This is a genomic window from Ruminococcus sp. AF31-8BH (assembly GCF_003460605.1).
Lineage (GTDB): Bacteria > Bacillota > Clostridia > Lachnospirales > Lachnospiraceae > Blautia_A > Blautia_A acetigignens.
In genome coordinates this window covers 1-57,671 of sequence record NZ_QTVN01000007.1, presented here as the reverse complement: position 1 = coordinate 57,671, position 57,671 = coordinate 1, and the positions used below count along the sequence as shown (strand labels likewise).

Here is a 57,671-nt window from a genome sequence, read left to right as displayed (position 1 = left end):
TGCACCATAGTGTTATCGGCTTGTCTGAGCCAGATATCAGGTAATGGCATTCCGTTAAAGGTATTGTTCTTGCAGGTGGTATAAATGGCCATATCTCCCAACATAAGAAGATCTCCATATTTAGGAAGCTGACCAAATTTATAGTCTCCGATCACATCTCCTGACAGACAGGTGGGACCTCCCAGCCGGACGGTAATTCCCTCTTCCCTCTCATCAGCTCCAAGAAGCGGCGGACGATAGGGCATTTCCAGTACATCCGGCATGTGACAGGCTGCGCTGGCATCTACAATCGCAAGCTGTGTCTTTCCGTTTTTCAAGACATCCAGCACACTGGTCAGAAGAAATCCGGCATTTAATGCCCACGCTTCCCCCGGTTCCAGATAAACCTCTACATTCCATTCCTCTTTTGCCATCTGAATACATCGCTTAAGTCGTTCAATGTCATATCCCGGTCTTGTAATATGATGGCCGCCGCCAAAATTGATCCACTTCATCCGGGATACCAGATCGCCAAACTTCTTCTTTACAGAAGCAAGGGTTTTCTCCAGATCATCCGAGTCCTGTTCGCAGAGAGTGTGAAAATGAATGCCATCCAGTAAATCCAAAAGCTCCGGATTCTTTAAAATTGCTTCGTCCCACTGAGCTCTTGTGGTGCCCATGCGGCTTCCCGGTGCACAGGGATCATAAATCGCGTGTCCTTCCTGGGTAGAGCATTCCGGATTGATCCGAAGCCCCACGCTTTTCCCTGCTTTTTTCGCCATCAAGCCAAAACGAAGAAGCTGAGAGGGAGAATTAAACACAATATGATCTGCATAATGAAGCAGCTCCTCAAATTCATCAGCCCGATAGCCGGCACAAAATACATGTACCTCTTTTCCGGGCATTTCCTCTGCACCAAGCCTTGCCTCAAACAGTCCGCTGGCCTCTGTGCCTGCAAGATACGGCTCAAAAAAGCGGTAACAGTCATAATTGCTGAAGGCCTTCTGTGCCAGAAGCATCTTACAGCCTGTCTCCTTCGCCACTTTACCAAGAAGCTTTGCGTTTTTTATAAGTGCTTTTTCATCCAGGATATAGCAGGGTGTTTTTATGTTTCGGAATTCCGGCGGAATGCTTCCGCCGGCTGCTGTAAATGGTGCTCTTTTATCCAATCCTTCCATCAGTCTACCAGCTTCGGATTATGGCTTTCGCTGCGTGGCAGACCATACTGATCAAGAGCCTCCAGGAACGGATCCGGATCAAATTCTTCTACTGTATATACACCTGGTTTGATCCATTTCCCGGTCAGCATCATAAGTGCGCCGCACATTGCCGGAACACCTGTTGTATAGCTGATTGCCTGACTTCCAACCTCATGATAGCATTCCTGATGATCGCATACATTATAAATATAATAGGTTTTTTCTTTTCCATCCTTTACGCCGGTAAAGATACAGCCAATGTTTGTTTTACCCTTTGTACGTGGTCCAAGGCTTGCAGGATCCGGAAGCAGTGCCTTCAAAAACTGAATGGGGACAATTTCCTGTCCATTGTACTGGATCGGGGTTGTGGAAAGCATGCCCACATCCTCAAGACAGCGCATGTGATCCAGATAGCTCTGTCCAAAGGTCATAAAGAAACGAATCCGTTTTACACCTGGAATTGTTTTTGCAAGAGACTCAATTTCCTCATGATGGAGCAGGTACATGTCCTTGTCTCCTACCTGGTCAAAGTTATATTCTCTCTTAATTGCCATCGGCGGGATTTCCACCCAGTGTCCGTCTTCCCAGTAGCTTCCCGGTGCACTTACTTCACGAAGATTGATTTCCGGGTTAAAGTTTGTGGCAAATGCATATCCATGGTCTCCGCCGTTGCAGTCCAGAATGTCAATCGTATCAATCTGGTCAAATTCATGCTTTAATGCATGAGCGCAGTATGCCTGTGTAACGCCTGGATCAAATCCGCAGCCAAGCAGTGCGGTAAGCCCTGCATCTTCGAATTTTTTACGATATGCCCACTGCCAGGAATAGTCAAAGTAAGCGGAAAATCCCTCTTCTTTACAGCGTTTTTCATAAATGGCACGCCACTTTGGATCATCGGTATCCTCCGGCTCATAATTCGCTGTGTCCATATAATTTACGCCACAGGCCAGACATGCATCCATGATGGTCAGATCCTGATAAGGAAGTGCAATGTTCATAACCAGATCCGGTTTATAACCATTGATCAGTTGGATCAGCTGCTCCACATCATCTGCATCAACCTTGGCTGTAGTAAGAACAGTCTTTGTCTTTCCCTTTAATTTTTCTGCAAGTGCATCACATTTTTCCTTTGTACGGCTTGCAATACACAGCTCCGTAAATACCTCATCTGCCTGACAACATTTCTGAATTGCTACACTGGCTACTCCTCCGCAGCCGATTACAAGTACTCTGCTCATAATCATTCTCCTTTTCATATTGATATATAACTGTTTTTCAACAGCTTTTGTTTACATATTATTGATTTATTCTGTAATTGCCAGAAGCAGCTCTCTAAGAACCTTACATGCTGTTGCAGTGGAAACACCACTTACATCCAGCATAGGTGCCAGTTCATTAACGTCTGCCCCCACTATATTTGTCTGGGAAACCGTACGGATGGCAGCAAGAAGCTCAAGGAAGCTTACCCCTCCTGCCTCCGGTGTTCCTGTGCCCGGAAATGCTGATGGATCCAGACAGTCCAGATCAATTGTAAAATATACCGGAGCCTTTATCTCCGTCAGCTCCCTCACGGTCTCCTTCAAACCATCAAAGGTAAATGGATGAAAATCCGTATGGGATCTGGCAAACTGAAATTCTTCTCTCTCACCGCTTCTGATGCAGAACTGATGAATGCGGTTGTCTCCCAAAAGGTCGTGGCATCTTCGCAGCACGCAGGCATGGCTTAGCCTTGCTCCCAGATAATCATCTCTTAGATCTGCATGTGCGTCAAAATGAATCATATGAAGATCCGGATATTTCTCAAAGACAGCCCGTACCGCCCCTAAGGTCACCAGATGCTCCCCTCCCAGCAGCAGCGGGAGCTTATCTGCCTTTAATATTTCCTTTGCTCTCTTTTCTATATCCAAAAGAGCCATTTCACTGCTTCCAAAGCAAAGCTCCAGATCTCCGCTGTCAAATACCCGGATATCCATAAGGTCTCTGTCCTGATAGGGACTGTAGGTCTCAAGGCCAAAGCTTTCATGGCGCATGGCTGACGGACCAAATCTGGCACCCGGGCGAAAGCTTGTTGTGGAATCAAACGGTGCCCCGTAAAGAACTACAGATGCTTCCTCAAAGCTGCTTTCACAGCCGATAAAGGTTTCTACGTTAGGTCGGATCATATGTTATTCCTCCACTTCTTTTAGCATCTCCTCCAGAAATGCAGGAAGATAAAATGCTCCTTTATGAAGTCTTGTTGTATAGTAACGTGTGCGAAGATTTAATGCATTCCATGCCTCAGGATCCAGGTCATCTACCGGATGATATTTTTTGCTTGCAAATCCAAACAACCAGTAGCCTGCAGCAAATGTGGGGATATGTGCCTGATAAACACGGCTGATCTGGAAGGTACTGGCAATTTTCTTGTGGCTGCGCTGCATGGCATGTGCATCCTCGGTATAGAAGGGACTTCCCTGCTGATTTACCATAATTCCGTCGTCCTTTAGTGCATTGTAACAGTTCCCATAAAATTCACGGGTAAAAAGTCCTTCAGAGGGTCCAAAGGGATCGGAGGAATCTACAATAATAAGGTCGTATTTTCCCTCACACCTTCTGATAAATTTCAGTGCATTTTCGTAATGAAGATGTACTCTTCTGTCATCCAGTCTGCATGCATTTCCGGGAAGATATGCGCGGCAGGCTTCCACAACCATAGGGTCCATTTCTACCAGGTCAATGCGTCTGACTCTGTCATATCTGGTCAGTTCACGGACAACACCGCCGTCTCCGGCACCAATTACAAGGATATCCTTTGCCTCCTTATGGATTGCCATGGGCACATGGGTGATCATCTCATCATAAATAAATTCGTCTCTCTCCGTGAGCATTACATTTCCATCCAAAGTCAGCACACGGCCAAATTCCGGTGTCTCAAAAATATCAATTCTCTGATAATCACTCTGTTTCGAATAAAGCTGACGGTTTACCCGAATGCTATGCTTCACATCCGGTGTATGAAATTCTGAAAACCACATTTCCATTGCCTTTACCTCCCTTTCAGAACATTCAGTCTCAAAATATCCGGGTCCTCCGGTCCTGTCATATTGCAGCCCTTTGCTTTTGCATATTCAATATAATCCAGGATCTCTGCTGTAATCCGCTCTCCAGGTGCAAGAATGGGAATTCCAGGCGGATAGCACATGACAAATTCACTGCAGACCTTCCCTTCTGTTTCCCGAAGAGGCAGGCTGCATTTATCCGCATAAAAAGCCTCCTGGGGGCTGGTTATTACCTGTGGGTCAATATACTCCTGGCTTAAAAGTCCAGAGCCGTCTGTCTGAAAACGTCTGCGGATTTCAGCAAGTGCACTTACAAGCCGTTCCACCTCCTGGGCTCGGTCACCAATGGAAAGATAGGCAAGAATGTTTCCGATATCACCGAATTCTATCTGGATATCGTATTCATCCCGCAAAATATCATAAACCTCAATTCCGGCAAGTCCGATGTCCAGTGTATGTACACTTAATTTGGTAATGTCAAAATCAAAAACTGAATTTCCGTTTACCAGTTCTTTTCCAAATGCATAATAGCCACCGATTGCATTAATTTCCTCTCTGGCATATTCTGCCATATCGGCTACCTGATGAAAGATCTGACGGCCGCGCTGGGCAAGGTTTCTTCTTGAAATATCAAGACTTGACATCAGAAGATAGCTTCCTGAGGTGGTCTGAGTCAGGTTAATGATCTGGCGCACATAGCCTGCGTGTACCCCCGGGCCTGTAAGGAGAAGACTTGACTGTGTAAGACTTCCTCCGCTCTTATGCATGGATACAGATGCCATGTCTGCACCTGCTGCCATGGCAGAAACCGGAAGCCCGCCGCCAAAATAAAAATGGGTTCCATGTGCTTCATCTGCCAGACACAGCATTCCTGCGTCATGGGCCATCTTCACAATGGCACGAAGATCGCTGCAGATTCCATAATAGGTCGGGTTATTTACCAGCACTGCAACTGCCTTGGGATGCTCTTTTATGGCCTTCTCAACCTGTTCCCTGCGCATTCCCAGGGATATTCCAAGTCTTTGATCCACTTCCGGATTTACATAAACAGGGATTGCGCCGCACAGAACAAGGGCATTTAAAACGCTTCTGTGAACATTACGCGGCAGTATGATTTCATCTCCACGCTTACAGGCAGTCAATACCATTGTCTGAACAGAGCTTGTTGTACCCCCTACCATCAGAAATGCATGTGCTGCGCCAAAAGCATCTGCTGCCAGCTCTTCTGCTTCCCGTATTACGGAGACCGGATGACAAAGGTTGTCCAGAGGCTTCATACTGTTAACATCCACCCCTACACATTTTTGTCCAAGAAACTCTGTCAGCTCCGGATTACCTCTTCCACGCTTATGTCCTGGAACATCAAATGGCACAACTCTCATTCGTCTAAAGGTCTCCAGAGCTTCATGTATAGGTGCATGATTCTGGTTCAGTTTAAAACGACTTCCTATCATCATTCCTCCATTTCCGGTTTCCTTTGCTTAAGCCCTCAATCAGCAATCCTGCAGTCTATTCCATAAAACAATTCTCATTACATAAAAAAAGCGCGGGCAAGGGCACTAAACCACAAACCTGCGTTTTGATCGGTATTTATCTGCTTTATTTACAACATAAAAAGAAAAGGATGTACTTTTCGTTTTCATAAATAATGCTTCTGGATCATGGGTGTCAGAGTCTATATAGCAATTATACTTTTACTACTCTTATTGACCGTTTCACAAGTCTGCGCTTCTGGCGCATCGCGGTTATCAAAGGAACCTACTTATAAAATTTGAGCTTTTAACTCAATCAATAAGGTAACCAAAGTTACCATAATCGGCAGTGGACCCGGCTGTCCGTATGGCCTTAACCCTGATCGGGTGGTCCAAAACAATTGCTTTGAAAAGACTCTGTCTGTTACTCTGTATCTTCGTCTTCCAAAATCTAATTTATCATATCATGCAGAAAATAAACTGTCAATAACAAATATTTATTGATGAATACAACAATGGAGCGTGTTTAAAAACCATTCCCGCAAAGTGTGACGCACATCTTGCAGAAAATCTTTTTCAAACACGCTCCAGAGCTTGCTTTATTTATAAAGTACAAATGCCTCATAAGGCTTCAGCACAATTTTTCCCTCAAAGCTCTTTCTTTCAAGATTTGAGATCAGGCATCTGGCATTGGTAAATTCCTCCGGAATTTCCATTTCTGCCGGATGCTCACTGAAATTGCAGACAGTAAGAAGTCTTTCCTCCCCAAGCCTTCTTATATATGCAAAAATCTGGTCGTCCTCACGGTACAGCGGCTCAAACTCGCCATATACCACAATATCCTTTTCCTTACGAATGCGGATCAGCTTCTGATAATAGTGGAAAATGGAATCCGGATCTGCCAGCTGGCTTTTTGCATTGATCTCTTTATAATTAGGATTTACCTTGATCCAGGGCTGACCCTTGGTAAATCCGGCCTGCTCAGAATCATTCCACTGCATAGGAGTTCTGGCATTGTCACGGCTTCTGAGCATGAGACATTTCATCATGTAATCCGGATTCATAAGTCCGGAATCTGTCAGCTCTGTGTAATACTGAATGCTCTCTATGTCGCGGTAATCTTCAAGCTTATCGAAATAGACATTGGTCATTCCAAGCTCTTCCCCCTGATATACATAAGGGGTACCCTGCATCATATGCAGACAGGTTGCCAGCATTTTCGCAGAGATTTCTCTATAGGCAGGATTGTCATTTCCGAATCTGGATACGCTTCGGGGCTGGTCATGGTTTCCAAGAAACAGACTGTTCCATGCTTTTCCCTGAAGCTGCTCCTGCCACTTGATCATGGTCTTTTTAAATGCCTTAAAATCATATCTGGCTGTAGTCCATTTGCCAAACTCCGCATGCTGGGAAGCGTCCTCCACATGCTCGAACTGGAAAACCATGTTCAGCTCACCGCTGTTTTCTCCTGCATATTTCTGTGCCTCTTCTATGGTGACACCGGATGTTTCCCCAACTGTCATGATATCATATTTAGAAAGAACTTCACGGTTCATTTCCTTAAGGAATTCGTGAACCTTTGGTCCATGAACACAGTACGGGCCGAAATCTCCATAAAGACCGCTGCCAACCTTTCCATCCGGGAAGGACTGGTCCTTGGAAATCATGCTGATCACGTCCATGCGGAAGCCGTCGATTCCCTTGTCGCACCAGAATTTCATCATGTCATAAACTTCCTGACGGACCTTTTCGTTTTCCCAGTTCAGGTCAGGCTGTTTTTTGGAAAAAAGGTGAAGATAATACATCTGTGTCTCATCATCATATTCCCATGCAGAACCTCCAAAACAACCGCCCCAGTTGTTAGGCTCTTTTCCGTTTACCGGATTTTTCCAGATGTAGTAGTCCCGGTATGGATTGTCTTTGGACTTTTTGCTTTCCAGGAACCACTGGTGCTCATCAGAGGTATGGTTTACCACCAGATCCATCAGCACCTTGATCTCACGCCTGTGCGCTTCCTCAAGAAGCTTTTCATAGTCTTCCATAGTTCCGTAGTCCTTGTAAATCCTGCGGTAATCGGAAATGTCGTATCCATTGTCATCCTGAGGAGACTCCAGCATAGGGGAAATCCACAAAACATTAACGCCAAGCTCTTTCAAGTAATCCAGTTTTTCTATAATTCCGTTGATATCTCCGATTCCGTCCCCGTTGCTGTCGTTAAAGCTTTTGGGATAAATCTGATATACAACGCTTTCTTTCCACCAGTTTTTTTTCATACAAAGCAATTCCTTTCTGTCTTATTTTTCAGCATTCACATACGATGATTATTTCACTGCTCCGGCAACAACGCCATTCATGATCCATTTCTGGCAGAAGATGTACACGATCAGTACAGGAAGCAGTACAAGCAGATAGGAGGCAAATGCCAGATTGTAATCTACGGAAAACTGTTTCTTGAACACATACTGTGCAAGCTGCAGGGTCTGCTGGCTCTCATCACTTAAAAGCACCAGCGGCATAGTGAAGTCGTTCCAGGTCCACATAAAGGAAAGAATCGCTACCGTTGCAGTGGTTGGTTTTAATACCGGAAAAATAATTCTGCTGAAAATCTGGATGGGGTTTGCGCCATCAATCATTGCAGCTTCGTCCAGTGCCTCCGGAATGGCTTTTACAGCACCTGTATACAGGAAGGTATTCATAGGAAGACCAAAAATAATATACAGGAAAGTGATTCCGAAAATATTATCCAGGTGGAAGGTATTTGCCTGTACAACCAATGGCAGCATAATTACCTGGAAGGGAATAAACATGGCACTGATAAAGTAGTAATACATAAGGGAGAAGAATTTGCTCTTCTTACGGTTTCTTGTAATTGCATAAGCTGCAAAGGAGTTTGTGATCAGGGTGAAAATCAGGTTGATCACAGTGATAAATGCAGTGTTAAAAAACTTTCTGGGGAAATCTGTCATTACCCATGCATCCACAAAGTTCTGAAGACGGATTTTCTTCGGAAGTGCCAGAATATTATTCATATCAGATGGGTCTTTGATGGCAATCATAAGTGCCATATAAAGAGGCAGGAGAATGACGACTACGATTCCAATGATCAGAAGAATCGTAACAGGCCAGTTATAATGCTCTTTTACTTTTACTGTATTGTGTTTCATCCTAATTTTTCCTCCCTCTTCTCAAGTACACGCAGCTGGAATACAGAAATCAGCACAACTACTATAAAAAGCATAACAGCATTGGCAGACTGGTAAGCAAACTGTCCGCCGCCAAAGCCTTTCTTATAAATTAACACGGCAATAGAGGTAGTGCTGGTTCCAGGACCTCCTTCTGTCATGGCCATGATCTGGTCATAAACCATCAGATAGCCTTTTGCAGAAAGAACCATGTTGATAGTAAAGGACGGAGCCAGAAGGGGGAAGGTAATCTTGCTGAATCGACGGAACCCGGTTGCACCATCCAGGTCAGCTGCTTCATACACATCTGTATCAATAGACTGAAGTCCTGCAATATAAATCAATGTATTAAATGCACATCCGATCCAGAGGGATACGGCAATGATGCCCCAGATGGCATTGTTGGTTCCAAGAATATTTACGCTTAAGGCCTTGATGCCAAGTCCTTTTCCCAGCTGAGGAATGAGATTTGCGAAAATATAGTTAAAAATAAATCCAACAATCAGACTTCCAAGCATGTATGGAAGGAAGTAGAATGCTTTGATGGTATTTTTAAATTTGATTTTTGCATTTAAGGCACAGGCAAGAATCAGGCTGATTACGTTGACCAGGATAGTCGTGATCACTGCAAACTTAAATGTAAATAAATATGCATTTCCGGTATCTGCATCGGAAAACATGTGGATATAATTCCGAAGTCCTACAAAGTTCCAGTCTCCGTAGCCTCTCCAGTCTGTAAAGCTGTACATAACACCCTTCAGAAATGGTATTGTATGGAATGTAAAAAACAGAACTGCAAGGATTCCTACGTAGATGTAGTAGATCCGGTTTACCGCCGGTCTTTTCCGTGATGTTTTTTTCTTCATGAGATCCTCTCCTCATCTATATCAGATTTCTTCAGCCTCTGCCAGATTTATATATTTATCCGGCAGAGGCTAAAGAGGGCTTCTCTTGCTTTAATCAGCAGATTAATCTACATTTGCAATATCATATTTCTCGTCGCACTGTGCAAGGAACTGGTTCATATTTTCCTCATTGTCCATTCCGTTTGTGTAGTTCAAGCACATTTCGGAAATCAGAGCGGAAAGATCAAAGCCTGATGGATAGTAGTGATCCGGGAAGTTGGCAACCTTGCCGTTTGCAATGTCTTCTTTTACACCTGCAACGGTTTCATTTTCCTGCTCCACGCCTTTTACAGCGGAGAAAGCAAACTGATCTTCAATATACATTTTTGCATTTTCCGGTTCCAGCATAAAGGATACAAATTCCTTTGCCATCTCTTCGTTTGCACTGTCCTTGCATACGCCCAGGAGTACATCAACACCGGAGGTCACATAATTCTGTGCTTCGTCATTAGATGCCGGGAATGCAAACATATTAACCTTCAGGTCTGAATTGGAATTCAGATACTGGTTGATTGCCCAGTTACCGTTGACGATCATAGCTGCTTCGCCGTTTGCAAATGCTTTATTTCCATCGTCATAGGTAAGTCCCATGAAGTCGTCCTGTGCATAGTCAAGAAGCTTCAGGTATTTCTCTACGATTTCTTCGTGAGTTCCCACAAATGTAGTCTTGCCTGCTTTACGGTCATCATTAAATGTAGTCGGTGCAAGGTCCGGTGCCATACTGTTCCATGGGCACAGGCTGGTCCATGCATCCTTGTAGGTCATAAGAAGCGGCTGCTCTCCTGCATCCTGAAGCTTCTCGATCACAGCGATGAATTCGTCCCAGGTTTTTGGAATTTCAATACCGTATTCTTCAAACTTGTCTACATTGTAAATGACACCGGAAGCATTTGTTGCATATGGAACGCCGTATGCTTTTTCTTCTTTGTCCTTGTTTACATCATAAACCATCTGCAGGTAGGATTCCTGAACTGTGGAAATGTAATCCTCACCACTTAAGTCTACCAGCATTCCTGCGCTTTCCACTTCTGTGTAGTTATTATCACCGCCCATTGCAACAATGTCCGGCATATCGTTCTTCGCCATTCTGGTTTTCAATACAGTTCCTGCATCTGCCGGAGCTGTGATCTTGATTGTCACGTCCTCATGTGTCTCGTTAAATTTGTCCACCAGCTTCTGAAGAATGTCTTTGTTTTCTGCCTTGGTAGAGAAAAGCTCCAGCTCTGTTCCTTTGGAGCCTTTTGCTGAAGAGCCGCCTTCAGAGGAGCCTCCACAGCCTGTAAGCATACCTGCCAGTAAGGTACCAACCATCAATGTGCAAACGATTTTCTTATTCATTTTTTATTCCTCCATTTTTCCTTTATGAAGGCTGCGCAGCATTTGTTTTTGTGAAAGCATTTCCTGAACACGTCTGTCCTGCTTCCCTTTTGGTGGCTCTATCATATCGCGTGATTGCAGTAAAATCAACAGGTTTCTCGAGAAACTTAAATAACTGACAAAGTTCCTTTATTGTTTTTGTGCATATATGACAAAACCAGGAATGGCGGCAGACGAAGCATTGCAGCTTACTGTCAGATTTTTCCCCGTTAAAGGAAATTTCATGCAGAAAAACAAAGTACGAACTGCTCATAACGCAATAACAGCCCAGATCTGCACATAGAGCAGCTGGGCTGTTATTCAAATAAGAGGTCTATTTTTTTCTTTTACAGATTCTCTTCTCACAAGATGCACCGGGCTTTTCACATTCATTTCCTTTAGCTGTTCGCCTGCTGCCATCCGAAGCAGACGGCTTAAGGCCAGATGTGCTTTCTGGCTGACGTCCTGATGAACCGTGGTCAGCTTGGGGCGCACCATTTGCGCGTAAATGCTGTCATCATAGCCTGTAATGGAAATTTGATCCGGAATTTTAATTCCCTGATCCAAAAAGAAGTTCATTGCCTCAATGGCATCATAATCTGAAGAAAAAGCCAGTGCTTTTACTTCAAGAAAGCGGGGCAGAAGCTCACTGTATTTTTGAAGCCGCTTTTTTTTCTCATAGGATACTATCACAAGACGTGTACGGCTGCAGAACTTCCCATCCTGTTCCATGGCCTGTTTGAAGCCCATCCAACGGCTGTAATCACTGTCAATATCCGTTTCTGCTATAAAAATTGCCTTGTCGTAGCCACAGGAATACAGATAATTTCCAATCTGATAGCCGCCGGAATAATCATCTACACCTACATTCTGGAAAAAATATTCACCGGCAGGATAGGTATCGATGAGAACCATTTTCTTGTTCAGCTTCCGGGACAGCTGCCTGTATTTCTCGTCATTGTAACCCAGGATAATCAGGCCTTCCACATTCCATCTGGAAGCAATGTCTACCACATGCTGAATATTTTCCCCGCCGATGAGCATGATATAGTAGCCCTTCGCTTCCGCTTCGTTCTGGATGGTTCCCACCAGCTCCCCTACAAAGGAATCCTGCAAGGGCTGCATTCCGTGTGCCTGGTTAAAGCCAACCACAACCCCGATGATCCTGGAACCATGACCGGACAGCATCACAGAGCCCATATGTGGAACGTAATTCTGCTCTTTAAGGATTGCCGTTATTTTATCAATGGTTTCCTGAGAAACCCGTTTCGTATTTCCATTAATTACATTCGATACTGTGGTTCTGCTGACCCCAGCCATATCTGCAATATCCTGAAGACGAATCATAGGTGTGCCGCTCCTTTCCCTGGAAAATGGAATCTTCCCAAATTAAAGCTTACGGCTCATATCGTGCCACTCTTCGCCTCCCCAGACGGAACCGGAGATGCCATCGTCGGTGTAGCCCATTTTTTTGTACATTTCCACCTTCTGGTCCAGGCAGGTGAGGTACAGGCATTTGCGGCCTTTGGCCTGCTCACGGGCTGCGTAGTGGGTCATGATCTCACGGGCAAGACCCTGGTGACGGTACTCCGGGAGCACATCAAGGCCAAGGAGCATAATGTTTTTTCCTTTTGGATCATGAAGGGTGATGTCCGTAAAAAATTCATCGCGGAACACTTCTTCATCTGTTGCGACGCCGTTTAAAAATCCCGCAATTTTACCAGTTGCCTTATCTACTGCCACCAGGAATGTCTCAGATGCATGCTCGGTACGCTCTCTCATGCTTTTGGGAGAGCAGGCTTCGTTGGGAGGAAAACAGATCTGCTCGATTTCCACTGCCTGTTCTGCCTCATCTGGACGAATATTTCTAAATTCAAATTTCTCTGTCATTTTCTTTATACCCCTCTTTCTATTTTATCCCAGAATTTTTCCCAGCATATTCAGAAGCTTTGGAATCTCCACAGCCGATGCACCGTCAGACACAGCGTCCACGGCAAAACATATGTTTCTGGGTGCGCTCCTGCACACTGCCTTCTCCCACAGAAGCCAAAATTCCAACACCAAGATAAAAGGCCATGAAAAGATATGCGGAAGCATGAACCAGCCACCGCTTATTTTTCACCACTGTATTGCCCACAGCAAGAATTCCGAATATAAAAATTGCTGCAATAAATACAATTTTGTTGGTATATGGCACCTCCGAATAGCTAAGGCACAGGCGTGCCGCAAAACTTTTGTTCTTTTCATTATAAGGCATCCCACTGTCCTGTGTCAATTTCCAACAGTGCAGACCAAAGAAAGGCGCCCGCATAAGCGAACGCCTTTTCCATTTTCCATATTTTTACGCATCAAGACCTGCGTGATATCCCATGTAAATTGCGTTTGTGATGTTGCTTGGGCGGACACAGTCTCCAATCTCGCGTACCACAGGTGCACAATTTCGAAGTGTATTTACTGCATCACGGTTGGCTCTCTGGCCAACTGCGCAGATTACGGATTTTCCAGGTATCAAAACCTCATTTCCATCTGCGTCCTTGCAAAGTACGCCGTCCGGTGTCACTTCCATTCCCTGGTAACAGGTATGTGCTTCCACATACTTGTCGATCATCTGCATCAGGATCGGACGGTGGCGGATGTTTGCGTCCGGTGCAAGCTCAGGTCTCATCTCTACCAGATGCACCTTTTTGCCCTCCTGTGCAAGGTGGATGGCAGCTTCACAGCCTGCCAGACCGCCGCCAAGAACTACAACGGAATCGCCTACCTTTTCTTTTTCCAGGTAATAGTTGTTAACGACAACCACGTTGTCTTGGTCCATACCTTTGAGCGGGGGAACAATCGGATTGGAGCCAACTGCCAGGATCATCACATCTGCATTCTGTGCCTCTGCATATTCCGGAGTCACCTCTGTGTTGCAGCGGATCTCAACGCCAGCTTCTTTTGCCTGTGCTTCCAGGGAAAGACCAAGCTGGTACATTTCCTGCTTGAAATCAATCGCCTGCTCGCACTTTAAAATTCCACCCACCTTGTCGCTCTTCTCGCAAAGCACAACCCTGTGACCGCGAAGGGCTGCTGTCACAGCTGCCTTCAGTCCGGCTACGCCGCCGCCAACTACAAGCACTTTCTTCTTCACAGCTGCAGGAAGTACCTCTGTACCTTCAATCTCACGTCCGATCAGCGGGTTGACGGTACATCTTCTGGTCTGTGTGGTAGGTCTTTCTGCCATACATGCAAAGCAGCGCAGACATTTCACGATCTTGTCATCATTTCCGGACACAACCTTCTGGGGCAGGTATGGATCTGCCAGAAGGGCACGTCCCATGTAAACCACATCAGCTTTTCCGGACGCAATGATCTCTTCCATCTGTGCCGGATCATTTAAGGCACCGATGGTGGCAACCGGTTTGCTTACGTGCTTTTTGATTTCTTCTGCAAGGTACACATTCACGCCATGCTCTGCAAACATAGACGGATGAGTTCTGAAAAATCCGAACTGGTAGGATCCTGCGGATACATGGATTAGGTCTACATAAGGCTCCACTGCCTGTGCGATCCGAACACCCTCGTCCAGGTCATAACCGCCCTCGAACAGTTCAGAACCGCTCATACGAAACTCGATCGGGAACATAGGGCCAACTGCATTTCGCACTTCCTTCAGCACTTCGATGGTGAAGCGCATTCTGTTCTCGAAGCTTCCGCCGTACTCATCCGTTCTGTGGTTGAAATAAGGGGAAATAAACTGGTTCAGAAGCCAGGTGTGTCCGCCGTGGATCATGATCATCTCAAAGCCTGCACGTTTTGCAAGAATGGCGGTCTCGCCGTAGCGCTTCACAATGTCTGCAATCTGCTCTTTGGTAAGGGCAGTTACCTTCATTCCGTCCGGACGGACGCCATCGCTTGGTCCGTACTGGGTCAGGCCCTGCTTTTTGTTCTTATCTGCCATGTAAGTACCTGCATACTGGCCGGAATGGGAAAATTCCACGCTTGGCACTGCACCGTGTCTCTTGATTGCATCTGCTGTGAAGGTGAAAGCAGCCAGGGAGCCAACTGTGGCAAGGTCAAGATGAAGCATGTGGGAACCGTCTGTCTCCGGGTGAACTACAAGCTCACTCATGGTTACAGCTGCGGCTCCGCCTTTGGCACGAAGCTCGTAGAAGGCACGGGTTCTCTCGCCTGGTACGCAGTCCTTGTCAATATCGGTTGCTCCGATCGGGGATGCAAACATGCGGTTGCGGAAGGTTACGTTTCCTAAAGTGATAGGCTGACATAAATGCGGGTATTTTCTTTCCATTGTGAAGTTCCTTTCTATGTGTTTTTATAACAATTTTTATATAATCAATATGTTTCTTTATTTATAATGCAATTATTTAAACAATATTTTCATTTCGTGTTTTTCACGCCTTTTTCTTTGCGAAAAAGCGGTACACAAATGTAAGCGCCAGTCCGGCTGCTGCAAATGCACAGGCAACCAGAAATGCGCCATGGTAGGTTTCCTCTGCCATGTAGATTTTTCTCATTGCAGAAGGTCCGAAGTATCCGGCACCTGCAAGGCCGATAAACATGATTCCATAGTTTACACTGTTATTCTTTGCTCCAAACTGGTCTGCTGTAAAGCCAGGATATACACCCATGAAAGAACCGAAGCTTAAGCCGATTCCTGCAATTCCAATGTAGAATGTAGCGTATCCCCCCTGACCAGTCATATATAAAAGTAAAAGACCGATGATTCCAAGCACGCTTGCCACAGACAGGGTGTTAATCCTTCCGATCCTGTCAGACAAAAGTCCTGCCAGAATACGTCCTGCAGCATTGAAAACAGCCAGAACGGAAACGGCTGTACTTGCCATAATAGCGGTCATTCCCACCATATTGGCAGCAACTGCAGATGCCTGTGAAATTACCATCATTCCACTGAATGCACCGCAGGTAAACAGAAGAAGCATAACGTAGAATACCGGAGTTTTCAGCATTTCTTTCCAGTTTTTGTTCTCTGCTTTATTTCCTGCTGCCACTGCCGGCGGTGTCCATCCATCTGGCACAAAATCTGCCGGACACTGCTCCATAAAGAAGGAACATCCGCAAATGATGATCAGGAATGCGACGCCTACGATTTTAAAAGCTGCGGCCGCATCTGTCACTGCTACTATCTCTGTTACGATTGGCGGCAGGATAACGGATCCAAGTCCGTAAATTGCGGTGGTGATTCCGCCGATCAGGCCTCTTTTATCCGGGAAAAATTTCATACATGTGCTGACCGCTGTACCGTAGGTCATTCCAAGTCCAAGTCCGAAGATCAGTCCGTATGTCACGATCAGGGCTCCTACGCTTGTGGCAAACCCGGAAGCGATCATTCCGATTCCAACCATAAGTCCGCCTGTAAGAATCACCTTCTTCGGGCCAAACTTATCGTTAAAGCTTCCTCCTGTGATCATGGTAATCGGTCCTACGGAATTGGCAATGGTATACACAATTGCAAGATCCGCTGTGGTTAAGGCAACACCATTTCTGGTGCTTAAGAACTCAGCCATGGAAGCTGCGAATACACTCCATACATAAATGGACCCAAGGCATAAATTGATGAAACAGCATGCGATTAAGGTTCTCCACCGTTTTCTGGTTAAGTTCATCTTGTCTCTCCTTTTCTCTGTTTGTTATTTTTCTATCAAAGCCAGTTTATCTTAGCACATTTTGTTTTATATGTAAATATAGACATATAAATTATTACATGTAATTATTAACAATATTTCCATGGATTTTTTGTAGAATATTGAGAAATTGAGGAAAAAGAGTTGGAAAATTCTGCTGGTGTGCTATGATATGGAATATGCCGCATTGAAAACTAAAGCATGTTTGAATCCCTAAATACGAAAGAGAAATCATATGAGAACATTAAAATACGCCATTCTTGGCCTTTTAAATCAAAAAAAAATGACCGGATACGATCTGATGAAGCAGTTTGAATCCGCATTGTGCGAGTTCTGGTCTGCCAAGCACAGCCAGATCTATCCGGAACTGAAGAAGCTTACAGAGGAAGGCTGCGTTGCCTACAGGCAGGAAGCCTCCGACAATGGCCTGGAGAAAAAGCTGTACCATATTACCGAAAAGGGACGGACAGATTTCATGTCCTGGCTCTCCTCAGAAACGCCGGCCCAGCCCACCCCTAAGGACATCTCCCGGCTGAAGATTTTTTTCTGCAGCTGCCTGCCCAAAGAAGAACGGAAATTTATGCTGGAAGAACAGGTCTACAGGCACACCGCCCGCCTGAAGCACCTTCAGAACAACCAGCAGAAATTCTCCCAGGTTCCAGACAGTGATTCCAATGAATTCGGCGACTATCTGGTACTCATGGGCGCTATTATGCGGGAAGAAATGATGATTGAGTGGCTGAAGAAATCCATTAGTCTGTTAAACTAAGCAACTCGATGTTCACTCCCTGCTTCGTTCCGCCCGGTACTGGGACGGAGTTTTTCCCACGTATTTCTTAAAGATCCGGTTAAAATAACTTACGTTGTCATATCCTGCACATCTGGCAATGTAAGTTATTTTCTCAGAGGTTTCCCGAAGCATTTTGCAGGCATTATTCAGACGATACTGCATCAGGTATTCCACTGGAGAAATTCCTATATTTTCCTGAAAATAACGCAAAGCAGTATTTTTGCTGATATTAGCTGCCCCTGCAATATCGGCAAGGGTAATTGGCCTTTCAAAATGCATCTGGATGTACTGAATCATAGCCTGCAGCATTTTCCTGGAATGGGCGGAACCATTGACCATTTTCGGGGCAAGCTGTTCGCTGTTCAACTGTAAAAACATAAGAAGCCATATTTCGCTTAGCTGATTTCGAATAGATAATTCATTCCATTCAGCAGTTTTCAGGTTAGAAAACAGTTCCTGTAAAAGAGACAACATCTGCTTTTTCCATACTTCTTCTTTTCTTAACACAATACATGGCATCTCAGCCTTTTCCAGCGGCATCACATATTTTCTGTAAATAAGGCTCTCTTTGGCAGCCAGAAAAGCCGACAGAAATATCACATTCGTTATAATCCCGTATTTTTCCGAGGTAAAACGGTGCAGCACACTGCTGTTAATAAAAATACCCTCCCCTGGCTGAAGTTCATATACACTCTGATTAATATGACAGGCAACACATCCTTCTATAATATAGACCAGTTCAAATTCCTCATGCCAATGCCAGTTAATATCATTCTTGTAATAATCCCGTGTATCATCTGTATTAAATTCCAGGGGAAAGTCAGGACTGCCGTGTCTTCTTGTTTCCTGAAGGTTAAGATTGGTGCTGACACTCTGCATAAATTCCCACATCCTTTTCAATAGTGATATTGTACTATATAATTGTGAGATTATGCAATATTTTTTCTTTTTTTGATGATATAATACAAATTGTTTTGATTACACATATGGAAGTGTGATTGTACGAATACGTATCAGAAAAAATGTAAGAAACAGCAGGCTATTATGAACCGTTCGCAAAAAAAGGATTTAACAAGCGAGAATCCATTTTGGTGTCTGCTGAAATTTGCGGCTCCTGTTATTATCGGAAATCTATTCCAGCTGTTTTACACGCTGGCAGATTCTGTGATTGTGGGAAAAACACTTGGCACGAATTCACTTGCAGCAGTTGGTTCCACCAGTATTATTATTTACTTTGTGGTATGCGAAAAAGCATTGCAGCATCTGCTGTCTTAAGTATTTTCTTCTCTGTTTTGCTGACTTTGATCTGCTGCCTGCTGGCGCACCAGCTTATAACCATTATGAAAATACCGGAAGACATTTCCAAAGAGGCCTATGACTATATGTTTGTTGTTCTTCTTGGAACCAGTGCAACCGTCTTTTATAACCTGATTTCCAATATGCTTCGTGCCCTGGGAGACAGCAATATGCCTCTGTATTTTCTGGTGTTTTCTTCTATATTGAATATTTTTTTAGATCTGCTTTTTATTGTTCCGTTCCATATGGGCATTGCAGGTGCAGCCTGGGCTACTGTTATTTCCCAGCTCCTTTCCGCATTCTTCTGTCTGCTGGTCGGGCTGAAAAAATATCAGGTTTTGCATATCAGCCGACAGAATTTCGACCAGCTGAAAAGTCCGCTTTTTTCCCATTTAAAAATTGGATTTCAGATGGGATTTCAAATGTCTGTTATGTGTATCGGGCAGCTTGCCATGCAGGCAGTTGTCAATTCCCTGGGAACTTATGCAGTTGCAGGATACACAGCTGCCTCCAAAGCAGACCAGGTATCCGTGCTTGTAAATAATGCCATGATCGCTGCAATTTCTGCTTATGTATCACAAAATTTTGGTGCTGGCAATAAGAAACGGATTCGTCTGGGCGTGCGTGCATGCCTGATACAGACAGAAGCCCTGAATCTGATCATGTGCCTTGGAATTCTTTTTCTGCGCCATCCTATTGTAGAGCTTTTTCTTTCCAATCCAACTGCAGAAATTTATTCCTACTCAGACCAGTACTTAACCTTTGTCGCTCCCTGTTACTTTCTTTTGGGATTACTGTCCATTTACCGGGCATCTGTACAAAGTATGGGAAATGGCTGGGCTCCATTTACTGCCTGTATGATCGAACTTGTTATGCGCATCGCAACAACACTGGGACTTTCTGCAGTTCTTGGATATTTCTCCGTCTGCATCGCCAGCCCCCTTGCATGGTTCGGAGCCTGCGCACTGCTGATTCCCTGCTACTACCGGATGATGAAAAAACAGGTTTGCTGAAAGTCAGCGTGTCAGGTCCTTCACCCATTTGTATTTCTGGAAATGATGGAGGACCCAGGGGAGCTTGCCCACCTCGTCGATGCAGGTGCAGGCGTATACTACCACAACGGGCCAGTGGAAGTAGTAGGTTCCGGCGGCTGCCAGGGGAATGGCCAAGCACCACATGCACACTGCCAGGCTGTACATATCAAACATGGTATCTCCTCCTGCGCCGAAGATTCCATTGATGGTCACATCATTGATGGCACGGCCGATCATATGGATATAAAATCCTGATTTCCAATGGAAATTACTGATTTCATGAATTTGTTTTCCTTTCTGATTGAATCAACAATGCCTGTATGGAATTTCTTTTCCAAATTCAAATACCTATCATAATGAAAACAGATACAGAGCATATCGGTTAACATGGCTACTTCAAGTATTACTCATAATTTTGTCGTATCCAATCCCAATAGCGTAAAACGTTTTGTTGCAGCAATTGACGAAGCTGATCATGACCGCACACCAAAGCAGACACTTCCCGGACGTCAATTAACAAACCCACAGGAGATTTTAGCCTTAATGTCAAAAAGGAAGAAACACAGTTTTACACCACAGTAGCTCACCTGATTGCCCAATTAGGTAATAACTATTCTCTTCCAAAAGAAAACGGATTCCTTGGAACACTCGAGTATCTACTTCCTTGTCCTTTCACACAAAAAAATAAACCTGCTGCCATCTGCAGATCTCTCCACAGACAACAACAGGTTTCCCCTGATGCATTTATTTACTTTACCATCCGTTCAATACTATCGGTCATACGGATTCCCACGCACCTTCTTTGTCTCTGATGCCTTCTCAATACTCTTTTCAGCTTCTTCCCTCGTTGCAAACAGCCTGTGAGCCTTCACCTGTATTCCGCCGCCCGTATCTGTAAAACGGACCAGAAACATCCTTCATCCGCACCAGAACCGGAAGCACCTGCCCCGCAGCAAATCTCCCAGATCTTCCAGAAGTTTAATATACCGGCTTTTATCCGGATCATTCAATAAAAGGACAGACCGGATTGCCTGTATTTTGCCAGTATTCGTCAATCTTATTCACCGCCTTGCTTTAATCGAATATATGTTCTATTATGATACCATATTCCTTACCGCACTTCAAGCAATCTTTCACTATAAAAAATATAAGAAAAGATTCTGACACACACCTTTCAGTGTGTGTGCACCGCTTATTTAACATTACCCTATCAATTATTTCACCAATTTATGAATTACTTTTAACAGTAATTCCACATCAACAGGCTTAGCAACATGTTCATCCATTCCTGCTGCTTTTGCTCTTATTCTGTCCTCCGTGAACGCATTTGCTGTCATTGCAATGATCGGTATTGTCTTTGCATCCTCTCTGTTCAGAGACCTGAGCATCTTTGTAGCTTCATAGCCATTCATTACCGGCATCATAATGTCCATAAGAATGACATCAAATTCACCAGGTTCACTATTTCTGAACAGCTCAACAGCTTCCTGACCATCCCAGGCTTTTGTCACGTCAGCCCCTTCATTCTGAAGCACAAATTCAGCGATTTCCATATTCAGCTCATTATCTTCCGCCAGGAGAATATGCAATCCCTTTATAGATTTTTCGGATACATCCTTCCGTTCTTCACGTTTATCCGCATCCGGATCTATTTTAAATGGAACCCGGATCACAAATGTCGTCCCTACGCCTTTTTCACTTTCAAAAGTAATGGTACCACCCATTTTCTCGACCAGTTTCTTTGTAATCGGCATTCCCAGTCCGGTTCCGGCAAACTTTGTGCGGCTTCCCGTATGTTCCTGTGCAAATGGTTCAAACACACATTTCTGGAACTCCTCAGTCATTCCGATTCCTGTATCCCGGCAGACAAATTCCATTGTCGTCATTTCTGGCTGTTCGGACGGAATTTCAATGCAGCTGATATAGATATGTCCGTTTTCTCTGTTATATTTCACCGCATTGGACAGAATATTCATCATCACACGTTTCACATATCCCGGACTTCCAATAAGAGCACGGTGCGTGATTTCTTTCTTCTCCCATTTGATCCGAATATTCTGTTCTGCTGCCATCTGCTCGATCACAACAAATACTTCCCTGGAAATTTTGCTCAGATTAAATGGAATCTCTTCCAGAACGATTTCACCTGACTCAAGCTTACTCATGTCCAGAACATCATTTACCAGTTCCAGCAGCAGATTGGATGCCTCTTTCACCTTTGTTCTGTATTCTGTCTGCTTTTCTATATCATCTGCATAATGATCTGCCATATTTACCATGCCACAGATTCCATTGATTGGAGTCCGGATATCATGACTCATTCGCTGTAGAAGCTCTGTTTTTGTCTCATTGGCGGCTTCTGCCTTTTTTGCAGCTATTAATAGTTCTGCTTTATATTTTTCATCTTTTTCCTGTTCCAGTTTCTGATGTGCCCTCTTGGTTCTGTATGTCCAGAACCAGAATATACTGAACATCAGGAAATAAAGAAAAATGACACCTGCTACACTTAATGGAAGATCATGAAACACTTCCGTATCCGGAAGATATGCATAAATATAATAATCCCGCTGTTTCAGCATGATTCCGTAACATCCGCTTCCTTCATTCTTCAAGTGATAAATGTGCTGACTGTCTGTATGCTTTTTCATTGCCTGAACAACTTCGTTGTCAGCCGTATTCTGCCCCAACAGGCTCTCATCGTTGCTGGCAACAACGATTCCCTCGTCTGCAACAATAATCGTTCCATCTTTCTGAGTACTATAGCCATTTAAAAGCCCCTGTATCGTCAGCGTATAGTTTCTGGCAAATTCAGGAGGTGTATGATAGTAGATTGCCACAATACCCGGTGCATCTTTTCTGGCACAGGCTGCAATATCAATATGTGATCCGTCTTCCCTGTTAAACCGTTCTGAATAGCTTCTTTCTTCATATCCGGCAAAATCCATGATAATGTCTTTTTGCAGATACTCTGTAATCTCATTAGCCAGAGACTCATCCGTGCTGTATTCACAGTCCGTCTTTCCTTCTGCATCCAGTACAATGATACCATCCACCCAGAGAGTCTGCAGGTTTTCCTTCAGGAAATCCCGACTTAGCTGACCGCCGTTTTCTATTTCCATATCGATATTCGTACTCATCTGTCTGGCACTTTCAATTGAACGGAGAAGACTTTTGGATTCCGAAGATTCATTATAATGGGTGTAGGTGGAACACTGCACTTTGACATAATTTACAATCTCTACCATTCTTTTCTCTGCTTCCGCTTTCTCCGCATGAAAGAAATAAAACAGAGAGACTGCTGCCACACAGATTCCAAACAGACCACCGAGCAGCTGGATTCGTTTTTCTTTTTTCTTTCTCTTAATATCCAAGATCATCCACCTCCAGATACTTCTGGGGATCATCCAGATATTTTTCAATAATTTTCAGGGATGTGCCATCCTGACGCATTTCTTCCAGAGTCCGGCTCATCTGCTCACAGATTCCTCTGTCATCCTCTTTTGCAAAAGCAACACCTATTCCGGTGATCATCAAGGGTTCTTCCAGGATACGAAAGCTTGCGTCATAATCCTTCATATACTGAACAACAGATTCCTCATGTGCGGCGACTGCATCTACATATCCTTTTCCCAGAAATGTATAGATCAGTTCCCTGTGTCCCAGGCTGATCAGATTGCCCAGCTTTGGGATCCTCTCATCCGTCCGGTTCAGAAAGATGCCTTCCGGTTTGGTTGTGGACTGAACAGCCAGGTTCTTACCTTCCAGGTCACTCAGTTTATAAATATCACTATTCTCATTCACAGCGACTACCTGCCGGCTTGCTATATATGGTCCCGCCCAGCGGTAATCGTCAAGGCGTCCTTCCATAGAAAAGCAGCCCATGATACAGTCAATCTCTCCGCTCTCCACCAGTTCTTTTTTCTTCTCCCAGTTGATCTGGACAACCTCCACCTGATATCCCATTCTTTTAAAAGCTTCCGTAGCCAGTTCTACATCGATTCCCGTCGGTACACCATCCTCATTCAGATAATTGTATGGTGGATAGTTGTCGCTGCCGAGGGTAATAACAGGCTTTTCGGTTTCTTCCTTCGTGTTATCTGTGTTTTTACACCCTGCCAGGGTGACTGCTAAAATTCCCGCAAGCAGTATGCCTGCGATCACTCTTTTTCCTTTCATTTTCTGTCTATCCCTAACTATCCTTTTCGATTCTTTTATGTCCGGTTACTTTCCATTTGTCACTGTTCCGTGACCTGCGGTTCGGTGCCCCCCCCCGCCGGATTTTATACTTCTGATTGTCTTTTCCAGTACCTTCATCTCAACCGGTTTTGAAACATGTGCATTCATACCGGCTGCCAGAGAATGCTGAATATCCTCTGAAAATGCATTGGCAGTCATGGCAATGATCGGAATCGTCTTATTGATTGTTTCCAGTTTTGCGTTATTTTCTCTTTCAACTTCAATTGCTTCACTTTGTTTTTTTCTAAGCACTATTACGATAGCTGTAATTGCACAAACTGCCGCAACAACTGCAAACAGAATGATAAAGCACATGAATTGTACCTGGACATAATCCCATTTTGTGCCCATAACATCTTCCAGATTTAAAAACATCTGATGGGTCACTTCATCCATCTGATTCAGCCGTTTTTCATAAATAAGCTTTTTTATTCGTACAGCCCGTAAGACATAACAGCACAGTTACAACAGATACACCAAATATTTTTTTCAATTTCATAATTTTCCTTTCATCTTCTGTTGATAAGTCATTCCGCAAAAAAGCACTGTCAAACAGACAGTGCATCTCATTTCATGCAACTGGCTGCCATTTTACAGGCCCTGTAGCTTTGCGTCCCAGATTTTCATCTGGTTTGCCGATTTCCTTATTATGGCTTTTAAACTTATGCAAAAAATTGGTTTTATTATACTCTAATGTTCTACTATACACAAGATAAACATTACCGTTTTAACGTTCGAAAATAAAAAAAGAACAGCCGATACATATACTCGAACTGTTCTTCTACTTTTCTTACATACGTCTGAACAACCTCAGCTCCGTCTCTGTCACCTGTATAGGTAACCGAAGCTTTGATTCCATCCCACTTTCATCCTTATTCAGCATTCTTTCTTTTCTTATATCCTCTGATTACCAGTACTTCCATTCCTGCCATGAAAAGTGCTATTACAATGTCGATACCAATTCCTGCTTTTTTCCAGTTTTCCATACCTGTTTCTTCATGTTCTCCATCATAAGCCCAGCTGCTTACAACTGTATACATGACATTTTTGCAGGCATTCCTCATCTGAAGTACAGATGTTGGATGCTCCGGATTGGCTACATTGTTCTCTTCTCCGTTGAATGTGGACAACATTGCATCTACTCCATTCGCCAAAGCTGCATCTGCATTCATAAATCCATGACCATTGTTTCGGAAGAAGTCTGTAAGCGCCATTCCCCTGAATCCCCATTCATCTCTGAGAACTGTATTCATAAGGTTACTGCTTTCTCCAGTCCATTTATCTCCAAGGAAGCTCCAGGAAACCATAACCGCATTTGCGCCACCCTGTTTTACAGAAATTTCAAATGGTTTCAGATAGATTTCCCGGATTGCCTGCTCATTTGACCAGACACTTACCATCTTTGCATTTCCCTCATACAGAGCAAAATGTTTGATATAAGAATAAACTCCATATTTTCTTGCTCCTTCTACTGCTTTTGCTCCCATATTTCCTGCAAGAACTCCATCTTCTGAAAAGTATTCATAGTTTCTTGCTCCAAATGCAGTTCTATGAGTATTCATACCTGGTGCATACCAGCCCTCTGCACCCATTTCCTGACTGATCTTGCCCATGTATTCACCCCAGGCCTGTGCAAGTTCCTTATTCCATGTGGAAGCAACCACAACTTCAATTGGAAATCCAATAGAACCAACTCCTGTAAAGTTGTTATTAATTGCTGCTGGTCCATCGAAATCAAGTGTAGCCACTTTTCCCACAGAATCCATGGCTGCTGTCTGATAACCAGCCATTGCAATCATATTTGTCATTTCGTCAACAGTAAGCTGATCCAGAAGTTTTTCCCAACGAGGATCGTCATAATCAGCATCACGCATATCAGCTAATGTAAGTCCATTATCTGCTCCCGTTGTCGGCATTACATCCTCATCATTGAGGTATGTAGTCTTATCAAAGTTGCTGTTCAGATGATATTCAGAAACATATGGCTCACCCAGCTCTGCAGATGCCGGTGCTGCTGTAGCCTCTTCATAATTTGCAAAATGATCTGCTCGTGATAAATATGTCACATCGCCTTTTGCATCTTCAAATACATTTGTTGCTGCAGTATCATCTGATGCTCTTTTATTTTCTCCCTTATATACTACATCTTTATCTGCAGTATAAGTTTTCTGATCCAGCACAGTATGTGAATCGCTGTTGATAGAAATCACATAATCGCCTTTTTCAAGAACATATGCTTTTGCAGTATTCTCATCATAAGAGGCCATATCTTCTATACTGAATGTAGCTGTAACAATCTGAGATTCTCCCGGCTGAAGCAGATCTGTTTTTGCAAACTCGATCAGATTTGCAGATGCTTTCTCAATTCCGCCATTTGTATATGGCGGTTTATAATACACTTCTACTACATCTTTTCCGGCAACATCTCCGGTGTTGGTTACTTCTACATCTACAGAAATCTGTCCGTCTTTTTCCTCCAGTTCACCCATTTTCTGTTCAAATTCCGTGTAACTCAGACCATATCCAAATGGATACTGTACAGTCTTATCGTAATCAATCGCACCTTCCTGTGCAGCTGTTTCATAGTACTTGTATCCTACATAAATGCCTTCCACATAATTGGTAAATGCCGGAGCATACACCTGCGCAGTTCCTGCGTTCATTCCTTCAACGGCCATATCTGCCAGATTTGTATACTCCGTTTTTTCTGCATTATTCCACCACGGAGCAGTTGTCATATCATAAATAAATGTATCCGGTGTTTTTCCGGAAGGATTGACTTCACCTGAAAATACTTTACCAAGTGCATTAAATCCCACATTTCCCGTTCCGGGGCACCATACAACAGATTTAATCTGAGGATATTCATCTGCGAAACCAAGTTCAAACTGATTTGCTCCATTATAAATCACAATCACATTATCAAAGTTTGAGCAAACCATATCCACCATATCTCTCTCAGTTTGTGAAAGCTGTAAATAATGCTCTCCCTCAGGAAAATCATCATATTCATCTGAATTATTATCATATGCTGCTTTTCTTACATCCATAGGAATATCATTATGACCTTCACCTGCTTTTCTGGAAAGAACCACAGCTGCCACATCAGAATATTCTTTCGCGCTTTTAATAAGCTCATCACTGTAAGTATCTACAGGTGGCTCCGGTAATGTCCAGCTCTGTTTCTGGATAGACATTTCCGGATTATCTGCACCATAATTGTTATAAAAATCAACCAGTTCCTGGTTAATAGAAAATCCGGCATTTTCAAGTCCCTGATTCAGACTGACAATATCATACAGATCATTAATACCACCGGAACCAGCTCCTCCGTAAGCCGGATTAATAGATTCCCAGCCAAAAATATTCAGTTTTTTTGTTTCATTTAAAGGAAGCAGGCTTTCATTCTTCAGAAGAACAATTCCGTCTTCCATAATTTTTTCTGCCACTTCCGCAGCTTCTTCATTTGTTTCATCGCTTAAAGTTCCATTTCCCGTTGCCAGTCCAATCAACGTAGCCATTGGTCCAAAACAGATCATATTCACGCAGACAACGACTGCAAGAGCCATTGCAATCGCAGCTTCTCCCCTTATCAGAAATCTTTTTCCCCTGGACATTCTGCGGCATGCGATCATAATTACGATTCCAATTACAAGTGCAGCAATAATACCGATAATATACGGTTTGCATAATTGTAATACTGCCAGAACATCTTCCATTTCAACACTGATCATTCTCTTTTTTCCTCCATTTCGCATTAAATAGAAAGTAGAAATTCTGTTAAGTTTTCAATAGCATCTGGTTTTTCTGATAGTTCTTTTCCTATCAGTCCCTCTCCCATAATACTAGGATCCGCACTAAGAGATACAGCGACTCGACTTGAATTCCATACAGATTCATACATCATTTCCTGATTCTCTTTTGTTACTTTATTGAGAACGTAATAAAATGGTTTTCGAATACTTTCCGATAATTCCCCGATTTTTTTGGAAAGCTGTAGGGATTCATAGGATGGATCTATGATTATCAATATCAAATCTACACCGTTATCAATTCCACGTCCAAAGTGTTCAACACCAGCCTCCATATCCATTAGCGCAAATTGATCTTCTGTAAGCCTAAGATTTTGGATAAATTGAGTCATAACAGTTCCCATAGCACAAGAACACCCTTCATTTGCTTGATGAATTTTTCCACTGGTCATCAGTTTTACACCGTCCTTCAGACTATAATAATCTTCCGGTATATCATTTATAGTCCAGGTTTCTTCAAAAAACTGATGAGTAAATTTTGATAACATCATGTCATTTAAAACATTTTGCTTACCACCGAAATAGTCTGTAAAATCTCTGGGAAGCTTCATACCTAGCTGTCGGTGCAGACCATAATTAGATTCATCGGAATCAATTACCAAAATTTCTTTTCCTCGTCTGGCTAAAGCCTTAGCCAAAAGACTGGTTACTGTACTTTTTCCACATCCACCTTTTCCAGTTACAGCAATTTTCATTTGTTCTCTCCTTAAATGCTTCTTACTCCACTTCCTCCAGTTCTGTTCCTTCCGGAAGAATATATCCGCAGTTATCACATACTCCGTCCTCTGCAAGTATCCCGTCTTTCACAAAGGCTTCAATGCCTCCCGGTTCATGACAGCGTGGACAATCTAATTCCCGTATCTTTTTCTGATTTCTTACATCCTGGCAATTGGCAAATTCAATTTTACCCATAGTGATTCCTCCATTTTCATTCCATATCAATTTGTCTTCGCAAAAAAGTTCCTACCATACGGGAAAAATTGCTGATATTACGAATATAGGCAAAGTCTTTTCCATAGATTCTCTTTTCCACGGAGAGCTCTTCTTCATTCCCTACAAAAATACCAATCACGAAAATTCCCTGATTTCTGGCCCGACGCACCTCATATGCAGTATCTTTCACAGCTCCTTCTCCGTCATAGATCTTGGGCTGGCGGGTTCCTGGTCGTTGTATGCTCATATCACAGGGTTTTCCATCACTTAATACGATTAAAATCTTATTTTTTTCCGGTCGCTCCATAAGAGAGGAACAGACTGTTTTCAGTGCAATCCCATCTCTGTTATTGGCGTATGCCCGAAATTGAAAGATTCTTTCATTTGTTTCCCTTGGATCTTCATAATCCCGAAATCTCTGAAGTACTGTATATCCCCAGAAAGCACAGTATCCTGTCACCCGATGAGGAATTCCTGCCTGGCTTAATGCTTCACTGATAATATATCCCTGCGCCGCTACCTGAGCCTGTCTGCCAGCTTGAGAACCACTGGAATCAATCAGGACGTCTATTACAAACTCTGAATCTTCTGATCTCTTTTTTCTATTAAATAACTTGTCATCGTCTGTTCTTCCAATTTTCCATAACCTCTCAGGAACAAGCTGCCCTGCATCAGATCTGCTGACAAAATCATCCTTTCGGATTATAAATGCCCGTTTCAGTGACTCTGCCAACATAGAAATATTTCTTTTGATGATCCAGTGATTATTTCCATAATAGGCTTTATTTTTTTCAAACTGCAGCTGAGAAAAACGGTATTGATTATTTTTTATCACAGGGTTCTGTAAAATTCCATCTGTAAGATACAGGATACAGTTTTTGTGGATTCCTGTACAAAATTTCCGATTGACTCTGGCCTGCTCCGATTCACTTAGATACGATTTTCCGTAATTCAGTTCCACATATTCCCGTATCCGTCGCACTGCCTGTGGATTTATATTCTCCGAGCTTTCCGGAACTTCTTCATTTTCCGGAGAGAAATAAAATCTTTTTTTCTTTTTGTTTCTGATATCCAGACTTATCATCTTTTTTTTGAGATTAGAAAGATATTTTTGAATGATGTCTTCCATCTGTTCATCTGTCATGCATTCCTGCCACGCGTCATTGGCCAATGCCATATCCGGTAAATTCAAAATTTTCTCCAGATTTCCATTCCTTTTTTCAAAAGATGGATCCAGAACATGATTATAAATCTCATCTATCACGTTTATGACATCTTCCGTATTTTCCGCATCCTTCAGAGAAAGAATCTTGTACAATGCAATCTTTGCCTGTGGATCCATTCCCTTATCGTCTGTGTTCTCCAGAACATGCCTTATATACAGAAGCCTGATCCTGTGAATCAGGTCTGTTCCAGCTTTGTCTGATACCTGCTCTTCCTCGGCTTTTTCCAATTCTCTGAACGCCTGTTCTCTGATTTCCTTTGTTCCCAAACGTTCTCGAATGATAAAACAATTCACTGCAGCATCCATGCATAATCCAGCAAGAGGCAAAAGCATATCTTCTCCAGCAGAAAAATGTAATTTTTTCATCAAATACATGCCAAGTTTCTTCTGATCAAAATATCGTGCAAAGGCCCCCTGCTTCACTGCCTCATATAGAACCGTTTGTTTTGAATAAACATATTTTTCTGTGTCCGGTTCAAATTCCATATCATAATCACCACTGACCGTCCAAAAAAGATTTCTGATACGATTGCTGATCTCCAGACGATGTTCTTCCAGTTGTTCCGCCGGCCATCTGACATCCTCCATACAAGTTTACCCCCATATGTCTTTTACGGTCCAGGAAGATGGGATTCTGGTAGAAACCACATCTTCTATGATCTCTTTTTCAAATACATCAAAACTTTTATTTATGATCCCCATCTGGATTGCTTCAATTGGAGAAAGTCCGCTTCTTGTTGCTTTTACAGCAGAAACCAATCCTCTCAGGTCAAGAGATTTTGTTGAAATTTCTCCATGATAAGCTTTGATCTGCAAATCCAGAAACAGTCCTGCAAAAGCTTTCAGTGCACTTTTTTCCCCATCTGGAAAATGTTGTCTTAATACAAAAAGGACACTATCCTCATCCATTTCAGGCATATCAATTACCATAAACCTTGAAACCAAAGCTTCATTTAGCTCTCTGGTACCTGCGTAACCATAATTCATCGTGCCGATAAATCGTGTTGCCGGATGAAGTAAAATCCTGTTATATCCTGGAATATCGATTCTGCGCCGATGATCCAGTGTGGCATGCAGTACAGAAACTGCATCATTTTTTGCCATATTGATTTCGTCCAGGATTCCAAATCCTCCAAATTCCGCGCATTGGTAGATGGGACCTTTCCGAAGGCGAACCTCATTATTTATAAAGGTATCCGTTCCAATCAGATCGGCACTGTCTGTATTTACATGAAAAGAAATGTCGTATTCCGGTCTTCCGAATATCCATGCCAGTGTCTCACATAGTACATTTTTCCCTGTAGCTTTCGCACCGGAAAGTAACAAGTTATCTCCCTGAAGAAGCGCTGCTATTGACATTTCCAGAATCTTTTTCCCATAAAATAGGATATCCGGTTTTTCTACCCGTTCCTTTACCTGATTCTCTACCTCATAACACATGTGAAAATCTCTCAGTTCTCCAATCAGTTCCTGCGCTATCTTCTGGTCTTTTAAATATTTTTCTATTTCTGTCCAATGATTTCTCATGAAGATTTTCCTTTCTTTGCAATTGGTTATACCAAATCAGATAATATTTCTGTTTACTCAATCTTCAAACTTTCAATCCTCCAACTCACAATCCTAACTTCTTTACAATTTCTCCCAGTGCACTTCTGACCGGAGAATCTTTCGGAAGCTGTATGATCGGCTTTCCATCACAGTCATACTGATAAACCTGGTTATCATGAGGCACCACTCCTAGCAGCTCCAGTCCCTGATTCCGGATTTCTTCCAGAGTTCCGGCATCCAGTTTTCCATCCGGAACACGATTCACGATTAATCCAGTTTTCTGTGGTTTAAAGTTTAACTCCTTCATCAGCTTTGCAATACGTCCGGCTGCCTGAACACCTCTTCTGGAACAGTCACTTACAAGAATGGCAACTTCCATCATTGGCAGGATTCCTCTGCTGATATGTTCCATACCTGCTTCGTTATCAACCACAATATATGGATAATGGCTTTGCAGTTTCTGAACCTGGGTCTGCACAAGACCATTTACAAAACAATAGCAGCCCTGTCCCTGGGTTCGTCCCATTACCATCAAATCATAATCGTCTTCTTCTGCAATCGCATCAGAAAGACGCATTTCCAGATATGCCTGTTTTGTCATACCGGAGGGAATCTGATATCGTGGGTCTACGCCTGCCCGCTCAATTTCTTCTCTCAGCTCCCCAAGTGTAATCTCCGGCTCAACACCGAGCACTTCGTTCAAATTTGCATTTGCATCTGCATCCACCGCCAGGACCGGACGTTTTCCGCTTTCACATAAATACTGGATCAACAATCCACAAAGAGTTGTTTTTCCTACGCCACCTTTTCCTGATACTGCAATTACATGTCCCATGTTTTTCCTCCTAAAATTCTGAACAATCTGTTGACTTTTTCTTTAAACCTCATTATAGTTGTTACTATATAAATTACAATAATCAGTCTATGAGATTTGTATGGTTACTCAACACATCAGGAAAATTGTTGAGGAATCATATGATACCAAATAATACAGGAGTATATAATGTCAGAAAAAACGAAAAAACAAGATCGCCGTACCCGCTATACCAAGCAAACCATAAAAGATACGTTCTTAGAATTGTTAAAGCAGAAAAGTTTTACGAAAATTACAGTTACAGAGATCTGCAAAAATGCTGAAATCAACCGTGGCACTTTTTATCTTCATTACTACGATATCCATGATGTATTATCAGATATTTTTAATGATATGACTCAGGATATGTTAACAACGGTAGATCATTTATTCTGTCTAAATCAAAAAAGCTGTTCCTATCCGTTCTGTCAGAAAATACAGATGGAATCACAATACAGAGCACTGTTTCTGGATGATGCAATTGCCCCCATTCTTCTGGAAAAAATAGCAGAAAATACAAAAGAAGGCTATGTGACCTGGCTTATGTCACACAGCCTCCTAACCTTTGAACAGGCAGAATCGGTTTTTTATTTTCAAATGAATGGCTGCCTTTCCATCAACAGACTAATGCTCCGCAATCACTGTAATGACTGGAAACAGATTCAGACAACAATTGACAAATTTATCAAAGCCGGACTGGAAAGTTTTCTGATTCATGATCAGAGGGAAGAAAATGCTTCCGATAATTTTTGTAGCAAAATTTCTCCGACTGTTACTGCATCTTCTACACTCAGATAATGATCGGCATGATCTTGAAGAAATAGTTTTCCCGATGCAGGAAATTCTTCATCCGCAAACCATATCTTTAAAGTTACCGGATATCTTGGCAGAACTGGAAAAACAGCACACAGATCCGCCTTTGTCTCTGTGAATTCTGCACCCAGGTTTTTACATGCTTTCTGAATTTTCTCAGGATCTTTATCCTGCAAAAGCTTTTCCAGTTTCTGCTCTGCAGTCCGGTCAAACTTGGTTCCTCGAATCAATCCATCTTTCAGGTTACCAAAAGTAATGAGCTTCTGTGAACCTTCTGTTCCATCGGCCATATCCAGATAATGCAGCAATGTCAGATAATGCCATTCATCCATATTTGAGTTAATACGAAACTCAGGGAGTTGAATTTCAATCGTTTCATAAAAACTCAGTACTTCAAGCACATTTCGGCTGCTATGAAAAACAGCTCCACTTTTTGCAGCAAGATCCTCTCCGGAACGATTTTGCAGCCGTTTTACTGCTGCCTGCAACATTTCCTGAAATGCACGATTTTCTGTTTGATTTTTGTATTCCATAAGCTCTCCTTTGTAAATATTTCATCGCATCATATAATAATCAATGTTTATGCAAGGATTTTGGTGGTTTCATAAATATGTTTACGATCAGCATATGATACAATCCTCCGTAAGTTTCATTCCTGTGTTGACTTTTCCTTTAAATTTTATTATAGTTGTAATTATATTATTTACAATCATCAAAATAAAAAATATGTACAAGTTCCCAACACATTGAAAAGAACTGTTGAGAACTTGAGATGTTTTTAACAAGCCAGAAATATTTTGTCTCAAAAATGTGAAAGCAAAATCATTATATTATACTACAAGGAGTTTCTTATCATGAAATATTCAACGAAATTAAGTGATACTGTCCATGTGATGGTTCTGATTGCTATCAACCAGGAAAAATCTCTCTCCAGTGCCTCAATTGCAGAAAGTGTCCATACAAATCCCGGCTTTGTGCGCCAGCTTATGTTAAAACTAAAAAAAGCCGGACTTATGACCAGTGTAGCCGGACATGCCCGTCCTTCTCTTTCAAAGCCAGCAGACCAGATTACATTGCTGGATATTTATAAAGCAGTTGAGGGCAAGAAACCTCTGCTTCATTTAGATACTCATACCAACCCTGATTGCGGCATTGGCATTAATATTCAGTTGTCTTTGCAGGGATTCTATGATGAAATCCAAAAAACTGCTGAAGGAAAAATGAATACGATTACTTTACATGATATCATAAATACCTATTATCAGCGAACATCCATGCAAAATAATTTGCAAAACATTATATGACAGGAGAAATAAGCAGGAAACATTTTGTGATAATTTTGGAAAACTCACTCCAAGAGTTCTCCTGTATCACTTGCTGCATACTCCCTTCAGATTTGACTAATAGATTTTCAGATAAAAAGAAAAAGCCGCTGACACGTTATCTTCTAACGCATCAACAGCTTCTATCCTGCTTTAATTCAGTGTATTATTCGGTTTTGTAAAGGTTTATTTGCTTTCAGCATTCTCCCTGATACGGTAATAATCATCCATATCAATGCCTATTTTTACCTTGGCATCTGGTTTTCGTTTGTCAAAAGGCAACATGTCTCCACGGTGCTTTCGTTGTCCCAACAAAGTTCCTGTGTCTCCCTGTCTCCAAAATACACCGGGAAACGGAACTTTATGTGCTTCAGGAATCTGCCATCTGGCTGCTCCTGCTCATAAATGTCCACCTGTTCTACAAAACTGTTAAGAAATTCTTTCTTCTCCAGGTCGGTGAACTTATCATATAGTTTATCAAAATATAAAAGGAATTGATAGACGTTTTCTTCTGATATTTTCTGTTGCCGGATATTCAGCAGGCGGTTCTTGACTTCTTCTATACTGTTCTCCACGCCTTCAATCTCATCATACAAACGGTATAACCTTGTCTCCATATCCTGATATTTCTTCTCATAAAATTTATCCATGATATCCAGACTGTCCATCTGCTGTCCAAGTCTTGCCTTTGCTCCGGTCAACTGCCTGTGCTGCTTTTCCAATCCTTCAATCTCTTTTTCTATTTCTTCTGTATCTATTCTTGAACCGATTTTATTCAGTATTGCTTCCTCAAACTTTGGATTCTTCACCAGCTTCCGAATAACTTCTTCTACTGCATTGTTAATCTTCTCCTCACTCCATTGTTTACGATATCCACATTTATGACCATCTACCAGGCGACGATGTTTGCAGGCATAATAGAAATAATCCTTATATAAAGTTCCGTCTTTCTTTTTCTTTCGATTCACGTTTCCATACATACCGCTTCCACATAACGGGCATCTCAATATTCCAGATAAAATATGCTCATGATCGAGACTATGTGTCTTTTCATATTTCACACCTGTTTTTTCTCGTTTTTGATGAGCCAGCTCCCAGTCTGTTTCTGAAATAATCCCTTCATGGATGCCATCATGCAGCATATAATTTTCCTGTTTTACAATGCGATATTCATTTCTTGTTCCAGAAACTTTCTCGTTCTTCCTTCGTCCATAAGCCAGTTTTCCACAGTATACCGGATTATCCAGAACACCTTTTATAAAGGAAGTGGCAAATGCGTCCAGTGTATTATTCTGTCGTTTTTTCTTTTTATATCCATGCTGGTTCAGCCATGCAGCAATCGCAGCGATTCCCATATTGGTATGAATAAATTTGTCATAAATCAGGCGAATAATTTCTGCTTCGTCCTCTGCAATCTCCAATTCTCCATTTACCAATTCATAACCATATGGGGCAAATCCACCGTTCCATTTCCCTTCTCTGGCTTTCTGCTTACGTCCTTCCCTTGTCTGAACAAGAATATTTTCTCGTTCAATCTCTGCCACCGCAGATAGAACAGAAATCATCAGCTTTCCACTATCTTTTGAGCTGTCAATTCCATCTTCTACACAGATCAGATTCACTCCAAAATCCTGCATCCTCTGCAAAGAGTTTAATACATCTGCCGCATTACGACCGAATCTGGAAAGCTTGAACACCAGTACAAACTGTACCTCATCTGTTCCATTCTCAATATTATCCAACATTCTCTGAAATTCCGGTCTGCCCTCTACGCTTTTTCCAGACTTATCTTCATCGGAATACTCATTTACGATTTCCATGTTCTGAAATTCCGCATATCTTTTGAGTTTTTCATTCTGAACATCCAGACTATAGCCATCTACCTGCATGGTTGTAGACACTCTGGTATATATATCGCATTTAATCTTCTTATTCTTCATAATCTTCCTCGCAATATAGCTCCGTTTTTTGTCCCAACTTTATTTTAGTACTTGTTCCAACTATTTTCAATACTTCTTTTTATTTTTTATTGACATATTTTCGTTACAACCATATAATAATGATAGAGACAGGATTTCTGTCATCGAAAATATTGTTCGCCCACCGTTGGCGGCTTATAAGTGATCGGCTCGAAAATATTGTTCGCTCACCGGAAGCGTCTAATAAATGTCCGGCTCGAAAATTTCGGTCCTGCCGCATGGCAGGGCTTATTTTATAGATGATGAACATGATATACCAAGAAGGATACGTTTACCATATTAAAGATGAATACTTTGAAAAAGTACGTGATTCCAACTTAATGCAGAACAAAGAAGGTGGTACATACCGTCCTACTTTTTACTGTCTGCGTGACAATAAAACTTCTCTGTTATGGATGGTTCCACTCAGTTCTCGTGTAGAAAAGTTTAAAGCAATACACGATAAACAGGTGACTAAATACGGAAAGTGCCTAACGATTGTTTTAGGTGAATTTGATGGAAAAGAAGCTGCTTTTCTTCTCCAGAATATGTTTCCAATCAGAGATTATTATCTTGACCATATACATACTCGAAATAATAATCCGGTTCCTGTTAAGCATTCCATTCACAAGGAAGTAACAACACGTATGAAAAAAATTCGTCAACTTCATTCCAGAGGAAAAAAAGTGGTATTTCCAGATATTGACCGACTTGAGCAGATTATGCTTGCAGAAGTAAAAGATAACGCAGCCGAATAATTTCACAAAAAAGCGACAGTCTGATTTACATTTTGTATTTCAGGAAACTGCCGCTTCTTTTTCTTCTTTATCCTGTTTTTCTTCCTCCAACTCACGGAGGACTTCATCGCCGTACTTATCGATCATCCGTACCAGAAAATCAATGCACCGCTCAAATTTAATATTCTGTTGCATAAGCTCCTCCCGTCATTGTTTTGACCTGAGCTTATTTTACAGAACATACCCTCAAACAGCATTGAATCGAAATTGACTCCAAATTGAGAAAAACACTAATAAAACATATTTCATTTTCTTGAATCGAATGTATGTTCATGGTATGATATCTTTATTCAAGAAAACTTATTCACCAGTTATATTTTACGGAAAGGAGGAAATGCCCATTGGATCGATGTGATTTTAGTTCTATTATGACAATTTTACGAAGCTACGTGCGGGAAAACAATCAGTTGAATCAGTCTGAATTTTTATATGAAGTATTTGATGACTTTCTTTCCAGTCCGGAAGGTGCAGATTTTTCTTTTGATAATGGACTTGTATGCCGTTGGATGAGCGGACAGGCAAAAGTCAGTCCCAAACTTATCAACTACTATTCTGCCAAAAGTTCTCAGCTAAAACTTTCAGATACTCTGGAACATATGATTCTACCTATGATGTTTGACCCGGATAAGGCTTTATCTGATGTATATCTGCTTTGGAATGGAACGTACCTTTATCAAGCGTGATACAAAGAATCAAAAGCTTCTTGCCGGAGACTCCTTGTCTCCTGTTGTTCTTGGCTATATTGCTGACAGTGAAGTCCCAAAACCCTGCCGGCATTTTGTTGGCAGAAAATCCGAAATAGAAAATCTTCATGAATGTCTGGAAAACAATTCCAAAGTATTTCTTTATGGCATACCAGGCATTGGAAAAAGTGAATTGGCTAAAGCATATGCCAGAAAGCATAAAAAATATTATACCAACATCCTTTATATTGAATACACCGGAGATCTGCACCAGTCTATCACCAGCTCAATTATTAAGAAAATTACAGGAAGAAAAAACAGCGTTAGAAAGTGAAGACGACATTCGGATTATTAAAGACGGTCAAAGTAGTAAAGCAAGAATTTTTGCAAAATGGATGCATCTATCAAATTTGAATGAAATCAATAATCTGATAGAAACTGGCTTTATCCAGACTAATACTCGCCACACTATTTCCCTGCATCCGATGATTCAGGAAATTGCCCTTTCAGAGACAAAGCCATCTGTAAGTAGCTGCCACACATTACTGGATTCTTTACAGCAAATATGTTTAATGCATGGAATTGAGGTTGATTATTACAAGAAGCAGTTTCAGATAATAGGAAATATCATAGAATTGATTCAAAAGGATGACATGCCAAAATATCTGCTTTTTCTGGAAAATTCTTTTCCATATATGCAAAAATATGATTATCAGAAAGGCATGAAAGCACTACTTCAGGAATTGAAATGTCTTTTAAAATCAAAAGATATTGGCACTGATTCCTTCCTTTTGCAATGTCTTCTTTAAAAATTTACCATGCATATCGTTTCCAACTTTTTCAATAAAAGATGTATGATACCCAAAGTGGCTTGCAACGGTTAGAAGATTTGCCGGAGCACCGCCGGGATTCTGTTCGAACAATTTTCTCCCATCCTGACTGTGTCCTGCTTCCGTAAAATCGATCAGCAATTCTCCCAATGCCACGATATCAACTTTTTCTTCCATTTTTCAGTTCCTCCACAATCTCGTTGTAACGTTTTTTATTTAACCGGTAGAAAAACAATACAACCGCAGTCACAATCCAAAGTGCACCTGGAATCGTCGTAAACGCATGTTTCATAATTGAAAGTACAGTTGTATTTTGTGTCTGATTTGCAATATAACCATATTTTCCAAGTAATCCTGCTAAAAGTGCTGTTCCAACTGCCATTCCGATTTTATTTCCAAGTGAAATAAATGCATACTGAAAACCGTCATTTCTAAGTCCGGTTTTCCACTCCCCATATTCCACGCAGTCTGGAATAATTGCATAGATTGCTGTATTAAATCCAGAGAAGAAAAACTGTGTCAGACCAGATAAAGCATAAAAAATGGCTGGTGATTCTTTGGCATTAAAGAAAAACATAGTCAGCATGGAAATTCCTGTAAATAAAGCAAAGAGAGAGGCTGTTCTTCCTTTGTTATTCAGCTTGCGGAATACTGGTTGAAAACAGGCTGCCCCTATGATAGAAGGAATAATGATGCACATCGAATAAGTTGTGTAGTAGGAGGCATTCCCTTCCACATATGTAAAATAATACAGAATATCTGCGTTTCTACCATATAATGTAAATCCAAATAATATCTGTCCTACCAATGCAAGAAGATATGGTCTGTTCTGCATGACTGCTTTCAACTGAACCTTTACAGAAATTTTTTCTTTTTCCGGAGTAATCACTGCCTCTTTCGTCTTCGCAAAGCAGAAGAAATGACAGGCTGTAAAAATACATCCATATATGACCGCAACCGTCAAATATCCTGTCTTTGCACTGTGACTGCCGAATTTGCTGATCAGCGGAACTGTGATAATATTTAACACACCAATTGCAATCATCGCTGCAACCGAACGGGATGTATTTATTTTTGCACGTTCATCAATATCCTGTGTCATAGCACCACACAAGGTTCCATATGGAATATTCACACAGGTATACCCCAAAACCAGCAGACAGTATGTAATTACCATATAAATAATCTTTCCATTCTGCGGCCAGTCAGGTCTTGCCCAGAATGTCATGACAAGAAGAATCGCTGTAATTGGTGCCGCTACTAACAGCCATGGACGGTACCGTCCCCATCTCGATTTTGTTTTATCCGTAAGTCCCCCGACGATTGGATCATTGATTGCATCCCAGAATCTTGAAAAAAGCATAAGTGCTGACACCGCCGCCATACTGATTCCGAACACGTCTGTATAAAATATCATCAGAAAATTACTGACGAACATCCAGCTGAAATTACATCCAACATCACCAAACCCATATGCGATCTTACTGATCAGCGGTACTTTTCCATTTTTGTTTTCGCTTCCCATATGTCTCTCCTGTTTTTATCAGAGTTTCTGACAGAACTCTATTTTTTCCTCATTTGGTCCCTTAATCATAAAAAACTTCACACCATTTTCCCCAAATGGCAATTCTTCGATTCCGTCTGTAATAACTGTATATTTTTCATGTGAACTCCTTACTTTTCACTGACATTGATAATTACTTTCATCGTTGTCTCACGGTTATCATCAATATACTGGTATGCCTTCAGATAATCTTTAAAAGCAAATGTCTTTGAGATAAGCGGTTTCAAATGAACTTTGCCCTCATTTACCAGTCTGATTCCATCTATATAATCATCATGGCGGTACATCATCGTGCTCTTAATGTCAAGTTCGTGGTCATTTGCCACCGCAAGATCTATCTCTGCCATTCCAGCAAAAACAGCCACCAATACGATTGTACTTCCTTTTCTTGCATACTTGATTGCCTGCCCCATTGTGATATTGTTTCCAGCACAGTCGTAGATTACATCCGCCTTATCCGGTCCAAATGCTTCGATCATTGCCTCACCGAAGTCTTTATTTTTGGTATTCACACACACATCAATTCCACATTCTTTTGCCTTTGCCAGTCTAAGATCACTGATATCTGTGATCATCACTTTCGCTGCCCCCATTCCTTTTGCTGCCTGTGCCACGAGATTTCCGATCGGTCCTGCGCCAAGGACTGCAATATTCATACCAGCCACATCGCCCATCTGTTTTACACCATGAACTGCCACCGCAAGAGGTTCGATCATAGCTCCTTCTTCATAGGACATATCTTCTGGAATCGGTGTTACTTTCGATGCATCCACTGCAAAATACTCAGATGCTGTTCCTGTCGTCTGAAATCCCATTACTTTTAATTCCTCACAAAGATTATACTTTCCATGACGGCATGGATAGCAGTGTCCACAATATACCTGCGGCTCTATCGTCACCTTCTGTCCAACCTGAAACTCTGTGACATTTTTTCCAAGTTCTGTGATCTCACCGGAAACCTCATGTCCCTGTGTTACCGGATATTTTGTAAACGGATGTTTTCCATGATAAACATGAATATCTGATCCACAAACACCAATATTCATAATCTTTACCAACACCTGATTTTCTTTTACCTCCGGAACCGGAACCTCTCTAAAAATAATTTCTCCTGGATTTGTCATTACCTGCTGTAACATAATTGTTTCCTCCTTTTTTATACTGTTTTATTTTATGTTTTATAAAATGTTTTATTAAAGTAATTACATTATTACCCTGTAAACACGATTTGTCAATATGTTTTTCATAATTTTATATATTTCATAATTTCAAAATACATTTTTTGTGTATTTTTCACAATCAACACGCAAAAACGGAAAGGAAACCGTAGTTACTGTTTTCTTTCCGTTTTTTACTATAATATCTTTTTCTAATTTTAGACAACTTCTCGTTTTTCACGCATATAAAGCGGACATCTGCATTCGCTTTGCAACCTGTCAGTGGGAGTTTTTAACTCCAACAGACTAAACATCCCCTTGCCCTACGCATCAGATGCGGTGGACTGCTTATCTGCGTTCAAAAAATTTACAATTCTACCATATGTTTTGTAAAAAAGTATTTCGCGGCTCCAACAGCCGACGCTTCTTTCTTATACGAACAATTTTTCAAGTATGAAACATCATGCTCAAAGCCATTATATGCCATCACTTTTTCTCCCAGTGGTATCATATAATCTGACAATACCCCTCCCACATCACCTCCTAGTATGATATCCATATCATATGCCATCCGCAGATTTGATATCAAAACAGCAAGATGATCCAGATACTCATTCCATATCTGAAAAGTTTTTTCATCACCACTTTCAATTTTTTCCATAAATGCATCCAGTGACTGCCTGTTATCTTGTGTCAGTACACTTGCAGCACAATATGCATCCGCACATCCTGATTTACCACAATAACACTTTCTTCCACCGGGAACGAGTATCATGTGACCAAACTCCCCTGCTTTCTGGTTCTGCCCTCGAAACAGCTTTCCATCTATGCAGAATGCGCCTCCTAAGGTATGGTTCAAAGACAGATATATCGCATTTGGATACTTTTGCTTTTTTTCTGCAAGCATTGCAGCATTAGCATCATTTTCAAAATATACTGGAATTTCCAGAGCCTGCTCTAAAAAGCGCAGACTATAATTCTCTATGCCTAAAGCATGAGATTTTAAAACGATCCGTTCTTTCTGATCAATGATTCCTGGAATCGCCACTCCAATCCCAAGTAGCGTATCCTTCGCTAATTCGCCTTCAAGAAAAGTTTTGACCTTTTGTGCCACCTCTGTACAATAGGATAATTCTGCCGTAAATTTTAAACGGATGCGATCTTTTTTTATAATCTCATCTCCAAGATTTACTAATACCATTTCTATATGATTCGCTGTAATCAAAATTCCCATTGCATGACAGTATGACTTATTAATTCCTATACTTTTTGCCTTCCGGCCACCAGTCGAAGCATATTCCCCAGTTTCTTCCAACACCATTTTTTCTAACAAGTCATTCACATTTGCTAACACAGTCGGCATACTCAAGTTTAACTCTTTTGCAATTTCCGCCTTGGATGTAACATGATTGTTCAGCACATAATTAATTATTTTTTTTCTTGTTATATTTCTTTTATCTTTATTTTCCGTTTTCTCATCCTCTTTTATTAAATATTTTATTAAAGAATTATATACTTTTTTATTCTTCTTGTAAAGTAATGTTTTATAATAAAAATTTGCTGCATTTAGAAATGCTACTTTTAAGAATCAAATTTGCCGGATACCCAATCACTATATTTTTCATTCACGTTATCTCATCACAATTACTGTGGTAATTCTTTGCCAAAATGGAAATTCAATTTTACAACTTTCCAAACATTCACTCAATTCCAGCTCAATTTCCCCTCAATGCCTTTTTCCTCCGATTTTCGTATGCTTACCCCACAGCAAAGCAGTACCACACCGGTACGACCTGCTGAATCAATCAATACGAAAACGGAGGTATTTTTTATGTAATCGCCGGAACTGTCTCATATTTATAACCGCTCTGTCCACAAACCTTCATGTTTCTTACATTTTTCTTTGCCATAGAATTGACTCCTTTCAGACTTGACTAATAGATTTTTAGATAAAAAGAAAAAGCCGCTGACACGTTATCTTCTAACGCATCAACAGCTTCTGTCTTGCTTTGTTTCAGTGTATTATGAGTTTTACCGTGGTATCTGGTTTTCGGTTGCTCAAGAGGCACACAGTTTCAACGGTACTTTCTTTGTCCCAACAAAGTTCCTGTGTCTCCCCGCCTCCAAAATACACAGGGAAACGGAACTTTATGTGCTTCAGGAATCTGCCATCCGGCTGCTCCTGCTCGTAAATGTCCACCTGTTCTACAAAACTGTTAAGAAATTCTTTCTTCTCCAGGTCGGTGAACTTATCATATAGTTTATCAAAATATAAAAGAAATTGATAGACGTTTTCTTCTGATATTTTCTGTTGCCGGATATTCAGCAGGCGATTCTTGACTTCTTCTATACTGTTCTCCACGCCTTCAATTTCATCATACAGACGGTATAACCTTGTCTCCATATCCTGATATTTCTTCTCATAAAATTTATCCATGATGTCCAGGCTATCCATCTGCTGTCCAAGTCTTCCTTTTGCTCCGGTCAGCTGCCTGTGCTGTTTTTCCAGTCCTTCAATCTCTTTTTCTATTTCTTCTGTATCTATTCTTGAACCGATTTTATTCAGAATTGCTTCTTCGAATTTAGGATTCTTCACCAGCTTCCGAATAACCTCTTCCACTGCATTGTTAATCTTCTCCTCGCTCCATTGTTTACGATATCCACATTTATGACCATCTACCAGGCGACGATGTTTGCAGGCATAATAGAAATAATCCTTATATAAAGTTCCGTCTTTCTTTTTCTTTCGATTCACGTTTCCATACATACCGCTTCCACATAACGGGCATCTCAATATTCCGGATAAGATATGCTCATGATCGAGACTATGTGTCTTTTCATATTTCACACCTGTTTTTTCCCGTTTTTGATGAGCCAGCTCCCAGTCTGTTTCCGAAATAATCCCTTCATGGATACCATCGTGCAGCATATAATTTTCCTGCTTTACAATGCGATATTCATTTCTTGTACCAGAAACTTTCTCGTTTTTCCTTCGTCCATAAGCCAGCTTTCCACAGTATACCGGATTATCCAGAACGCCTTTTATAAATGATGCGGCAAATGCGTCCAGTGTATTATTCTGTCGTTTTTTCTTTTTATATCCATGCTGGTTCAGCCATGCAGCAATCGCAGAGATTCCCATATTGGTATGAATAAATTTATCATAGATCAGACGAATAATCTCTGCTTCGTCCTCTGCGATCTGCAATTCTCCATTTACCAATTCATAGCCATATGGAGCAAATCCACCGTTCCATTTTCCTTCCCTGGCTTTCTGCTTACGTCCCTCCATTGTCTGAACAAGGATATTCTCTCGTTCAATCTCTGCCACCGCAGACAGAACAGAAATCATCAGCTTTCCACTATCTTTTGAGCTGTCAATTCCATCTTCAACACAGATCAGATTCACTCCAAAATCCTGCATCCGCTGCAAAGAATTTAAAACATCTGCCGCATTACGACCAAATCTGGAAAGCTTGAACACCAGTACAAACTGCACCTCATCTGTGCCATTCTCAATATTATCCAACATTCTCTGAAATTCCGGTCTGCCCTCTACGCTCTTTCCAGATTTACCTTCATCGGAATACTCATTTACGATTTCCATGTTCTGAAATTCCGCATATCTCTTGAGTTTTTCTTTCTGAGCATCCAGACTGTAGCCATCTACCTGCATGGTTGTGGATACTCTGGTATAGGTATCACATTTTATCTTTTTATTCACTTTTCCTCCTCTCCTCAGAATATCCCAAAGCAATTTCCAACAATTCCGTTGCAACTTGTGAATTTCTGATACGCATTAAGTTATCCCAGACATCAGCTTTTCCAAGTAGATTCATCCCGCCATGCCATACTATTTCATCATCAATAACGGCAAAACATTCTTCTACTTCTGTTCTTGTTATCACATTTATTCCTACCAATTGCATTGCTCTGATTAATTCATAACATACATCTGACTTTCCGTAAGTAATATCTTCCGGATCTGTTGTAATAACAGTGACCTTTACCCCTACTTCCTGTCTCTTCTTGATTAGTAATAAAAATCTGTCAATTTTATCCTGTCTGATATCTGGACTGGAAATTACCACCATTTTTTCTGACTCTACAATATCTTGCTCGAATTTTTCGGTATAATTTACAGAATCAAATATTGCATTTGTTATTTGTTTAGGTTGCAACTCTTGTGTCCAGATTGAAAATCCTGTCTTCCTGTACGTTCTCAATCTTTTTGCATACATTTTATCAAAATAACGCACATGCGAATCAATATAATCATACACATAAACAGCTTCTTTTCCGACATAATCTCTGTTTAATCTACCTACATACTGTTCCAGGCGTCCTTCAAAAGATACAGGTGCTGCAAGCATTAATACATCCAGTCTTGGGAAATCAAACCCTTCTCCTATTTTCTGACCAGTTGCCACCAAAATAAGCGATTCATTTTCAGGTATCTGCTTTAATTTTACTCTTATTTCAGCATTTTCCTTATCCGAATTATCCCCATATAAAAGGAATACATGATCTGCTTTTTCCTTTAAGGCATCATGTAAAAATTTTGCATGTTCCTTAAATCTTGTTAAAATTACAGGAGTTTGTTTTCTTGCAACACAAGTTATAACATCATCTATAATCATTTCATTGCGCACCTTACTGGTACTAATCAAATTATATGCTTTATTAATATTTTCCTTGCTTTCTGCAGTATCAACTACTCTTGTGTATCTTGGGACAAAATAATTTCCAATCCCTTGCTCCTTAGCCCTCTCCAACGCAGTAAATCTATGTCTCAAAGGTCCCAGCAGCATATAGATAATCCGATCAAGACTGTCACCACGTTTAGGTGTAGCAGAAACACCATATACATATTTTGCATTTATTTTCTGCAATAATTCCATAGATGTGTTAGAAGCTGCGTGATGACATTCATCCATAATTACCATTCCGTAAGAATTAATCCGTTCATTAAATTTTCCTCTGCTGTACATTGAACCAACCATTGCAACATCTATAATCCCTGTCAATGTATTTTTATTTCCGTGCAAAACGCCTATCACACTATTTCTTTTTTTCTTTCTTCCTGTTTTTGTTTCATATTCCGGTGGTTCTTCTCTTATCTCTAAGAAATGATTCAATTCATCAACCCACTGATTAAGCAAATCTTTACTTTGCAGCAAAATGAGCGTATTTACTTTTCGCTCTGCAATAAGGTAACTACATACTACAGTCTTTCCAAATGCAGTTGCCGCACTCAGAACCCCATCTGAATGTGATAATAATTTTTCTGCCGCTAATTCCTGTTGCATTCGCAAATCACCTTTAAAAGATACTCTGATAGGTTGTCCTGTTTCTCTTTGATCTGAAACATCAACTGAAATGCCTGCTTTTTCACATTCCTGTATAATATTTTCCCGCAGTCCTCTCGGAATCTGTATATATCCATCTATATCCTTACCTAAATATACAGCACTGAAATTATAATAATTAGAATATCCCAGCCTTTTATTTTTGTAAAATTCCGGATTATCAAATGCCGCCAAACTACGAATCTGATTTTGTATTCTTGGCATAAGATTCAGAGTATCAACATAAACTCCATTGCCCAATACCATGTGAAGCTTGCCCACAACATCTAACTTACAAAACTCACATTTCTTCTTCCATGGTTTCGGTCTGACATTCTTCTCAATATTAGTAAGCGTTCCTCGGACTTCTGCTAATTCTCCCTGCCATTTTGCCATGCATTGTTCAACATCTTCTATTCCCAGCTTTCTTGTTTTATTGAAAAGAGCATCCCATTGATCAGGATAAGCATTCCAATTTTCATCTACAAAAGCACTATTTCCATTTTTAAGAGCCTGCCCCTGTAATGGCAATGCAATCAAATTACCTATGCTGCTTGCCACATCCTGCGAAGGATACATTCTATCATAATAATGAAACGATTTCAGATTGATGGAAGTTGAACCCTTGTCTAATAGGAGAAATCCAAAATTCCTTGCTGTTGCCGCAGGTATTGCCTTTTTAAAGAAAATCCATACATGGGCACCTTTTCCAGATCGAGACCTCTCAACTAAAGGTCTGATACCATTAAGCTCACACATTTTTCTAAGCGCATCCACTTCTTTATGCCACTCATTATCCGTATTTGCAAAGTCCGTAACCTCTGCTCCTTTTTCGTGATTATCAAAATCAAATACTATAAATCTGCATGTACCATTTGGCAGTAAAGGATATACACCTATTACATCTGATCCATCTTCTTTTGTGCCTAACAAATGAGCAATTATTTTTTTAACATCCAAACTAATCCATTGGGTATTTTCACATTCATCACAAAATATCTTCTCTTTACGTTGTTTAGGACAAAGCCGGTCATTCCAACGATTTGCACATTGTGGAAAATACCCCCCGTTCTTTCCCCGTCTAGCATATACATCTTCTCTTCCCCAAAACATCGAAAAGAAACGTATTGCCATTTTCTCTGTAATATATGGCGGATTTACAATACGACTCCCTTGATCCAGGTCATATTCTTCTGCACTTTCTATTTTTTCTTCAAAAGGATTCACCTCTTCATATGAAATGCCTGCTTTCTTCAATTTATCTTTTAATATCTTGTTCTCATATTCAAGCAACCTAACCATTTTTCTCAATGAATCAGCATCATATGCTTCTATGTTCAAACCTTCCACCTACAATTCTTATTATCTCGTAACATAACTTCCATTCAATGTCCCAACTTAATTTTAGTACTTGTTCCAACTATTTTCAATACTTATTTTTCATATTGACGCATTTCTCTGCCAATCGTATAATTAATACACAAAAAAAGCCACAAAAACTGGGAGGTGTCCGTATGGCTACTTCAAGTATTACTCATAATTTTCTCATATCCAATCCAAATAGCGTAAAACGTTTTGTCACAGCAATTGACGAAGCCGACCGTGACCGCACACCAAAGCAGACACTTCCCGGACGTCAGTAAACGAACCCACAGGAAATCTTAGCTTTAATGTCAAAAAGAAAAAAACAAACTCTTAAATATTAAAATTCTTCAATAAAAAATCCTCTAAGACAATAGGTATTTCACTATCTCTTAGAGGATTTTTCTTCAAAACTTGTTCCTGTCTTTTATTCCCTTTTCATCACTGATCCAGGAAACCTGATCGCTAAAAAAAGAAATTTTTTCAATATTATCTACTATTGTTTCCGATATTTCTCCCCACGGAAGATCATCAACAAAATAGTTTACACGCTTAAAACGATTCCACATTTCTTCGAGTCCAGAATCATCTTTAATCTTGTCTAAGGTTTCTCTCACTTCCTCCTCACCAAAAGAAGTTTCACGCTTCATGCAAGTAGCCGCAAATGCCTTTTTCAAAACATCAAAGCTTATCTGATCAGCCTTTGAATTCATAATCTCATATACATCATAAAAATCCCTCATTCTGGTATTCGCAAGTCCTCTTGCCAAAATCGTCTGCATCTTTTCCGCAAGAAGAGTTTCAAGATTATACGACAAAACTGAAATTGATCTGTCTTCAAACATAAGCTTGTATTTATACTCTACTGCACCTGGCGTGATTGCATCATCCGTAGAAATATCGATCTTAAAAGGTTGCCTCATTCGTTCCAGATTAGCTTCTATCATCATCCTAACGCCAGGATAATCAAATTCTTCCATGATTTCTTTTACTGACGTAATCTTAAAGGTTACCCCATCTTCAAGCTGAAGCTCACCGATTCTCTCAATGATTGCTCTAGCATCCTTCTCATTAAGAGGTAATGCTTTCACAGTTGTATCGATATCCATTGTAGCTCTCATGTCTACACCAACAATAGAAGCAACAAGCATTCCGCCTTTCAAAATAAAATTATTCCTGTATTCAGAAACAGAAACTCTTTCTAAGAACCTTTCCATAAAATATGTTCTAATTAATGCTTGCGCAACTTCACCATTCCCGCCTGACATGTTTTTTACTTTGTCTTTAAGTTGTTTCGCTGTATGAATCATACCATTACCTCCACATACATCATCACTTCATCCCTTACTCCAAGTTTAACCGCATACTCAATCAATCTTGAAAGATTCTTTTCCTTCGAAGACATATATTCCTTAATTGCTGTCTGATATAACTGAATTTCATATTTCTTTCGATCTTTAATCAAATCACAAATACATCTTTCCTTGTCATATACTTTAACCAAGTTACCGCTACTTGACGGGATCTCACAAGTCCCCATATCAAGAATCTCTGGGTTTGCATAACGAACTTCTTTGTTTTTCTTTTTGATATGTGTTGCATTATACCCGATAGGAACAGTGAAACAAATATGACTGTATTCTCTGTCGGTAAGACCATGCAAATAAAGGGCGGTCTCGCCCGAATAAATAATATTCTTATTTCGTTGCTGGAGGACAAACAACTCATCTGGCCACACATTATCTAAGATATAAATGCCATGTGCCACTTTTTCCATATCATGCTCTCTGACGTATTTTGAGACAGATGGCTTTGATACACCTGATTCAACGGCCTTCGATGTAATCAAATATCCATTATCTTTTTCAATTAGCGATTCCAAAATATCTGATGTTGACATAGTTGTCCTCCTTATCCTTGATATTTGCTTTTGTGCTTAAATTATATTATATTTAAGCGTAAAAGTAAATATAATTCTTATATGCTTGCAGAAGTAAAAGATAACGCAACCGAATAATTTCACAAAAAAGCGACAGTCTGATTTACATTTTGTATTTCAGGAAACTGCCGCTTTTTTTTCTTCCTTATTCTGTTTTTCTTCCTCCAACTCCCGGAGGACTTCAGCGCCGTACTTATCAATCATCCGTACCAGAAAATCAATGCACCGCTCAAATTCAATATTCTGTTGCATAAGCTCCTCCCGTTATTGTTTGATCTGAGCTTATTTTACAGAACCTGCCGGAAAACCACATTGAATAGAAATTGATTGTAAATTGACACAATCAATTTAAAAATATCCGCATTTTCTTGAATCGAATATATGTTCGTGTTATGATAGATATACTTAATCTTAACTACGAAAGGGGAATTTCTATTGAATCGATGCGATTTTTCTTCTATTAGCACTTGCTTAAAAAATCATATCAGCGAAAGTAATCAAATGAGTCAGCCTGATTTTTTATACGAATTATTTGAAGATTTTATGGATGATCCGGCAAATCAGGATTTTTCTATGGATAATGGTCTGGTTTGTCGTTGGCTGACCGGTCAAGCAAAGATCAGTCCCAAAATATCTGCCTACTATTCCAAACCCAGTAATCAGAAAAAGCTGGCAGAAACCATTCACCAGAATCTGCTTCCATTGATGTCTGACTGCAATATGGCTATGCAGGATATATACACATTATTTATACAAGATGACACCATCTCCGATGCCAAAAAGAAAGATCTGGCTTCTCTGTACAAACCAGCCAGCTCACGTCTGCTTTTTCTTGCAAAGCTGATTTCTTTTGGCATGGAGCGACAATTTATCAAACGTGATACTAAAAATCAAAAATTAATTGCCGGAGGTGCCCTGTCACCCATTGTGCTGGATTATATTATGGACAGTGAGGTTCCGAAACCATGCCGTCATTTTATCGGAAGAGATAAAGAACTGGAAGAATTATATACCATGCTTGAGGAAAACCGGCATGTTTTTCTTTGCGGAATCGCCGGTATTGGTAAAAGCGAACTTGCCAAAGCCTACGCAAAACATTACAAAAAGCATTACACTAACATTCTATATGTAGAATATACAGGTGATCTTCATCAGGATATTACTGACATGGATTTTATTGACGATCTTCCGGAAAGCACTGAACAGGAACGGTTTCAAAGACATAACCGTTTTCTGCGTTCCCTGAAATCCGATACTCTGCTTATCATAGATAATTTTAATGTCACTGCCATACAGGACAGCTTTCTGTCAGTAGTATTAAAATATCGCTGCCAGATTTTGTTTACAACCAGAAGCAAACTGGATGAATACTGTACTCTACCATTAAAAGAAATAGAGGATATGAACGCTCTCTTCCAGCTGGCATCAGTATTTTATTCAGAGGCAGACACGTACCGGGCAACAGTTGAAAAGATCATCGAAACTGTTCACTCTCATACTTTTGCCGTGGAACTGGCAGCAAAACTTCTGGAAAATGGAATCTCGACTCCAGACCAGTTATTAACAAGACTTCAGGTGGAAAAAGCATCTTTCCATAACGAAGATAAAATTAAAATAATCAAAGATGGACAAAGCAGCAAAGCCACCTATTATAGTCATATCCATACGCTGTTTTCTTTATACACTTTATCTCTTAAACAGCAGGATATCATGTGTAATATGTGCTTTCTTCCTTCCACCGGTATTTCTGCCCGTATATTTGCCAAATGGCTGGAACTGTCCACACTAAATGAAATCAACGATTTAATTGAGACTGGTTTCGTTCAGACAACAACACGTCGCACTATCTCTCTGCATCCGATGATTCAGGAAATCACCCTTTCAGAGACAAAACCATCTGTAAGTAGTTGTCACACGTTGCTGGATTCTTTACAGCACATATGTTTAATGCATGGAATGGAAGTAGATTATTATAAAAAGCTATTTCAAACAATCGGAAATATCATAGAATTGATTGAAAAAGATGATATGCCAAAGTATCTGCTTTTTCTGGAAAATGCATTTCCATACATGGATAACTATAACTATCACAAAGGTATGAAGGGAATCATTCAGGAACTGAAGGTGCTGTTAAAGACAAAAAGCATTGGCACCAACTCTGACCGGGCGTTATTACTGGATTTTCAAGCAACCCTTGAAACCAAACCTGAAAAAGCAATAAAACTGGAAAAGGATGCACTTGCCCAGATAGAAAATATCACTGCTGACAATGCTCGTCTTGTTTCCAACCTTCATGCCAATCTCGGTGGACTTTACCGCATAAACGGTCATCCCGATCTTGCAAGAGAACACATGGAAAAAAGTATCTCACTGCTTGACCAATTTAACCTGCTTCATATAAATGACAGCATACCTCAGATTGCCAATTATGCAATGTTCCTGACAGAACAGCAGGAACCCGAAAGAGGAATCTCCGAATTGCAAAAATTATCCGGCATCATCAAGGAATACCATTCCGATGAATATCTGGATTATGCCAAAGTACAGGAAACCCTTGCAACCATTTATCTGATGACCGCCAATCTTCCGCAAGCCAAAACACATTTTAAAAGAGCTTTCAAAATATATGAAAAGATCTGGGCTGATGAACCAGAAATGATTGAAGCAAAATATCAGGAAATTCAGGAGTTATATCCACAGATTGGATTTTGCATTGGAAAAAATCTATCCGGTCTTTTAACAAAATAAGCATAATTTACGGCGGGCAACTTGCCCGCCGTTATATTCAACTATTCGTCAAATAAATATATGCATCTTCCAAAGTGATATCATTATCCAGGACACAATTCTCATTTGGCTTTCCTTTGCTTAATACTTTCATATGAATTCCATTTTCTACATACTGCTTAGATGATATAGAATAATTGGCTTCTAACAAACGGGCTTCTTCTGCATTTTGTACCGTACAATTCCAAACACAGCCTTTTGCATTTTTCAGCAACCCACTCACGCTTCCAGAATATAAAAAACTTCCCTTTTTCATAATGGCAAGCTGTGTACAGGTTGCTGCTAAATCTTCTACTACATGAGTGGAAAACAGCACAGTTCTATCCTTTGAAAAATCAACCAAAAGATTGCGGATCCTGATTCTTTCTTCCGGATCTAACCCGGTGGTAGGTTCATCAATAATCAAAAAATCCGGATTATTAAGAAGTGCCTGTATGAGTCCGACACGTCTCTTCATACCACCAGATAATTGCCGTATTTTTTTATTCTGTTGCTCTGTAAGAGAAGTCTTTTCCAAATAATAGGTAATTCTTTGTTTGAGGTCATTTGTGGATACTCCTGATAGTCCACCCATATATACAAGACATTCTTTCACCGTAAGATTCGGATATAAGTCGATTTCCTGTGGAAGATAACCAATCTTTTTTTGTATTTTCTCATAATTTCCCTCGTTATACAGAATTCCATCAAGGGAAACCATTCCTTCCGTTTGTTTTAAAACAGTTGTAAGAACCCTCATCAAAGTGGTTTTTCCAGCACCATTCTCACCCAAAAGTCCATAAATTCCCTTAGGTATTTCAAGAGATGCCTTATTTACTGCAACTACACCATTTTTAAATCTAACTGTTAAATCATTTATTCTAATACTCATAATCTATCCTCTTTTCTTTAAAGCCATTGGTAATACTGCAAATAAAAACAGCCCCGCTATAAAAGACACAAGCGTTCCATAAATCCAACTCTCGGACATTAATTGAGTAGGTTCACAAAAGCTGAAAGAAAACAATCCCAGATTTCCGAAAAATGAACTTCCCGCTTTTGATATAAGTCCAATGACAATTCCAAATAAACATCCAATACCTGCCCACATATTTCGAAGCAATGTACACAAAATCACAGAGCATATACTCCAAAGCCAGATAGTTCCAAACATTGCAATGAAATATAAAAGAAATATCTGAATACCCGAAATGCCTTCGTTTACACTGCCCGGTTTTTGCCAGAAAAACAAAACATATCCAACACAAGAAAGTATTAATAAATATAATATTTGAACGCCCACTCTCTGCGATATTACTTTTAACTGCTTTTTTTGATCATACAAATGAAATACATCGGCACGTTTACTTTTTACTTCCATCAAATATGTGTCACTACAAAAAATAATTGTTAAAAATGCTATTGGAGACTGAATTGCTGAACCGATTTCTTCATAGTATATAATCGGATGAATAACACACAATATCAGTATAAATGCACATGAATAAAAAATCTTATATAACGACAGGCAATTTTTTAGTTCCGTTTTCAATGAACCCTCCTCCTTTTCCAGATTGTAACAGAAATACATACTAATATAACTGATGAAATTACAAGAATAATCTGATTTATGTTTGACATTTTGGCTACATGTGTTTCAAAAAATCTGCCAGGGAATCGCACCATAATAGAGAACGGTCTCATATAATAAATATCATTCTTCATGGTCAGCATATTTGAATATATAATGTGTAAAAACAAGATTGGTGCTGCCGGAAGCGGATTTTTAAATATTACTGCTGTAATTGTATAGACACAACATATCATCAAAAGATTCGGAATAATATAGATCAGAGAATTCACGCAAAAATCAATTGGTGTTACTGGAAAGCCCGATTCTAAAGACGTTTTCAAACACAGCATAAAGAATATAACATTCAAAATCACTAATACTCCCAGCATACTAATGAATCCGCTTATTACTTTCCCACATATATATTGGACTGCCGTAACAGGCTTTGTATGTAATAATTCATAGGTACTTTTTCGTGTATCCTGAATAAATAAAAATGATAGCAAGACTGTTGCAAAAAAGGCCATATGCAATCCTGCAAAATCCGTAAATTTTTTGGCAAAGTACCAGGAAAAAGAATGTTCGGATAATTTCCGCTCGATATAATGATTGATTTCTTCTGCTGTCCCCTTATGAATTTCAAGGTCCTCATAAGCATATATTGCATTATAATAGCCATATTGGGATTCCAAAAACTCAGAAGCAGTCTTTACATCCATATTCTGAATTTCTTTCATTACATGATCTGCTTCCTGCCTGCTAAATCCAAAACCATTTTGGGAGGTGTCCATTAACGTCTCTTTGATCGTATCTTCCCACTCCCTTCTTCTTTCTTTATCATCAGATGTGGGAATGTACCCATCCATGACATCAGCATCTTCCAATGCTACGTCATTTTGTGTGATCTGTTCATTCTGTTTGATATAATGAATTTGCAAATACGATGACAGACATTGATACATACTGGCAACTATAATAATCAAGCCAATCCACAAAACAGGGTTCTTTAAATAATCAAGTATACTTCTTTTTATGATTGTTTTCATTGTATCTCTTCCTTTCTTTATTTCTTTAACAACATCATACAAATCAATTCTCAATAAATTCACAATAAAAAAGACTAAAACCACTTTATTTGTGATTTCAGCCTTATAAAGTATTTTTATTCAGCTTTGAAAAGAGCTTCTACATGAGCACCGCCTTGTCTGGCATTATATATTTTCAAATTTCCTCCATGCTTTTCACAGAAAATACGAGAAATATACATACCAAGGCCAAAATGCTTTAAATCATCTTGTGGATTCTTATGATAAAATGGTTCTGTTACTTTTTCCTCAGTATCCACAAATCCTATTCCATCATCTTCAACAGAAATTATAAGAAAACCATCCTTTTTCTTTATCTGCAAAGCAATACTTTTTTGTGCATATCGAACCGCATTTTCCAGTAAGTTGTCTGTCACTTCCATGACAAGTTCCTCATCCACTTTCACAATGTTTTGTTCCTGCACTCTTTCTACCTTACATAATTTACTTTCCTTCTTGGACAGCATGGCAGCTTCTGCCTCAATCTTTTTTGCCAGTTCCGATAATTCTATCTCTGAGCATTGCAGTTCCCTCTGTTCTAAATGGGACATTTTTCTCATGTTTTCCGTGAAATGCTCTATACGGTCAATCTGATACATGCCTGTTTGTAAGATATCAATAACATCCTCTGTTTTTATACTCTCAGCAGAAACAAACTCTAAGAGCATTTCCTGATACCCACGCAATATGGAAAGTGGAGAACGTATATCATGTGCAATTGCATTCCGCAAAGCCTTCTCGTCATCAATCATTCGCCACATCTTTCTGTTGTTATCTGCTAAATCACTTCGCATCATTTCAAATTCTTTACACAAAGTTCCCATCTCATCTTTATTTTCATAGGACACATGAAAATCCAGTTCATTATCTGCAATCATTTGTGAGGCATCTTTTAGTTCCTGTAGAGGTGTCTTTAACTTATTTTTATAAAAAAAGAATACCGCAACAACACTCCCAACAATCGAAAAAATCAGTACCGAATATGTTTCCATAAAGTCACACATTTCCGAAAGATGATAGTCCAAACGATTCATCTGCGATTGATTAGGTCTTGATATCTCAATCTCGTATTTCTTTCCATATTGCTGAAACACGTCCGTATAATCTGCATAATCAATATATTTTTCCCATATTTTATTCTGCATATTTCTTGCAAAATGAACTGTAAATCCAGATAACAGAAATGCTGCCGTTAAGCTGATCACAAAATAAAGCAGAATTGTTTTTTTCAGTGACAAGTTTCTTATTTTTTCCATCGGTATCCAATCCCCCATACAGTTTCTATGTATTCTTTTTCTGAATAATCCGCTATTTTTTTCCTTATACGCCGTACTAATTCCGTTATCGTTCTACTGTCCCCTTCCGCATCATATCCACAGACTTGTGCATATATACGTTCTTTATCAAACACCTGCCCTGGATGCATGGATAAGAATTCAATAATCTGATATTCAATTTTTGTGAACTCCATCCTGTGTCCAGCTATAGCTACTTTTTTTTCAGAATAATCAATCAGCATTTCATCCATGAAACGGTATTCCGTTTTTTGTTGATGCCTTTCTTCTCTCTTTATGTTTGTGACAATCCTTGCTTCCAACTCCCGAAGACTAAATGGTTTCGTAATATAATCATCCCCACCTGAAAGCAACCCATTAATTTTATCATCTTCGTCAACTCTTGCTGTCAGAAATAAAATTGGACATAACACTTTACTGCGTATCAGACGACATACTTCAATCCCATCCATGCGTGGCATATTGATATCCAACAAAATAATATCCGGTTTCATTTTTATTTTATTTAATGCTTCCATTCCATCTGTAGCCGTAATGGTTTCATATTGTTTCATATTAAAATAACTACAAAGCATTTTCACCAATTCTTTATCATCATCGACAACTAAAATCTTGTATTTCATCCAAACCGTCGAGTAGACTTTGTCTCGACTTTTTCACATCCTTTCATCATATATTG

General features: G+C 40.5%; 54 protein-coding genes, 1 pseudogene and 1 riboswitch (1 of these 56 running past the window's edge). Of the genes and pseudogenes, 11 read left to right on the top strand and 44 right to left on the bottom strand.

Going from position 1 to position 57,671, the window contains the following annotated elements:
* The 14 genes from DWZ38_RS10100 to DWZ38_RS10035 form a co-directional block, all read right to left on the bottom strand.
* A protein-coding gene (locus tag DWZ38_RS10100; protein ID WP_117852372.1) for a carboxynorspermidine decarboxylase crosses the window boundary here: on the bottom strand, positions 1-1,157 show its 5' portion. 55 nt of this gene lie to the left of the window's left edge; only the first 1,157 of its 1,212 coding nucleotides appear in the window; its start codon is at positions 1,155-1,157; its stop codon lies beyond the left edge, outside the window.
* Positions 1,157-2,416 carry a saccharopine dehydrogenase family protein gene (locus DWZ38_RS10095; RefSeq protein WP_021926741.1) on the bottom strand — a complete coding sequence of 420 codons (1,260 nt, stop codon included), beginning with the start codon at positions 2,414-2,416 and terminating at the stop codon, positions 1,157-1,159. Before DWZ38_RS10095 ends, DWZ38_RS10100 begins: the two co-directional genes overlap by 1 nt.
* A 66-nt stretch (positions 2,417-2,482) precedes the next feature.
* On the bottom strand, positions 2,483-3,340 hold the full coding sequence (gene speB, locus DWZ38_RS10090; protein ID WP_117852370.1) for an agmatinase: 858 nt from the start codon (positions 3,338-3,340) through the stop codon (positions 2,483-2,485).
* Between the two features lie 3 nt (positions 3,341-3,343).
* Positions 3,344-4,198, bottom strand: a complete 855-nt coding sequence (gene speE, locus DWZ38_RS10085; protein ID WP_021926739.1) for a polyamine aminopropyltransferase — start codon at positions 4,196-4,198, stop codon at positions 3,344-3,346.
* Between the two features lie 5 nt (positions 4,199-4,203).
* Positions 4,204-5,673, bottom strand: coding sequence for an aminotransferase class V-fold PLP-dependent enzyme (locus DWZ38_RS10080; RefSeq protein WP_117852368.1), 1,470 nt, complete (start codon positions 5,671-5,673; stop codon positions 4,204-4,206).
* A gap of 614 nt (positions 5,674-6,287) precedes the next feature.
* Entirely contained in the window at positions 6,288-7,961 is a 1,674-nt protein-coding gene (locus DWZ38_RS10075) for an alpha-glucosidase (RefSeq protein WP_117852366.1), read from the bottom strand.
* Positions 7,962-8,009: 48 nt separating this feature from the next.
* Positions 8,010-8,852 carry a carbohydrate ABC transporter permease gene (locus DWZ38_RS10070; RefSeq protein ID WP_117852363.1) on the bottom strand — a complete coding sequence of 281 codons (843 nt, stop codon included), beginning with the start codon at positions 8,850-8,852 and terminating at the stop codon, positions 8,010-8,012.
* Entirely contained in the window at positions 8,849-9,736 is an 888-nt protein-coding gene (locus DWZ38_RS10065; RefSeq protein ID WP_117852361.1) for a sugar ABC transporter permease, read from the bottom strand. Before DWZ38_RS10065 ends, DWZ38_RS10070 begins: the two co-directional genes overlap by 4 nt.
* 102 nt (positions 9,737-9,838) lie before the next feature.
* Positions 9,839-11,113: an extracellular solute-binding protein gene (locus tag DWZ38_RS10060; RefSeq protein ID WP_021926734.1), complete on the bottom strand. Its 1,275-nt coding sequence runs from the start codon at positions 11,111-11,113 to the stop codon at positions 9,839-9,841.
* A gap of 339 nt (positions 11,114-11,452) precedes the next feature.
* The gene (locus DWZ38_RS10055) at positions 11,453-12,478 is read right to left on the bottom strand and encodes a LacI family DNA-binding transcriptional regulator (RefSeq protein ID WP_117852359.1); all 1,026 of its coding nucleotides are present in this window, start codon (positions 12,476-12,478) and stop codon (positions 11,453-11,455) included.
* A gap of 42 nt (positions 12,479-12,520) precedes the next feature.
* Positions 12,521-13,021 carry a GNAT family N-acetyltransferase gene (locus tag DWZ38_RS10050; RefSeq protein WP_021926731.1) on the bottom strand — a complete coding sequence of 167 codons (501 nt, stop codon included), beginning with the start codon at positions 13,019-13,021 and terminating at the stop codon, positions 12,521-12,523.
* 85 nt (positions 13,022-13,106) lie between these two features.
* Positions 13,107-13,388 (bottom strand): hypothetical protein, encoded by a 282-nt coding sequence (locus DWZ38_RS10045; RefSeq protein ID WP_117852357.1) that lies wholly within the window; start codon positions 13,386-13,388, stop codon positions 13,107-13,109.
* An 84-nt stretch (positions 13,389-13,472) separates the two neighbouring features.
* A complete protein-coding gene (locus DWZ38_RS10040; RefSeq protein WP_117852354.1) occupies positions 13,473-15,419 on the bottom strand; it encodes an FAD-dependent oxidoreductase in 1,947 nt (648 codons plus the stop codon).
* A gap of 103 nt (positions 15,420-15,522) precedes the next feature.
* Positions 15,523-16,755, bottom strand: a complete 1,233-nt coding sequence (locus DWZ38_RS10035) for an OFA family MFS transporter (protein ID WP_117852352.1) — start codon at positions 16,753-16,755, stop codon at positions 15,523-15,525.
* 253 nt (positions 16,756-17,008) lie between these two features.
* Between DWZ38_RS10035 and DWZ38_RS10030 the strand changes: the two genes are divergently transcribed.
* Positions 17,009-17,542 carry a PadR family transcriptional regulator gene (locus DWZ38_RS10030; RefSeq protein ID WP_021926726.1) on the top strand — a complete coding sequence of 178 codons (534 nt, stop codon included), beginning with the start codon at positions 17,009-17,011 and terminating at the stop codon, positions 17,540-17,542.
* A gap of 12 nt (positions 17,543-17,554) precedes the next feature.
* On the opposite strand, the gene DWZ38_RS10025 is transcribed toward DWZ38_RS10030, so the two are convergent.
* Positions 17,555-18,442, bottom strand: coding sequence for an AraC family transcriptional regulator (locus DWZ38_RS10025; RefSeq protein WP_178105313.1), 888 nt, complete (start codon positions 18,440-18,442; stop codon positions 17,555-17,557).
* Positions 18,443-18,607: 165 nt separating this feature from the next.
* Between DWZ38_RS10025 and DWZ38_RS22775 the strand changes: the two genes are divergently transcribed.
* Together DWZ38_RS22775 and DWZ38_RS10020 are read left to right on the top strand one after the other, a co-directional pair.
* Positions 18,608-18,838 carry an MATE family efflux transporter gene (locus tag DWZ38_RS22775; RefSeq protein ID WP_021926724.1) on the top strand — a complete coding sequence of 77 codons (231 nt, stop codon included), beginning with the start codon at positions 18,608-18,610 and terminating at the stop codon, positions 18,836-18,838.
* The gene (locus DWZ38_RS10020) at positions 18,805-19,872 is read left to right on the top strand and encodes an MATE family efflux transporter (RefSeq protein WP_243000228.1); all 1,068 of its coding nucleotides are present in this window, start codon (positions 18,805-18,807) and stop codon (positions 19,870-19,872) included. Before DWZ38_RS22775 ends, DWZ38_RS10020 begins: the two co-directional genes overlap by 34 nt.
* Positions 19,873-19,875: 3 nt before the next feature.
* Here DWZ38_RS10020 and DWZ38_RS10015 read toward each other — a convergent pair whose 3' ends face one another.
* Complete coding sequence (locus DWZ38_RS10015; protein ID WP_021926722.1) at positions 19,876-20,130, bottom strand: putative efflux protein, MATE family; 255 nt, start codon at positions 20,128-20,130, stop codon at positions 19,876-19,878.
* Positions 20,131-20,280: 150 nt separating this feature from the next.
* Here DWZ38_RS10015 and DWZ38_RS22475 point away from each other — a divergent pair, with 150 nt between their 5' ends.
* Positions 20,281-20,475 carry a hypothetical protein gene (locus DWZ38_RS22475; RefSeq protein ID WP_117852348.1) on the top strand — a complete coding sequence of 65 codons (195 nt, stop codon included), beginning with the start codon at positions 20,281-20,283 and terminating at the stop codon, positions 20,473-20,475.
* A 188-nt stretch (positions 20,476-20,663) separates the two neighbouring features.
* Here the strand turns inward: DWZ38_RS22475 and DWZ38_RS22230 are convergent, their stop codons facing one another.
* The 10 genes from DWZ38_RS22230 to DWZ38_RS09960 form a co-directional block, all read right to left on the bottom strand.
* Complete coding sequence (locus DWZ38_RS22230; protein ID WP_207661319.1) at positions 20,664-20,807, bottom strand: hypothetical protein; 144 nt, start codon at positions 20,805-20,807, stop codon at positions 20,664-20,666.
* A 300-nt stretch (positions 20,808-21,107) separates the two neighbouring features.
* Complete coding sequence (locus DWZ38_RS10000; RefSeq protein WP_117852346.1) at positions 21,108-23,270, bottom strand: ATP-binding protein; 2,163 nt, start codon at positions 23,268-23,270, stop codon at positions 21,108-21,110.
* Positions 23,254-24,069: an ABC transporter substrate-binding protein gene (locus DWZ38_RS09995; protein ID WP_117852343.1), complete on the bottom strand. Its 816-nt coding sequence runs from the start codon at positions 24,067-24,069 to the stop codon at positions 23,254-23,256. The genes DWZ38_RS10000 and DWZ38_RS09995 overlap by 17 nt, the downstream gene beginning before the upstream one ends.
* Positions 24,070-24,114: 45 nt before the next feature.
* A complete protein-coding gene (locus DWZ38_RS23465; RefSeq protein ID WP_347519379.1) occupies positions 24,115-24,525 on the bottom strand; it encodes a hypothetical protein in 411 nt (136 codons plus the stop codon).
* A gap of 175 nt (positions 24,526-24,700) precedes the next feature.
* Positions 24,701-24,776, bottom strand: a riboswitch (cyclic di-GMP riboswitch).
* A gap of 225 nt (positions 24,777-25,001) precedes the next feature.
* On the bottom strand, positions 25,002-27,863 hold the full coding sequence (locus tag DWZ38_RS09985; protein WP_117852340.1) for a glycoside hydrolase family 3 N-terminal domain-containing protein: 2,862 nt from the start codon (positions 27,861-27,863) through the stop codon (positions 25,002-25,004).
* A gap of 23 nt (positions 27,864-27,886) precedes the next feature.
* The gene (locus DWZ38_RS09980) at positions 27,887-28,636 is read right to left on the bottom strand and encodes a P-loop NTPase (RefSeq protein WP_117852337.1); all 750 of its coding nucleotides are present in this window, start codon (positions 28,634-28,636) and stop codon (positions 27,887-27,889) included.
* A gap of 22 nt (positions 28,637-28,658) precedes the next feature.
* Positions 28,659-28,853, bottom strand: coding sequence for a hypothetical protein (locus tag DWZ38_RS09975; RefSeq protein ID WP_117448277.1), 195 nt, complete (start codon positions 28,851-28,853; stop codon positions 28,659-28,661).
* A 16-nt stretch (positions 28,854-28,869) separates the two neighbouring features.
* A complete protein-coding gene (locus DWZ38_RS09970; protein WP_117852332.1) occupies positions 28,870-30,687 on the bottom strand; it encodes a nitric oxide reductase activation protein in 1,818 nt (605 codons plus the stop codon).
* A 6-nt stretch (positions 30,688-30,693) separates the two neighbouring features.
* Complete coding sequence (locus DWZ38_RS09965; protein WP_117852328.1) at positions 30,694-31,626, bottom strand: MoxR family ATPase; 933 nt, start codon at positions 31,624-31,626, stop codon at positions 30,694-30,696.
* 85 nt (positions 31,627-31,711) lie between these two features.
* Positions 31,712-32,482 carry an AAA family ATPase gene (locus tag DWZ38_RS09960; protein ID WP_117852323.1) on the bottom strand — a complete coding sequence of 257 codons (771 nt, stop codon included), beginning with the start codon at positions 32,480-32,482 and terminating at the stop codon, positions 31,712-31,714.
* Positions 32,483-32,650: 168 nt separating this feature from the next.
* Between DWZ38_RS09960 and DWZ38_RS09955 the strand changes: the two genes are divergently transcribed.
* Positions 32,651-33,298 (top strand): TetR/AcrR family transcriptional regulator, encoded by a 648-nt coding sequence (locus DWZ38_RS09955; RefSeq protein ID WP_117852320.1) that lies wholly within the window; start codon positions 32,651-32,653, stop codon positions 33,296-33,298.
* Here DWZ38_RS09955 and DWZ38_RS09950 read toward each other — a convergent pair.
* The gene (locus DWZ38_RS09950) at positions 33,220-33,846 is read right to left on the bottom strand and encodes a DUF3786 domain-containing protein (protein ID WP_117852316.1); all 627 of its coding nucleotides are present in this window, start codon (positions 33,844-33,846) and stop codon (positions 33,220-33,222) included. The two genes, DWZ38_RS09955 and DWZ38_RS09950, sit on opposite strands and share 79 nt — an antisense overlap.
* Positions 33,847-34,167: 321 nt before the next feature.
* Between DWZ38_RS09950 and DWZ38_RS09945 the strand changes: the two genes are divergently transcribed.
* On the top strand, positions 34,168-34,617 hold the full coding sequence (locus DWZ38_RS09945; protein WP_117852312.1) for an Rrf2 family transcriptional regulator: 450 nt from the start codon (positions 34,168-34,170) through the stop codon (positions 34,615-34,617).
* A 263-nt stretch (positions 34,618-34,880) separates the two neighbouring features.
* Here DWZ38_RS09945 and DWZ38_RS09940 read toward each other — a convergent pair whose 3' ends face one another.
* Entirely contained in the window at positions 34,881-36,575 is a 1,695-nt protein-coding gene (locus DWZ38_RS09940) for a recombinase family protein (protein WP_117852308.1), read from the bottom strand.
* A gap of 278 nt (positions 36,576-36,853) precedes the next feature.
* Here DWZ38_RS09940 and DWZ38_RS09935 point away from each other — a divergent pair, with 278 nt between their 5' ends.
* Positions 36,854-37,351, top strand: a complete 498-nt coding sequence (locus DWZ38_RS09935) for a hypothetical protein (protein WP_243000227.1) — start codon at positions 36,854-36,856, stop codon at positions 37,349-37,351.
* Positions 37,352-37,390: 39 nt separating this feature from the next.
* Here DWZ38_RS09935 and DWZ38_RS23115 read toward each other — a convergent pair whose 3' ends face one another.
* Positions 37,391-37,525, bottom strand: coding sequence for a hypothetical protein (locus tag DWZ38_RS23115; protein WP_262579252.1), 135 nt, complete (start codon positions 37,523-37,525; stop codon positions 37,391-37,393).
* 206 nt (positions 37,526-37,731) lie between these two features.
* On the opposite strand from DWZ38_RS23115, the gene DWZ38_RS22770 reads away from it, so the two are divergent.
* The gene (locus DWZ38_RS22770; RefSeq protein WP_243000226.1) at positions 37,732-38,073 is read left to right on the top strand and encodes a hypothetical protein; all 342 of its coding nucleotides are present in this window, start codon (positions 37,732-37,734) and stop codon (positions 38,071-38,073) included.
* A 128-nt stretch (positions 38,074-38,201) separates the two neighbouring features.
* Positions 38,202-38,882, top strand: coding sequence for a hypothetical protein (locus DWZ38_RS22765; RefSeq protein WP_243000225.1), 681 nt, complete (start codon positions 38,202-38,204; stop codon positions 38,880-38,882).
* On the opposite strand, the gene DWZ38_RS09925 is transcribed toward DWZ38_RS22765, so the two are convergent.
* From DWZ38_RS09925 to DWZ38_RS09895, 7 genes and pseudogenes are all read right to left on the bottom strand, one after another.
* Complete coding sequence (locus DWZ38_RS09925) at positions 38,835-39,080, bottom strand: PfkB family carbohydrate kinase (protein ID WP_330600087.1); 246 nt, start codon at positions 39,078-39,080, stop codon at positions 38,835-38,837. The two genes, DWZ38_RS22765 and DWZ38_RS09925, sit on opposite strands and share 48 nt — an antisense overlap.
* On the bottom strand, positions 39,064-40,428 hold the full coding sequence (locus DWZ38_RS09920; RefSeq protein ID WP_117852304.1) for an MFS transporter: 1,365 nt from the start codon (positions 40,426-40,428) through the stop codon (positions 39,064-39,066). Before DWZ38_RS09920 ends, DWZ38_RS09925 begins: the two co-directional genes overlap by 17 nt.
* An 18-nt stretch (positions 40,429-40,446) precedes the next feature.
* Positions 40,447-40,569, bottom strand: a pseudogene (locus tag DWZ38_RS22760) (VOC family protein); the annotation flags it as partial.
* Between the two features lie 8 nt (positions 40,570-40,577).
* Positions 40,578-41,606 carry an alcohol dehydrogenase catalytic domain-containing protein gene (locus DWZ38_RS09910; protein ID WP_117852301.1) on the bottom strand — a complete coding sequence of 343 codons (1,029 nt, stop codon included), beginning with the start codon at positions 41,604-41,606 and terminating at the stop codon, positions 40,578-40,580.
* A gap of 385 nt (positions 41,607-41,991) precedes the next feature.
* Positions 41,992-43,071, bottom strand: a complete 1,080-nt coding sequence (locus DWZ38_RS09905) for an ROK family transcriptional regulator (RefSeq protein ID WP_347519486.1) — start codon at positions 43,069-43,071, stop codon at positions 41,992-41,994.
* Positions 43,072-43,638: 567 nt separating this feature from the next.
* Positions 43,639-45,348: a recombinase family protein gene (locus tag DWZ38_RS09900; RefSeq protein WP_262579258.1), complete on the bottom strand. Its 1,710-nt coding sequence runs from the start codon at positions 45,346-45,348 to the stop codon at positions 43,639-43,641.
* On the bottom strand, positions 45,341-48,313 hold the full coding sequence (locus DWZ38_RS09895) for a DEAD/DEAH box helicase family protein (protein ID WP_117852291.1): 2,973 nt from the start codon (positions 48,311-48,313) through the stop codon (positions 45,341-45,343). Before DWZ38_RS09895 ends, DWZ38_RS09900 begins: the two co-directional genes overlap by 8 nt.
* Before the next feature lie 173 nt (positions 48,314-48,486).
* Here DWZ38_RS09895 and DWZ38_RS23110 point away from each other — a divergent pair, with 173 nt between their 5' ends.
* Positions 48,487-48,615 (top strand): hypothetical protein, encoded by a 129-nt coding sequence (locus tag DWZ38_RS23110; RefSeq protein WP_262579260.1) that lies wholly within the window; start codon positions 48,487-48,489, stop codon positions 48,613-48,615.
* Positions 48,616-48,741: 126 nt separating this feature from the next.
* Here the strand turns inward: DWZ38_RS23110 and DWZ38_RS09890 are convergent, their stop codons facing one another.
* The 3 genes from DWZ38_RS09890 to DWZ38_RS23105 all read right to left on the bottom strand — a co-directional run bounded on the left by DWZ38_RS09890 (position 48,742) and on the right by DWZ38_RS23105 (position 50,525).
* Positions 48,742-49,644 carry a nucleotidyl transferase AbiEii/AbiGii toxin family protein gene (locus tag DWZ38_RS09890; protein WP_243000223.1) on the bottom strand — a complete coding sequence of 301 codons (903 nt, stop codon included), beginning with the start codon at positions 49,642-49,644 and terminating at the stop codon, positions 48,742-48,744.
* The gene (locus tag DWZ38_RS09885) at positions 49,641-50,234 is read right to left on the bottom strand and encodes an AbiEi antitoxin N-terminal domain-containing protein (RefSeq protein ID WP_117852288.1); all 594 of its coding nucleotides are present in this window, start codon (positions 50,232-50,234) and stop codon (positions 49,641-49,643) included. The genes DWZ38_RS09890 and DWZ38_RS09885 overlap by 4 nt, the downstream gene beginning before the upstream one ends.
* A 156-nt stretch (positions 50,235-50,390) precedes the next feature.
* On the bottom strand, positions 50,391-50,525 hold the full coding sequence (locus DWZ38_RS23105; protein ID WP_262579263.1) for a hypothetical protein: 135 nt from the start codon (positions 50,523-50,525) through the stop codon (positions 50,391-50,393).
* A 249-nt stretch (positions 50,526-50,774) separates the two neighbouring features.
* Between DWZ38_RS23105 and DWZ38_RS09880 the strand changes: the two genes are divergently transcribed.
* The gene (locus DWZ38_RS09880) at positions 50,775-53,021 is read left to right on the top strand and encodes a tetratricopeptide repeat protein (protein WP_117852285.1); all 2,247 of its coding nucleotides are present in this window, start codon (positions 50,775-50,777) and stop codon (positions 53,019-53,021) included.
* Between the two features lie 37 nt (positions 53,022-53,058).
* Here DWZ38_RS09880 and DWZ38_RS09875 read toward each other — a convergent pair whose 3' ends face one another.
* From DWZ38_RS09875 to DWZ38_RS09855, 5 genes are all read right to left on the bottom strand, one after another.
* Entirely contained in the window at positions 53,059-53,931 is an 873-nt protein-coding gene (locus DWZ38_RS09875; protein WP_117852281.1) for an ATP-binding cassette domain-containing protein, read from the bottom strand.
* Positions 53,932-53,934: 3 nt separating this feature from the next.
* The gene (locus DWZ38_RS09870) at positions 53,935-54,591 is read right to left on the bottom strand and encodes a hypothetical protein (protein WP_005339624.1); all 657 of its coding nucleotides are present in this window, start codon (positions 54,589-54,591) and stop codon (positions 53,935-53,937) included.
* On the bottom strand, positions 54,588-55,658 hold the full coding sequence (locus DWZ38_RS09865; protein ID WP_117852278.1) for an ABC transporter permease subunit: 1,071 nt from the start codon (positions 55,656-55,658) through the stop codon (positions 54,588-54,590). Before DWZ38_RS09865 ends, DWZ38_RS09870 begins: the two co-directional genes overlap by 4 nt.
* A gap of 116 nt (positions 55,659-55,774) precedes the next feature.
* Positions 55,775-56,953, bottom strand: coding sequence for a HAMP domain-containing sensor histidine kinase (locus tag DWZ38_RS09860; protein WP_117852275.1), 1,179 nt, complete (start codon positions 56,951-56,953; stop codon positions 55,775-55,777).
* Positions 56,941-57,615 carry a response regulator transcription factor gene (locus DWZ38_RS09855; RefSeq protein ID WP_117852270.1) on the bottom strand — a complete coding sequence of 225 codons (675 nt, stop codon included), beginning with the start codon at positions 57,613-57,615 and terminating at the stop codon, positions 56,941-56,943. Before DWZ38_RS09855 ends, DWZ38_RS09860 begins: the two co-directional genes overlap by 13 nt.
* Between the last annotated feature and the right edge of the window lie 56 nt (positions 57,616-57,671).

Excerpts from the sequence above, each read along its gene's own strand:
- DWZ38_RS10020 (WP_243000228.1), top strand. The coding sequence starts at position 18,805 with ATGCGAAAAAGCATTGCAGCATCTGCTGTCTTAAGTATTTTCTTCTCT.
- DWZ38_RS09920 (WP_117852304.1), bottom strand. The coding sequence starts at position 40,428 with ATGGGAAGCGAAAACAAAAATGGAAAAGTACCGCTGATCAGTAAGATC.
- DWZ38_RS09995 (WP_117852343.1), bottom strand. The coding sequence starts at position 24,069 with ATGAAAGGAAAAAGAGTGATCGCAGGCATACTGCTTGCGGGAATTTTA.
- DWZ38_RS09885 (WP_117852288.1), bottom strand. The coding sequence starts at position 50,234 with ATGTCAACATCAGATATTTTGGAATCGCTAATTGAAAAAGATAATGGA.
- DWZ38_RS09945 (WP_117852312.1), top strand. The coding sequence starts at position 34,168 with ATGAAATATTCAACGAAATTAAGTGATACTGTCCATGTGATGGTTCTG.
- DWZ38_RS10080 (WP_117852368.1), bottom strand. The coding sequence starts at position 5,673 with ATGATGATAGGAAGTCGTTTTAAACTGAACCAGAATCATGCACCTATA.
- DWZ38_RS09935 (WP_243000227.1), top strand. The coding sequence starts at position 36,854 with ATGATGAACATGATATACCAAGAAGGATACGTTTACCATATTAAAGAT.
- DWZ38_RS10050 (WP_021926731.1), bottom strand. The coding sequence starts at position 13,021 with ATGACAGAGAAATTTGAATTTAGAAATATTCGTCCAGATGAGGCAGAA.
- DWZ38_RS23105 (WP_262579263.1), bottom strand. The coding sequence starts at position 50,525 with ATGCAACAGAATATTGAATTTGAGCGGTGCATTGATTTTCTGGTACGG.
- DWZ38_RS10000 (WP_117852346.1), bottom strand. The coding sequence starts at position 23,270 with ATGATCTTGGATATTAAGAGAAAGAAAAAAGAAAAACGAATCCAGCTG.
- DWZ38_RS10095 (WP_021926741.1), bottom strand. The coding sequence starts at position 2,416 with ATGAGCAGAGTACTTGTAATCGGCTGCGGAGGAGTAGCCAGTGTAGCA.
- DWZ38_RS23465 (WP_347519379.1), bottom strand. The coding sequence starts at position 24,525 with ATGGATGAAGTGACCCATCAGATGTTTTTAAATCTGGAAGATGTTATG.
- DWZ38_RS10035 (WP_117852352.1), bottom strand. The coding sequence starts at position 16,755 with ATGAACTTAACCAGAAAACGGTGGAGAACCTTAATCGCATGCTGTTTC.
- DWZ38_RS10065 (WP_117852361.1), bottom strand. The coding sequence starts at position 9,736 with ATGAAGAAAAAAACATCACGGAAAAGACCGGCGGTAAACCGGATCTAC.
- DWZ38_RS09865 (WP_117852278.1), bottom strand. The coding sequence starts at position 55,658 with ATGAAAACAATCATAAAAAGAAGTATACTTGATTATTTAAAGAACCCT.
- DWZ38_RS22475 (WP_117852348.1), top strand. The coding sequence starts at position 20,281 with ATGGCTACTTCAAGTATTACTCATAATTTTGTCGTATCCAATCCCAAT.
- DWZ38_RS09880 (WP_117852285.1), top strand. The coding sequence starts at position 50,775 with ATGAGTCAGCCTGATTTTTTATACGAATTATTTGAAGATTTTATGGAT.
- DWZ38_RS09985 (WP_117852340.1), bottom strand. The coding sequence starts at position 27,863 with ATGATCAGTGTTGAAATGGAAGATGTTCTGGCAGTATTACAATTATGC.
- DWZ38_RS09980 (WP_117852337.1), bottom strand. The coding sequence starts at position 28,636 with ATGAAAATTGCTGTAACTGGAAAAGGTGGATGTGGAAAAAGTACAGTA.
- DWZ38_RS09940 (WP_117852308.1), bottom strand. The coding sequence starts at position 36,575 with ATGAAGAATAAGAAGATTAAATGCGATATATATACCAGAGTGTCTACA.
- DWZ38_RS10025 (WP_178105313.1), bottom strand. The coding sequence starts at position 18,442 with ATGCAGAGTGTCAGCACCAATCTTAACCTTCAGGAAACAAGAAGACAC.
- DWZ38_RS10070 (WP_117852363.1), bottom strand. The coding sequence starts at position 8,852 with ATGAAACACAATACAGTAAAAGTAAAAGAGCATTATAACTGGCCTGTT.
- speE (WP_021926739.1), bottom strand. The coding sequence starts at position 4,198 with ATGGAAATGTGGTTTTCAGAATTTCATACACCGGATGTGAAGCATAGC.
- DWZ38_RS22775 (WP_021926724.1), top strand. The coding sequence starts at position 18,608 with ATGAACCGTTCGCAAAAAAAGGATTTAACAAGCGAGAATCCATTTTGG.
- DWZ38_RS09975 (WP_117448277.1), bottom strand. The coding sequence starts at position 28,853 with ATGGGTAAAATTGAATTTGCCAATTGCCAGGATGTAAGAAATCAGAAA.
- DWZ38_RS10055 (WP_117852359.1), bottom strand. The coding sequence starts at position 12,478 with ATGATTCGTCTTCAGGATATTGCAGATATGGCTGGGGTCAGCAGAACC.
- DWZ38_RS09950 (WP_117852316.1), bottom strand. The coding sequence starts at position 33,846 with ATGGAATACAAAAATCAAACAGAAAATCGTGCATTTCAGGAAATGTTG.
- DWZ38_RS09960 (WP_117852323.1), bottom strand. The coding sequence starts at position 32,482 with ATGGGACATGTAATTGCAGTATCAGGAAAAGGTGGCGTAGGAAAAACA.
- DWZ38_RS09925 (WP_330600087.1), bottom strand. The coding sequence starts at position 39,080 with ATGGAAGAAAAAGTTGATATCGTGGCATTGGGAGAATTGCTGATCGAT.
- DWZ38_RS09855 (WP_117852270.1), bottom strand. The coding sequence starts at position 57,615 with ATGAAATACAAGATTTTAGTTGTCGATGATGATAAAGAATTGGTGAAA.
- DWZ38_RS09970 (WP_117852332.1), bottom strand. The coding sequence starts at position 30,687 with ATGGAGGATGTCAGATGGCCGGCGGAACAACTGGAAGAACATCGTCTG.
- DWZ38_RS09955 (WP_117852320.1), top strand. The coding sequence starts at position 32,651 with ATGTCAGAAAAAACGAAAAAACAAGATCGCCGTACCCGCTATACCAAG.
- DWZ38_RS10045 (WP_117852357.1), bottom strand. The coding sequence starts at position 13,388 with ATGCCTTATAATGAAAAGAACAAAAGTTTTGCGGCACGCCTGTGCCTT.
- DWZ38_RS09910 (WP_117852301.1), bottom strand. The coding sequence starts at position 41,606 with ATGTTACAGCAGGTAATGACAAATCCAGGAGAAATTATTTTTAGAGAG.
- DWZ38_RS10060 (WP_021926734.1), bottom strand. The coding sequence starts at position 11,113 with ATGAATAAGAAAATCGTTTGCACATTGATGGTTGGTACCTTACTGGCA.
- DWZ38_RS09875 (WP_117852281.1), bottom strand. The coding sequence starts at position 53,931 with ATGAGTATTAGAATAAATGATTTAACAGTTAGATTTAAAAATGGTGTA.
- speB (WP_117852370.1), bottom strand. The coding sequence starts at position 3,340 with ATGATCCGACCTAACGTAGAAACCTTTATCGGCTGTGAAAGCAGCTTT.
- DWZ38_RS09860 (WP_117852275.1), bottom strand. The coding sequence starts at position 56,953 with ATGGAAAAAATAAGAAACTTGTCACTGAAAAAAACAATTCTGCTTTAT.
- DWZ38_RS09890 (WP_243000223.1), bottom strand. The coding sequence starts at position 49,644 with ATGATTCATACAGCGAAACAACTTAAAGACAAAGTAAAAAACATGTCA.
- DWZ38_RS22230 (WP_207661319.1), bottom strand. The coding sequence starts at position 20,807 with ATGTTTCTGGTCCGTTTTACAGATACGGGCGGCGGAATACAGGTGAAG.
- DWZ38_RS09965 (WP_117852328.1), bottom strand. The coding sequence starts at position 31,626 with ATGAGAAATCATTGGACAGAAATAGAAAAATATTTAAAAGACCAGAAG.
- DWZ38_RS10040 (WP_117852354.1), bottom strand. The coding sequence starts at position 15,419 with ATGGAAAGAAAATACCCGCATTTATGTCAGCCTATCACTTTAGGAAAC.
- DWZ38_RS22765 (WP_243000225.1), top strand. The coding sequence starts at position 38,202 with ATGAATGTCTGGAAAACAATTCCAAAGTATTTCTTTATGGCATACCAG.
- DWZ38_RS23110 (WP_262579260.1), top strand. The coding sequence starts at position 48,487 with ATGGCTACTTCAAGTATTACTCATAATTTTCTCATATCCAATCCAAAT.
- DWZ38_RS10075 (WP_117852366.1), bottom strand. The coding sequence starts at position 7,961 with ATGAAAAAAAACTGGTGGAAAGAAAGCGTTGTATATCAGATTTATCCC.
- DWZ38_RS23115 (WP_262579252.1), bottom strand. The coding sequence starts at position 37,525 with ATGCAACAGAATATTAAATTTGAGCGGTGCATTGATTTTCTGGTACGG.
- DWZ38_RS10015 (WP_021926722.1), bottom strand. The coding sequence starts at position 20,130 with ATGATCGGCCGTGCCATCAATGATGTGACCATCAATGGAATCTTCGGC.
- DWZ38_RS10030 (WP_021926726.1), top strand. The coding sequence starts at position 17,009 with ATGAGAACATTAAAATACGCCATTCTTGGCCTTTTAAATCAAAAAAAA.